At 71.5% G+C, this 55,805-nt stretch carries 55 protein-coding genes (1 of these 55 running past the window's edge); 36 read left to right on the top strand and 19 right to left on the bottom strand.

All coding sequences use genetic code 11. The features are described from left to right. Positions 1-412: the 3' portion of a GNAT family N-acetyltransferase gene (locus K228_RS0111220; RefSeq protein WP_025618524.1), read on the top strand. Its footprint begins 179 nt before the window's first position; 412 of the gene's 591 nt are visible here — the last part of the coding sequence; its start codon lies off the left edge, out of view; it ends in the stop codon at positions 410-412. 256 nt (positions 413-668) lie between these two features. Continuing rightward, positions 669-797, top strand: coding sequence for a hypothetical protein (locus K228_RS30030; RefSeq protein ID WP_281171581.1), 129 nt, complete (start codon positions 669-671; stop codon positions 795-797). Between the two features lie 124 nt (positions 798-921). Here K228_RS30030 and K228_RS0111210 read toward each other — a convergent pair whose 3' ends face one another. Beyond that, complete coding sequence (locus K228_RS0111210) at positions 922-1,389, bottom strand: general stress protein (RefSeq protein ID WP_025618523.1); 468 nt, start codon at positions 1,387-1,389, stop codon at positions 922-924. Positions 1,390-1,648: 259 nt separating this feature from the next. Between K228_RS0111210 and K228_RS0111205 the strand changes: the two genes are divergently transcribed. Continuing rightward, positions 1,649-2,590, top strand: a complete 942-nt coding sequence (locus K228_RS0111205; RefSeq protein WP_025618522.1) for an NAD(P)/FAD-dependent oxidoreductase — start codon at positions 1,649-1,651, stop codon at positions 2,588-2,590. A gap of 342 nt (positions 2,591-2,932) precedes the next feature. Then, positions 2,933-3,796: a mechanosensitive ion channel family protein gene (locus tag K228_RS0111200; RefSeq protein WP_025618521.1), complete on the top strand. Its 864-nt coding sequence runs from the start codon at positions 2,933-2,935 to the stop codon at positions 3,794-3,796. Positions 3,797-3,849: 53 nt separating this feature from the next. On the opposite strand, the gene K228_RS0111195 is transcribed toward K228_RS0111200, so the two are convergent. The 4 genes from K228_RS0111195 to K228_RS0111180 all read right to left on the bottom strand — a co-directional run bounded on the left by K228_RS0111195 (position 3,850) and on the right by K228_RS0111180 (position 5,738). After that, positions 3,850-4,227 (bottom strand): DUF6401 family natural product biosynthesis protein, encoded by a 378-nt coding sequence (locus K228_RS0111195; protein ID WP_025618520.1) that lies wholly within the window; start codon positions 4,225-4,227, stop codon positions 3,850-3,852. A gap of 233 nt (positions 4,228-4,460) precedes the next feature. Further along, on the bottom strand, positions 4,461-4,718 hold the full coding sequence (locus tag K228_RS0111190; protein ID WP_011905647.1) for a hypothetical protein: 258 nt from the start codon (positions 4,716-4,718) through the stop codon (positions 4,461-4,463). 89 nt (positions 4,719-4,807) lie between these two features. Next, a complete protein-coding gene (locus K228_RS0111185) occupies positions 4,808-5,269 on the bottom strand; it encodes an SRPBCC family protein (protein ID WP_025618519.1) in 462 nt (153 codons plus the stop codon). Positions 5,270-5,321: 52 nt separating this feature from the next. After that, positions 5,322-5,738 carry a DUF2795 domain-containing protein gene (locus K228_RS0111180; RefSeq protein ID WP_025618518.1) on the bottom strand — a complete coding sequence of 139 codons (417 nt, stop codon included), beginning with the start codon at positions 5,736-5,738 and terminating at the stop codon, positions 5,322-5,324. A gap of 113 nt (positions 5,739-5,851) precedes the next feature. Here K228_RS0111180 and K228_RS0111175 point away from each other — a divergent pair, with 113 nt between their 5' ends. Further along, positions 5,852-6,265 carry a ChaB family protein gene (locus K228_RS0111175; RefSeq protein WP_025618517.1) on the top strand — a complete coding sequence of 138 codons (414 nt, stop codon included), beginning with the start codon at positions 5,852-5,854 and terminating at the stop codon, positions 6,263-6,265. Positions 6,266-6,325: 60 nt separating this feature from the next. On the opposite strand, the gene K228_RS0111170 is transcribed toward K228_RS0111175, so the two are convergent. Further along, entirely contained in the window at positions 6,326-7,759 is a 1,434-nt protein-coding gene (locus tag K228_RS0111170) for an aldehyde dehydrogenase family protein (protein ID WP_025618516.1), read from the bottom strand. 87 nt (positions 7,760-7,846) lie between these two features. Between K228_RS0111170 and K228_RS0111165 the strand changes: the two genes are divergently transcribed. Then, on the top strand, positions 7,847-9,436 hold the full coding sequence (locus K228_RS0111165) for a phytoene desaturase family protein (protein ID WP_425414513.1): 1,590 nt from the start codon (positions 7,847-7,849) through the stop codon (positions 9,434-9,436). 90 nt (positions 9,437-9,526) lie between these two features. Here the strand turns inward: K228_RS0111165 and K228_RS0111160 are convergent, their stop codons facing one another. Beyond that, on the bottom strand, positions 9,527-10,294 hold the full coding sequence (locus tag K228_RS0111160) for a polyprenol monophosphomannose synthase (RefSeq protein WP_025618514.1): 768 nt from the start codon (positions 10,292-10,294) through the stop codon (positions 9,527-9,529). Between the two features lie 353 nt (positions 10,295-10,647). On the opposite strand from K228_RS0111160, the gene K228_RS0111155 reads away from it, so the two are divergent. From K228_RS0111155 to K228_RS0111120, 8 genes are read left to right on the top strand one after another with little or no spacing between them, the layout of a single operon-like run. Further along, positions 10,648-12,426 (top strand): HAD-IIIA family hydrolase, encoded by a 1,779-nt coding sequence (locus K228_RS0111155; RefSeq protein WP_025618513.1) that lies wholly within the window; start codon positions 10,648-10,650, stop codon positions 12,424-12,426. Continuing rightward, positions 12,423-13,400: a glycosyltransferase gene (locus tag K228_RS0111150; RefSeq protein ID WP_025618512.1), complete on the top strand. Its 978-nt coding sequence runs from the start codon at positions 12,423-12,425 to the stop codon at positions 13,398-13,400. Before K228_RS0111155 ends, K228_RS0111150 begins: the two co-directional genes overlap by 4 nt. Next, a complete protein-coding gene (locus tag K228_RS0111145; protein ID WP_025618511.1) occupies positions 13,385-14,605 on the top strand; it encodes a glycosyltransferase in 1,221 nt (406 codons plus the stop codon). Before K228_RS0111150 ends, K228_RS0111145 begins: the two co-directional genes overlap by 16 nt. After that, on the top strand, positions 14,602-15,420 hold the full coding sequence (locus tag K228_RS0111140; protein WP_025618510.1) for a D-sedoheptulose-7-phosphate isomerase: 819 nt from the start codon (positions 14,602-14,604) through the stop codon (positions 15,418-15,420). The genes K228_RS0111145 and K228_RS0111140 overlap by 4 nt, the downstream gene beginning before the upstream one ends. Before the next feature lie 2 nt (positions 15,421-15,422). Next, positions 15,423-16,934 (top strand): PfkB family carbohydrate kinase, encoded by a 1,512-nt coding sequence (locus tag K228_RS0111135; RefSeq protein ID WP_025618509.1) that lies wholly within the window; start codon positions 15,423-15,425, stop codon positions 16,932-16,934. Then, the gene (locus K228_RS0111130) at positions 16,931-17,617 is read left to right on the top strand and encodes an SDR family oxidoreductase (RefSeq protein WP_025618508.1); all 687 of its coding nucleotides are present in this window, start codon (positions 16,931-16,933) and stop codon (positions 17,615-17,617) included. The genes K228_RS0111135 and K228_RS0111130 overlap by 4 nt, the downstream gene beginning before the upstream one ends. Next, the gene (locus tag K228_RS0111125) at positions 17,614-18,570 is read left to right on the top strand and encodes a glycosyltransferase family 9 protein (RefSeq protein ID WP_025618507.1); all 957 of its coding nucleotides are present in this window, start codon (positions 17,614-17,616) and stop codon (positions 18,568-18,570) included. Before K228_RS0111130 ends, K228_RS0111125 begins: the two co-directional genes overlap by 4 nt. After that, positions 18,554-19,537, top strand: coding sequence for a DNA topoisomerase IB (locus K228_RS0111120; protein ID WP_025618506.1), 984 nt, complete (start codon positions 18,554-18,556; stop codon positions 19,535-19,537). Before K228_RS0111125 ends, K228_RS0111120 begins: the two co-directional genes overlap by 17 nt. A gap of 84 nt (positions 19,538-19,621) precedes the next feature. Here the strand turns inward: K228_RS0111120 and K228_RS30025 are convergent, their stop codons facing one another. Further along, positions 19,622-19,744, bottom strand: coding sequence for a hypothetical protein (locus K228_RS30025; protein WP_018743924.1), 123 nt, complete (start codon positions 19,742-19,744; stop codon positions 19,622-19,624). Positions 19,745-19,900: 156 nt separating this feature from the next. On the opposite strand from K228_RS30025, the gene K228_RS0111110 reads away from it, so the two are divergent. Continuing rightward, positions 19,901-21,397, top strand: a complete 1,497-nt coding sequence (locus K228_RS0111110) for a glycoside hydrolase family 3 protein (protein ID WP_025618505.1) — start codon at positions 19,901-19,903, stop codon at positions 21,395-21,397. A gap of 54 nt (positions 21,398-21,451) precedes the next feature. Here K228_RS0111110 and K228_RS0111105 read toward each other — a convergent pair whose 3' ends face one another. Further along, positions 21,452-22,663: a cysteine desulfurase-like protein gene (locus tag K228_RS0111105; RefSeq protein ID WP_025618504.1), complete on the bottom strand. Its 1,212-nt coding sequence runs from the start codon at positions 22,661-22,663 to the stop codon at positions 21,452-21,454. A 71-nt stretch (positions 22,664-22,734) separates the two neighbouring features. Here K228_RS0111105 and K228_RS0111100 point away from each other — a divergent pair, with 71 nt between their 5' ends. From K228_RS0111100 to K228_RS0111075, 6 genes are all read left to right on the top strand, one after another. Further along, a complete protein-coding gene (locus tag K228_RS0111100) occupies positions 22,735-23,103 on the top strand; it encodes a hypothetical protein (protein ID WP_025618503.1) in 369 nt (122 codons plus the stop codon). A 259-nt stretch (positions 23,104-23,362) separates the two neighbouring features. After that, on the top strand, positions 23,363-24,562 hold the full coding sequence (locus K228_RS0111095; RefSeq protein WP_025618502.1) for a mechanosensitive ion channel family protein: 1,200 nt from the start codon (positions 23,363-23,365) through the stop codon (positions 24,560-24,562). Positions 24,563-24,899: 337 nt separating this feature from the next. Then, entirely contained in the window at positions 24,900-25,355 is a 456-nt protein-coding gene (locus tag K228_RS0111090; RefSeq protein WP_025618501.1) for a phage holin family protein, read from the top strand. Beyond that, positions 25,352-25,666: a DUF3618 domain-containing protein gene (locus K228_RS0111085; protein WP_018722721.1), complete on the top strand. Its 315-nt coding sequence runs from the start codon at positions 25,352-25,354 to the stop codon at positions 25,664-25,666. The genes K228_RS0111090 and K228_RS0111085 overlap by 4 nt, the downstream gene beginning before the upstream one ends. Beyond that, on the top strand, positions 25,663-25,932 hold the full coding sequence (locus K228_RS0111080; RefSeq protein ID WP_025618500.1) for a DUF4235 domain-containing protein: 270 nt from the start codon (positions 25,663-25,665) through the stop codon (positions 25,930-25,932). Before K228_RS0111085 ends, K228_RS0111080 begins: the two co-directional genes overlap by 4 nt. Before the next feature lie 295 nt (positions 25,933-26,227). Beyond that, positions 26,228-26,431: a cold-shock protein gene (locus K228_RS0111075; protein ID WP_013732668.1), complete on the top strand. Its 204-nt coding sequence runs from the start codon at positions 26,228-26,230 to the stop codon at positions 26,429-26,431. A gap of 123 nt (positions 26,432-26,554) precedes the next feature. Here K228_RS0111075 and K228_RS0111070 read toward each other — a convergent pair whose 3' ends face one another. Both K228_RS0111070 and K228_RS0111065 read right to left on the bottom strand, forming a co-directional pair. Then, positions 26,555-26,794, bottom strand: a complete 240-nt coding sequence (locus tag K228_RS0111070) for a hypothetical protein (RefSeq protein WP_025618499.1) — start codon at positions 26,792-26,794, stop codon at positions 26,555-26,557. Continuing rightward, positions 26,788-27,771, bottom strand: coding sequence for an aldo/keto reductase (locus K228_RS0111065; RefSeq protein ID WP_025618498.1), 984 nt, complete (start codon positions 27,769-27,771; stop codon positions 26,788-26,790). Before K228_RS0111065 ends, K228_RS0111070 begins: the two co-directional genes overlap by 7 nt. A gap of 83 nt (positions 27,772-27,854) precedes the next feature. Here K228_RS0111065 and K228_RS0111060 point away from each other — a divergent pair, with 83 nt between their 5' ends. Then, positions 27,855-28,649, top strand: a complete 795-nt coding sequence (locus K228_RS0111060; protein ID WP_025618497.1) for a trans-aconitate 2-methyltransferase — start codon at positions 27,855-27,857, stop codon at positions 28,647-28,649. After that, entirely contained in the window at positions 28,646-29,668 is a 1,023-nt protein-coding gene (locus K228_RS0111055) for an adenosine deaminase (RefSeq protein ID WP_025618496.1), read from the top strand. The genes K228_RS0111060 and K228_RS0111055 overlap by 4 nt, the downstream gene beginning before the upstream one ends. Before the next feature lie 200 nt (positions 29,669-29,868). Here K228_RS0111055 and K228_RS0111050 read toward each other — a convergent pair whose 3' ends face one another. Together K228_RS0111050 and K228_RS0111045 are read right to left on the bottom strand one after the other, a co-directional pair. Next, a complete protein-coding gene (locus tag K228_RS0111050; protein ID WP_029723489.1) occupies positions 29,869-30,936 on the bottom strand; it encodes a HAMP domain-containing sensor histidine kinase in 1,068 nt (355 codons plus the stop codon). A 29-nt stretch (positions 30,937-30,965) separates the two neighbouring features. After that, positions 30,966-31,655: a response regulator transcription factor gene (locus tag K228_RS0111045; RefSeq protein ID WP_025618494.1), complete on the bottom strand. Its 690-nt coding sequence runs from the start codon at positions 31,653-31,655 to the stop codon at positions 30,966-30,968. A gap of 73 nt (positions 31,656-31,728) precedes the next feature. On the opposite strand from K228_RS0111045, the gene K228_RS0111040 reads away from it, so the two are divergent. From K228_RS0111040 to K228_RS0111030, 3 genes are all read left to right on the top strand, one after another. Then, positions 31,729-32,649, top strand: a complete 921-nt coding sequence (locus tag K228_RS0111040) for an ADP-ribosylglycohydrolase family protein (RefSeq protein ID WP_025618493.1) — start codon at positions 31,729-31,731, stop codon at positions 32,647-32,649. Positions 32,650-32,736: 87 nt separating this feature from the next. Continuing rightward, a complete protein-coding gene (gene thrS, locus K228_RS0111035) occupies positions 32,737-34,752 on the top strand; it encodes a threonine--tRNA ligase (protein ID WP_025618492.1) in 2,016 nt (671 codons plus the stop codon). Between the two features lie 147 nt (positions 34,753-34,899). After that, complete coding sequence (locus tag K228_RS0111030) at positions 34,900-35,412, top strand: HIT family protein (RefSeq protein WP_080671576.1); 513 nt, start codon at positions 34,900-34,902, stop codon at positions 35,410-35,412. Positions 35,413-35,514: 102 nt separating this feature from the next. On the opposite strand, the gene K228_RS0111025 is transcribed toward K228_RS0111030, so the two are convergent. After that, positions 35,515-37,668, bottom strand: a complete 2,154-nt coding sequence (locus K228_RS0111025; RefSeq protein WP_025618490.1) for an elongation factor G-like protein EF-G2 — start codon at positions 37,666-37,668, stop codon at positions 35,515-35,517. Between the two features lie 248 nt (positions 37,669-37,916). Here K228_RS0111025 and pgsA point away from each other — a divergent pair, with 248 nt between their 5' ends. The 7 genes from pgsA (at position 37,917) to K228_RS0110990 (ending at position 43,956) form a co-directional block, all read left to right on the top strand. Further along, on the top strand, positions 37,917-38,552 hold the full coding sequence (gene pgsA, locus K228_RS0111020) for a phosphatidylinositol phosphate synthase (RefSeq protein WP_025618489.1): 636 nt from the start codon (positions 37,917-37,919) through the stop codon (positions 38,550-38,552). A 22-nt stretch (positions 38,553-38,574) separates the two neighbouring features. Then, the gene (locus K228_RS0111015; RefSeq protein WP_025618488.1) at positions 38,575-39,507 is read left to right on the top strand and encodes a phosphatidylinositol mannoside acyltransferase; all 933 of its coding nucleotides are present in this window, start codon (positions 38,575-38,577) and stop codon (positions 39,505-39,507) included. Positions 39,508-39,523: 16 nt separating this feature from the next. Next, on the top strand, positions 39,524-40,684 hold the full coding sequence (locus K228_RS0111010) for a glycosyltransferase family 4 protein (RefSeq protein WP_025618487.1): 1,161 nt from the start codon (positions 39,524-39,526) through the stop codon (positions 40,682-40,684). A 63-nt stretch (positions 40,685-40,747) separates the two neighbouring features. After that, positions 40,748-41,242: a hypothetical protein gene (locus K228_RS0111005; protein ID WP_025618486.1), complete on the top strand. Its 495-nt coding sequence runs from the start codon at positions 40,748-40,750 to the stop codon at positions 41,240-41,242. 125 nt (positions 41,243-41,367) lie between these two features. After that, a complete protein-coding gene (gene pdxS, locus K228_RS0111000; RefSeq protein ID WP_025618485.1) occupies positions 41,368-42,288 on the top strand; it encodes a pyridoxal 5'-phosphate synthase lyase subunit PdxS in 921 nt (306 codons plus the stop codon). A gap of 73 nt (positions 42,289-42,361) precedes the next feature. Then, a complete protein-coding gene (gene pdxT, locus K228_RS0110995) occupies positions 42,362-42,967 on the top strand; it encodes a pyridoxal 5'-phosphate synthase glutaminase subunit PdxT (RefSeq protein ID WP_025618484.1) in 606 nt (201 codons plus the stop codon). Positions 42,968-43,206: 239 nt separating this feature from the next. Continuing rightward, positions 43,207-43,956, top strand: a complete 750-nt coding sequence (locus tag K228_RS0110990) for a YebC/PmpR family DNA-binding transcriptional regulator (RefSeq protein WP_025618483.1) — start codon at positions 43,207-43,209, stop codon at positions 43,954-43,956. Positions 43,957-44,035: 79 nt separating this feature from the next. Here the strand turns inward: K228_RS0110990 and K228_RS0110985 are convergent, their stop codons facing one another. From K228_RS0110985 to K228_RS0110970, 4 genes are all read right to left on the bottom strand, one after another. After that, the gene (locus K228_RS0110985) at positions 44,036-45,097 is read right to left on the bottom strand and encodes an ABC transporter permease (RefSeq protein ID WP_025618482.1); all 1,062 of its coding nucleotides are present in this window, start codon (positions 45,095-45,097) and stop codon (positions 44,036-44,038) included. Further along, positions 45,094-45,978 (bottom strand): ABC transporter ATP-binding protein, encoded by an 885-nt coding sequence (locus K228_RS0110980; RefSeq protein ID WP_025618481.1) that lies wholly within the window; start codon positions 45,976-45,978, stop codon positions 45,094-45,096. Before K228_RS0110980 ends, K228_RS0110985 begins: the two co-directional genes overlap by 4 nt. An 89-nt stretch (positions 45,979-46,067) precedes the next feature. Further along, positions 46,068-46,760 (bottom strand): response regulator, encoded by a 693-nt coding sequence (locus K228_RS0110975; protein WP_025618480.1) that lies wholly within the window; start codon positions 46,758-46,760, stop codon positions 46,068-46,070. Then, positions 46,757-48,049, bottom strand: a complete 1,293-nt coding sequence (locus tag K228_RS0110970; RefSeq protein WP_025618479.1) for a sensor histidine kinase — start codon at positions 48,047-48,049, stop codon at positions 46,757-46,759. Before K228_RS0110970 ends, K228_RS0110975 begins: the two co-directional genes overlap by 4 nt. Positions 48,050-48,515: 466 nt before the next feature. On the opposite strand from K228_RS0110970, the gene K228_RS0110965 reads away from it, so the two are divergent. From K228_RS0110965 to K228_RS0110955, 3 genes are all read left to right on the top strand, one after another. After that, the gene (locus K228_RS0110965; RefSeq protein WP_025618478.1) at positions 48,516-50,297 is read left to right on the top strand and encodes a proline--tRNA ligase; all 1,782 of its coding nucleotides are present in this window, start codon (positions 48,516-48,518) and stop codon (positions 50,295-50,297) included. 185 nt (positions 50,298-50,482) lie between these two features. Continuing rightward, complete coding sequence (dnaE, locus tag K228_RS0110960) at positions 50,483-54,016, top strand: DNA polymerase III subunit alpha (protein ID WP_025618477.1); 3,534 nt, start codon at positions 50,483-50,485, stop codon at positions 54,014-54,016. Positions 54,017-54,095: 79 nt separating this feature from the next. Next, positions 54,096-55,139, top strand: a complete 1,044-nt coding sequence (locus K228_RS0110955; RefSeq protein ID WP_025618476.1) for an aminotransferase class V-fold PLP-dependent enzyme — start codon at positions 54,096-54,098, stop codon at positions 55,137-55,139. Between the two features lie 154 nt (positions 55,140-55,293). Here the strand turns inward: K228_RS0110955 and K228_RS0110950 are convergent. Continuing rightward, positions 55,294-55,805 (bottom strand): Ig-like domain-containing protein (locus K228_RS0110950; protein WP_025618475.1); only part of this gene is annotated, 512 nt, incomplete at its 5' end.

Genomic DNA, 55,805 nt, shown 5'->3' with positions numbered 1-55,805 from the left:
CCTGGTCTTCGGTACCACCGATTTGACCGGGGTGGCCGTCTGGTTTCCCTCGATCGGCGCGGATCCGGCGCCGCCGCCACGGGATTACGACGCCCGGCTCGCCGCGGTGTGCGGGGAGTGGACGGATCGCTTCGCTCACCTCGATGAGCTCTTCGCCGCGAACCATCCGCAACCCGACCATCACCACCTTGCCTTCCTCGCCGTGCAGCCGGACCGGCAAGGCCAGGGAGTGGGCACCGCGCTGTTGCGGCACCACCACGCATGGCTGGACGCCAACCGGATGCCCGGCTACCTGGAGGCCTCCAGCGAGTTGGCCGCCGAACTGTACGCCCAGCACGGCTATCAGGTACGCGACCTGTTCCGGTTGCCCGACGGCACACCGTTCTGGCCGATGTGGCGGGAACCCCGCTGATCTGATCCTGCGGTGGCCGGACTCTGCACCGGCCACCGCTCGCTCGGCCCCACGCATCGGCCTCCCGCCTACGGGGGCCGAGTAAGCAGCTCCGCACGGTTACCTCCTGCCCAGGTGGGTAACTCACTCCTCGGTGCGTCCAGCGGGGGAGCGAACAGCCCTCGCGGCAACGGGCGCGTCCGCCTGAATCGGACCTAACATCCCGACCGGCCGGCAGCCGGACGGGACTAGCCCCGAGCATCGAGGAGGCCAGTCTATGCCCGGTGAGACGAGCAACCGCGGAACCGAAGACCGCCCATCGGCGGCCGAGGGGGAGCGGGGGGCGCTGGTGGCCGTCCTGGTGATGGTGCTCTTGGGCGTCGCGGGCATATTCGCGCTGTCCTGACGTGGAGATGGTGTACCCCGGCCGCCGCTGGCGGTCGGGGTACACTCGGTACCGGTCCGGCGTCGGCGCGGCCCGTCCACCCGGTCAGTGGCGGCCAGCAGCCGCGTGCCCGGGCGGGTGCGGGCTAGTCCCGTTGGCGCTGCGGTGCCTGCAGGTGGAGCCGGCCCAGCAGTTGCCGGGCCTGCTCGGCATGCTGCTGATCCACGATGACCGCGTACTGGTTGGCGCGGAGTGAACTGGCCGAGGTGAAGTCGCGGCGACCGCCGGTCATCGCATGTGCCACCGCCCCGAACACCGCGCCCCAGATCGCCCCGATCACCAGACCGGCGAGAACCACCGCGAGCCAGTTTCCCGCGGTGAAGATGCCGAACAGCAACCCGATGAAGAGACCGAACCACGCGCCGGTACCGGCGCCGAGCAGCGCCGCCCGCCCGGTGCTTAGCCGGCCAAGGACCGTCTCGACCAGGGTGAGGTCGGTACCGACGATGGCGGTGTGCTCCACCGGGAACCGGTTGTCCGCCAGATAGTCAACGACCCGCTGGGCGGTGCGGTAATCCGGGTATGAGCCGATAGTCACCGTCGGCGGCCCCACCCCCGGCCCGTCGCCGTCGCCGCTGGGAGGCGAGGGATGACCCGCCGGACCGGAGGGGATGGTGTCGCCGCCCGGTAGACCGGGACGCCAGGCTGAGGTCGGACGCGAAGGTGTTTTCATGAGTCTCCTCCTTCGTCAACCATCCACGTTCCCCGTTGGCCGAGGGGGTAACCCGGGCTCGTGCCCCGACGGGGCCGAACCGGGGTGGCGGCGCTCCAGCAACCAGTAGGCTCGACCGGTGTCCGGGGAAGCGGCAGGCGTGGTGGTGATCGGCGCGGGGCTGGCCGGAGTGGCCTGCGCCGGTGAACTGGCCCGGGCGGGCGTACCGGTGCAGCTTCGAGAACGTGGGCAGGTCGCCGGCGGACGGATGGCCAGCCGGCGTTTCGCGGGGCGGCCGGTGGACCTGGGCGCCGCGTACCTGACGGTCAGCGATCCAGGCTTCGCCGCGGTGCTGCGGCAGTGGCGGGCGGCAGGCCTGGCCCGCGAGTGGACCGACACCTTCCTCGCGTACCGGGGCGAAAGCCGGCGGGAGGTGGTGGGGCCTATGCGCTGGGCCGCGCCCCGCGGGCTGCGCTCGCTGGTGGAGCAGCTCGCCCAGGATCTGCCGGTGAGCTTCGGCCGTCCGGTGCGCAGCGTCGGACCCGGTCCGACCGTGGATGGGCAGCCCTGCGCGGCGGCGGTGCTGGCCATGCCCGGCCCGCAGGCGGCGCCGCTGCTGGACCCGGCCCTGACCGCCGCGATCCGGGCCACCCGAGCCCAGGGCTGGTCGCCGTCGCTCGCCGCGATGCTGCGGTTCCCGGAGCGCTGTTGGAGCGGACTACGTGGCGCCTTCGTCAACGACCATCCGGTGCTCGCGCTGGTCTGTGATGACGGTGACCGTCGGGGCGACGCAGCACCGGTTCTCGTCGCGCACACCACCCCGGAATTCGCCGCCGCGCACCTGGGCCAGCCCGCCGCTGCCGCCTCCGCCATCGAGGTGGCCGTTCGGGACCTGCTCGCGTTGCCGGTGTCGGCCGAGGAGGTGCATGTGCACCGGTGGACGTACGCGAGGCCGACCGTGGCAGCGGCGGGTACGTATCACCTGGACGCCGACGGGATCGGGCTGGCCGGGGACGCCTTCGGCCCGCCCCGCGCCCAGACCGCCTGGCGCTCCGGTCACGACCTGGCCCGGGCCCTTCTTGCCCGCGGCGCCGACCAGTAGCGCACACAGCGCCGCTGCCCGCTGTGGCGCCGGACCTCGTCAGTACCGGTAGTACTTCGGCTTGAAAAGCCCATCCGGGTACCCGCCGAAATATCCGGAATGGGCGGCGGAGTGGCGTGCGGTCAGCGCAACAAGATCGTTCCCCCGCGGTGGCGTGCTCCAGGTGCGCGTCCGTTCACCCCGCATTCCAAGGGCGGGTTCGGCGGGTAGCGACTACCGAAACGGTCTTCGTGGGCAGGTCAAGGCGACCCGACGACGGTCGGAAAACGTCGAGGAGCGCTGCGGAGTGCCGGTGCGGTGACTGGGTATGCGCGCGAGGTAGTCCATGCGAAGGAGGGCATCATGCCGGAAACCCTCGCGGTACGGCAGGTCGACATCGGGGCCGCCGCGACCGATATGTGGCGGGCGGTGCTGTTGTTCATACCGAGAGCTGTCGCGTTCATCGTGATCCTCGTGATCGGATGGCTCATCGCCCGAGCCGTCCTCAAAGCGGTGGACGCGGCGCTGGAGCGGGTGAACTTCGACCGCGCCGTGGAGCGCGGCGGCATCAAACGCGCCCTGGCGCGTACCAAGTACGACGCCAGTGACATCCTCGCGCGGCTCGCGTACTACGCCGTACTGCTGTTCACGCTGCAGTTCGCGTTCGGGGTGTGGGGACCCAACGCGATCAGTGACCTGATCAGTGGTGTGGTGGCCTGGATACCGCGGGCATTCGTGGCGATCGTCATCGTGGTGGTGGCCGCGGCCATTGCGAGCGCGGTCCGCGACCTCATCAGTGGTGCGCTCGGCGGTCTGACGTATGGCCGGGTCCTGGCCGACGCGGCGGCCGTCTTTATCCTGGCCCTCGGTGTGATCGCGGCGCTGAACCAGGTCGGCATCGCCACCACGGTGACCACGCCGGTGCTGATTGCCGTGCTCGCCACGGTGGCCGGAATCCTGATCGTGGGTGTCGGTGGCGGTCTGGTCAAGCCGATGCAGAGCCGCTGGGAGGGCTGGCTGAACCGGATGGCCGAGGAAGGGCGGGCCGTCCAGCAGCACCGGCAGGCCCAGGGCGCCGGCCGCAGCGACGTCGAACGGCAGATGGCCGACCGGACCGGGCACGAACGGGAACGGACGGAGGCGAAGACCCGCGAGGCGGCGACCGCGGGTGGCGGTGGTCGCAAGTCGGGCGGTACGGGCGACGAGACCCAACAGTTCGACCGTTGAGCGGCGACCGGAGGACGGGGGTGGTCGCCGCGGGTGGCCACCCCCGATTCGCCTCAGAGCGGCGGGAGCGGGGCCGGCCGGGGACCGTCCAGGGACCGGGCCAGAGCGGCGACCGCGAGTAGGCGGGTGAGGAGCCAGTCCGGCGCCGCCCAGTCGATCGGCCCGGCTGGCGGATGCCAATCGTGCTCCCGGGCAGCGGCGCGGACTCCCTCCGTGTAGCCGGCCAGGGCCGCGACAGTCAGCGCCCGGCGATCCCCATCGAGGCTCTCCCGGACCGCCGCGGCGTGCTGGTCGACCAGAGCGAGTAGCCCGGGTCGTGCCGCCGCCGCAGCCAGGCCGTCGGTGCCCACGGTGCTGGACAGCGACGCCAGCGTCGAGCGGGCGGCGTCAACGAGCATGCGGGGGTTGACCCGTTCCAACGGTGCGCGCATGGGGAACGAGACTAACCCGCGGAACAGGCGGTTGACCTCGCCTGGTCAGCGGCTTTGTTCCTCGACCGGTTGGCCGACCCGGGTCGGTATCCCGGCACTGCCGAAGCGAGGTGGGGCCTACCGAGGGGGGCGCAGCGCTCACGCCAGTGCCGGTGTGCCCCCGCCGACGGGGACACACCGGCACTGGCCAGTCGCGAGAGCCGACCCCGGTGGACGAGGGTCGGTGTTTGAGATCACATGGTGTCCGGTCCGGTCCGCCCGGTCGTGGACGGGCGATAGGCCCGATCCGGGTCAGTCGGTTCCCGGCCGGTCCCGGCCGCCTGGCCGCCGCGGTCCACCGCCTGGGGCCCGTGCCCGAACGCGGCCTCCTCTCCGGCGTCGTTTGCGGTTACGTCGTCGGCTTGGCCGTCCATCGCCGAACGAGCGATGGCCCGGTCCAGCTCCGCCAGGGGAGTCCGCTCCTCGTCACGCCACGCCTTGTCGTCGGTCATACCTTCGGCGGTACCCGACTCCACCCGCGCGAAACCCGCCGACGGCCCCCCGGTGGTGGCGGGGGCCGTCAGCGGGTTGCGCTGTGGGGTCAGGGCTGCGGTCGGTCGACCTTGCCCCGCCAGGCGCCGGTCGCCTGGTTGCGCTCTTCGATGAACTGCTTGAACCGTTCCAGGTCGCCCTTGGCCCGGTGGTCAACGATGCCGAGCGTGTCGCCAGCGTGCTCCACCGCGCCGTGCGGCTCGAACTCGAGCTGGAGCGTGACCCGGCTGGTGTGTTCGTCCAACCGGTGGAAGGTGACCACCCCCGCGTGCTGGGTGCCGCCGATCGAGCGCCACGCGACCCGCTCGTCCGGGAGTTGCTCGGTGATCTCGGCGTCGAACTCGCGCCGCACCCCGGAGATCTCCACGGTCCAGTGGGTCATCGTCGGGGAGAGGTGCCGCACCTCCTGTACTCCCTCCATGAAGTGTGGGAACTCCTCGAACTGGGTCCACTGGTCATAGGCGGTGCGGACCGGGACGGAGATGTCCACGTATTCCATGACACCACTCATCAGCTCCTCCTCCCCGCCGATTTTGGCGGCTCGGGCCGGGTGACGGCCCGGGTTACCAGCGGGTCGTCTCGTTGCGGTGGCCGAGCGCGGCCCAGATCTCCGAGACCGTCTGGTAGCGGGTTCCCGTGGGCAGGCGTTCCAACTCGGCGATCAGGTCGGCCGGAGCGTCGTTGCCCCGTGCGTTGGCGACCAGGGTCTCGCGGTCGCCCGGCAGGGCGGTCATCGTGATGAACCGTCCGAGCCGGCTGCGGGCCTCGACATCATCGGAGCTCATGCCCTGCGGGTTGCCGCTGCGCAGCGCGCCGGCCGGTGCCGTCGTGGGCTCCGGTTGGTCCTCGCCCGCCGGCTCCGGCTGACGGGACTCGTTGACCCGCGAGCCGGCCGCTCCTGGACCCTGTACGAGGCCGCTGACCTCGCTCTCCATCTCGTCGTCGAGCCTCGGTCCGTGCTTGCTGCTGCCGCGTTCCATGTCTTCTGCGCTACCCGACGGGCTCCGGGGGTAAACCCCGGCCAGATCCGGTTTGTCGTGTCGGCCGTGGGGAAAGATCACTGGAGACCCACCGACGTGTGAGGAGGATCGAGATGCCCGGGCGGGAGGACATGCCCAGCACGCTGCGACGCTCCCCGGACAAGGCGCAGCGTACCTGGGAGAAGACCCACGACTCGGCCCTGCAGACGTACGGCGAGGGGGAGCGGGCCAGCCGGACCGCGTTCGCGGCGGTCAAGAACGAGTTCGAAAAGGTCGGTGACCACTGGGAGCCGAAGGGCCGCAAGGGTCCGAGCGATCGGCAGGCCGCCGGTGGCGGTCCCCGGCGCCGTGCGGCGACAGCGGGGGGCGTTGACGCGAAGGCGAGCAAGGACCACCTGCTGCGGGTCGCCCGCAAACTTGACATCTCCGGCCGGTCAACCATGACCAAGCCGGAACTGGTGCAGGCGATCGAGAAGGCCAACAACCGGCTGACCGCCCAGGCCCGGCAGCGGGGCCGGAGCCGTTAGACCCAGGCCCGGCAGCGGGGCCGGAGCCGGAAGCCACCGTCCGGTGCGGGGCGGCCCACCTCACCAGTGTCCGCCGCCCGGCGCCTGAAGGTGGACCACCTTTGTGGCGGTGAATTCGTCGAGTAGCTCCGGCCCGTACCCGAAGCCCTGTCCGCTGCCCCGACGCGGATGGGCGGCCCCACCCGGAGCCCCACCGAAAACTGCGTTGATCTTCACGGTGCCGACCGGGAGGTCCCGGCAGGCGCGTTGCGCATGACTCATCGACGCCGTCAGCACCGTCGCAGCGAGCCCGTACGGCGAGTCGGCCGCGCACCGGAGCGCCTCCGAGAACGAGTCAACCACCACGACCGGGGCGACCGGGGCGAAGGTCTCCTCGCGGATCAGGGGCATGTCCTGCCGACAGTCCGTGACCACCGTCGCCGGGTAGAAGGCACCCGGCCCGTCCGGTAAGGTGCCGCCGATCCGAAGCTGGGCTCCCTGCGCCACCGCGGCCGTGACCTGCCCGTGCACGTGGTCTCGGTGCTGCCGGTCAACCAACGGTCCCAGCTCGGTCGCCGGATCGACGCCCGGTCCGGTGCGCAGGGCCCGCGCCCGTTCGATCAGGGCATCAACGAAGTCCTCGGCCACATCCCGGTGTACGTAGATCCGCTCGACGGCGACGCAGATCTGGCCGGCGTTGGCGAACGCACCGATGGCCGCCTGCTCGGCTGCCCACAGCGGGTCCACGTCCGCGTCAATGACGAGCGGGTCGCTGCCACCGTTCTCGAGGAGCACCTTGGCCCCGGTCCGGGCCGCCGCGGCGGCGATCGCCCGGCCGGTGGCGGTCGAACCGACGTGGGCGAGCACGTCCACCGGCTGGGCGGCCAGTGCCGCCCCGACCTCGGGCCCTCCGGTCAGTAGCGAGAGCACGCCGGGCGGCAACGCCGCGTCCACCGCCTTCGCCAGCAGCCATCCGGTCGCCGGAGTCCGTTCGCTGGGCTTGTAGAGCACCACGTTGCCGGTGACCAGCGCCGCGCCGAGCAGGCCACAGGAGACCGCGACCGGGTCGTTCCAGGGGGTGAAGGCGGCGACCACGCCGCGGGGCTGCGGCAGCATGAAGTCGATCGCCTCAGCGGAGCCGTGTAGGGTCCGCCCACCGCGCAGCGGTGCCAGCTCGGCGTACTGGCGCAGGGTGCCCACGCCCGCGTCCACCCCGCCCCGCGCATCCGCGAGCGGCTTGCCCATCTCCACGGTGGTGGCCTGCGCCAGCTCGACGGCGGCCGCCGCCACCGCGTCCGCGGCCCGATGCAGGGCGGCGGCCCGCTCCGCCAGCGGTGTCCTGGCCCACTCGGCGGCAGCGCCCCGCGCCGCCGCCACCGCCTTGCGGACCTCCTCCGCCGTCGCCACCGGCACCGAGCTGACCGCAGTACCGTCGGCCGGGTCGTGGACGACCAGGTCGCCCCCTTCGCCGCCCGCCCCCCACACTCCGCCGATGAGCTGAGCAACCGTGTACATGCGGCGGTAGATGCCCCGGGTAGCGCTGGGCAAACGCTCTTCGTCCGGTTGACCGCCGGCTAGCATGCTCGAGTGAGTCGAATCGATGTGGCGTCCCCGGACGCCATCGTCGTCGGAGCGGGCCACAACGGCCTGGTGGCCGCCAATCTGCTCGCCGACGCCGGCTGGGACGTGCTCGTGCTGGAGGCGACCGAGGCGCCCGGCGGCGCGGTTCGGTCGGCCCAGGTGACCGCTCCCGGCTACCTGAGTGACCTCTACAGCTCCTTCTACCCTCTTGGCTACGCGTCGCCGGTGCTGCGCGGGCTGGGCCTGGACCAGTACGGGCTGCGGTGGCGACATGCCCCAGACGTGTTGGCGCACCTGCTGCCGGACGGGCGGGCGGCGGTGCTCAACCGTGACCCGGAGACCACCGCCGCCTCCCTGGAGAGCTTCGCGGTTGGTGACGGGGAACGGTGGCTGACGGCCTACGGCGACTGGTGCCAGGTGGGCGGCCCGCTGTTGGACGCCATCACCACCCCCTTCCCGCCGGTGCGCAGCAGCCTCGCGCTGGTACGTCGGCTGCGGGTCGCCGGCGGGTTGCGTCTGGCCCGCCGGTTGGTGACACCGGTACGCCGGCTCGGCGACGAGCTTTTCACCGGGGCGGGCGGGGCGGCCCTGCTCGCCGGCTGCGCGCTGCACACCGACCTGGCCCCGGAGGAAGCCGGCTCCGGGGCGTACGGGTGGCTGCTGGCCATGCTTGGTCAGCAGGTCGGTTGGCCGGTACCGGACGGCGGCGCCCAACGGATCACCGATGCTCTGGTGGCCCGGCTCGCCGACCGGGGCGGCCAGATTCGCTGCGGCGCGCGGGTGGATCGGGTGCTGACCGCCCGGGGGCGGGCGATGGGCGTCCGGACCGAGGACGGCGGGCTCTGGCGGGCCCGCCGTGCGGTGCTCGCGGACGTGCCGGCACCCGCGCTCTATCTGGACCTTGTCGGGGCCGACGTCCTGCCGCCGCGGCTGGTGGCAGACCTGACCCACTTTCGCTGGGACGGCTCGACGCTGAAGGTCGACTGGGCGCTCTCCGCCCCGGTGCCCTGGCGGAACCGGATGGTCGCCACCGCCGGCACCGTTCACCTCGGGGCCGACCTCGACGGGCTGACCAGCTATGCGGCGGCGCTGGCCCGCGGGGAGCTTCCCCGGGACCCGTTCCTGCTGGTCGGGCAGATGACCGTGGCCGATCCCAGTCATTCGCCACCCGGTACCGAGTCCTTGTGGTCGTATACCCACCTGCCATTCCGACGGCGGTGGCGGGTCGAGGAGATCGCCGCGCAGGTGCAGCGGATGGAGCAGGTGCTGGAGGAGGCCGCCCCGGGCTTCCGTGCGCTGGTGGTGGGCCGGCACGTGGCGGGACCGGTGGACCTGGAGGCGGGCGACCCGAGCCTGGTCGGTGGGGCGGTCGGTGGTGGCACGGCCGCCGCCCACCAGCAGCTCTTCTTCCGCCCAGTCCCTGGACTGGGCCGTGCAGACACCCCCGTTGACCGGCTCTTTCTGGCCAGCTCGTCGGCGCATCCCGGTGGTGGGGTCCACGGCGCGCCCGGTGCGAACGCGGCGCGGGCGGCGTTGGCCCGCAACGCCGCGCTCACCGGTGGTGTGTACGCGGCGACGGTCGGCGCCGCGCAGCGTGCGGTCTACCGCTGACCGTGGTCGCGGTGCGGTGCGAACCCGCCGGCGTGGCGCCTGTCTCGACGCTCCACGGGAGGTGGGCCGCACCGCCGTCTCGCGGCCAGCTCAGCGTTCGACGTTGCGGTGTTTGCTGCGCAGGCGGAACGGCATCAGGGCACTTTCAATCTTGGTGGCGGTGGTCATCTTCGAGGCGCCGTCTCGCCGCTCCTCGAACCGGATCGGCACCTCAAGGATCGTGTGCCCCAGCTTCGTGGCCAGGTAGTGCATCTCCACCTGGAAGCTGTACCCATTGGACTGCACCCGCTCCAGGCCGATGTCGCGCAGCGCGTCGGCTCGCCAGATCTTGAAACCGGCGGTGAGGTCCCGGATCCGTACCCGCAGCAGAGTGTGTACGTACAGATTCGCCCAGCCGCTCAGCGCCCGCCGGTAGAGCGGCCAGTTCTCGTCCAGCTCGCCGCCGGGCACGTAGCGGGACCCGATCACCACACCAGCCTGGGTGGACAGCAGCGCGCCCAGCATGCCCGGGAGCGCGTCCGGTGGGTGGGAAAGGTCGGCGTCCATCTGCGCCACGAACTCGGCACCGTCGTCGAGGGCCCGTCCGATGCCGTCAACGTACGCCCGACCCAGGCCTTCCTTGCCGGCCCGGTGGACGACCTCGATCCGGTCCGGGTGCTCGAGGGCCAGCTTGTCCGCGACCTCGCCGGTACCGTCCGGCGAGTTGTCGTCGGCCACGAGGACCTTCAACCCGGGCAAGGGCAGCGCGAGCAGCTGTTCGACCAGTGCCGGAAGGTTGCCCACCTCGTTGAAGGTCGGCACCACCACGGTCAGGCGCACGTCCCGCCAGGGCGACGGCAACTGCACGGGTTCACTCATGTCGGAAATCCTTGTTTCGCGGACTTGGCTCCCTGCGAGGGTAGCCATTGCTCCGGTACGTCATGTGACTGCTCCCTGGCCGTGGCCCGGCCCACGTCGTCTGTCAACGCCCAGCGCTGCCCCGAGGACACGGTCGGTCACCGAAAGGCCCTTCCGTGGGGCGTTCGGGCACATTCTGCCCGAACGCCGGGGGCACACCGATCCGGCGCGCGGGGGCGGCCGGCAGCCGGGTTAGCTTCTCGGGGGCGGCGGGTAAGTCCACGGCGGGGCGGAGACCGAGTCAGGTCATGGCGCCCGCGCCGGCGGCGTCGGCGCCGAGGTTTACTCCCCGGGGCGCCGGGAACCCGCCGGCCGTGCCACAGGTGGAGCCGGATCAGCGCAGGTCGGCCCGGGTAGTAGCCCGCTCCGGCCGAGTTGGTGGAGCACCCCGCCTCTTTGATGCGGTGCTGCTGGACCGGGATGGCACCCTCATCGAGGACGTGCCGTACAACGGGGACCCGGAGCGGGTACGGCCGATGCCGGGGGCGCGGGCGGCGCTGGATGCGCTCCGCACGGCGGGCTTGCGGCTGGCGGTGGTGACGAACCAGTCCGGGTTGGCCAAGGGGCTGTTCACCAGGGCGCAGCTGCGGGCCGTGCACGCCCGCGTCGAGCAGCTGCTCGGCCCGTTCGATGCCTGGCTGGTCTGCCCGCACGACGACGAGGACCGGTGCGACTGCCGTAAACCCGCGCCCAAACTGATCCACTCCGCCGCCCGCCGGCTCGGCACCACACCGCAACAGTGCGTTCTGATCGGTGACATTGGCCGCGATGTCACCGCTGGCCTGGCTGCCGGAGCCCAGGCGGTGTTGGTGCCCACACCACTGACCCGACCCGCCGAGACCAGCGCCGCCCCGTGGGTCGCCGCGGATCTGCCGACCGCGGTGGCCGAGATTCTGCGTCGGCAGACCGCGATCGCCCCGGCCACCCACCGGCCCACCGCTGCGTCGGCGGCCCCGCCGTCCCTGGCCGCTGTTGGGTCCGCGCCGCCTCTGGTCACTGCTGGGCCGGCTCGGCCGTCGCGCTCCAGCGGAGGCACCGGAACCGTTCTTGTCGTTCGCTCCGACTCGGCTGGTGACGTCGTCGTTACCGGCCCGGGTATTCGGGCTGTCGCCGCCCACGCGCGCCGGGTCGTCTTGTTGTGTGGACCGCGGGGCCGCGCCGCCGCCGACCTCCTACCCGGCGTGGACACCGTCGTCGTGCACCAACTGCCCTGGATCGATCCCGCGCCCGCACCGGTCACCGGGCCGGACATCGCCGCGCTCACCGCCACCCTCGCCGCCGTCAACGCCGACGAGGCGGTCATCTTCACCAGCTACCACCAGTCTCCCCTCCCCTTGGCGCTGCTGCTGCGCACCGTCGGCGTCGAGCGGATCAGCGCGATCAGCGACGACTACCCCGGAAGCCTGCTCGACATCCGTCACCGCGTTCCGGTCGGTGTCCCCGAGCCCGAACGCGCACTCTCGCTCGCCGCCGCCGCTGGCTACCCCCTACCGCCCGACGACGAACCGGTCCTGCGGCTGCGGCCTGTGCCGCCGCCGCCCGCGCGGGCGGGTGCACCGGGCTACGTTGTGCTGCACCCCGGCTCGGCGGCACAGTCCCGGGGGTTGCCACCGGACCTGGCAGTGGAGATCGCTCGGACGCTGGTCAATGCGGGCCACCGGGTCGTGGTCACCGGCGGTCCGGACGAGGTGGCGCTGACCGCCCGGGTGGCCGGCGGATTCGCCGCTGATCTCGGTGGGGGGACCGAGCTGGCCGACCTGGCCGCGACCGTCGCCGGTGCCGCCGCGGTGATCGTCGGCAACACCGGTCCGGCCCACCTCGCCGCCGCGTACGGCGTCCCGGTGGTCAGCCTCTTCGCCCCGACCGTCCCGTTCGGTCAGTGGGGTCCGTGGCGGGTGCCGACCGTTCGGCTCGGCGATCCGGACGCCCCCTGCCGTGGCACCCGCGCCGCCACCTGCCCGGTGCCCGGCCACCCGTGCCTGAGCCGGATCCGGCCCGAGGAGGTGCTGACCGCGCTGACCCTGCTCGGCGTGGCGCCGTCCCGACCGTCGAAGTCGGCGGGGGTCACCGCCCTGGCTCGGAGCGGCCGATGAACATCCTGCTCTGGCATGTGCACGGCTCCTGGACGACGTCGTTCGTCCATGGCAAGCACCGCTACCTGGTGCCGGTCACCCCTGACCGCGGCCCGGACGGTCGGGGCCGGGCCCGTACCTATCCGTGGCCGGAGAACGCGGTCGAGATCACCCCGTCGGAGCTGGCCACCGCCGAGGTGGACCTGGTCCTCCTGCAACGCCCCGAGGAAGAGGCCCTGGCCGCCGAGTGGCTGGGCCGCCGGCCGGGCCGCGACCTCCCGGCGATCTACGTCGAGCACAACACCCCGAAGGACGGTGCGGTACCGAACAGCCGACACCCGATGGCCGACCGCGACGACCTGTTGATCGCTCACGTGACCGCCTTCAACCAGCTCTACTGGGACACCGGTGGCACCCGAACCACCGTGGTTGACCACGGGATCGTGCCGCCGACGGCCGACTACAGCGGCGAGCTGGAGCGGCTCGCAGTAGTGATCAACGAGCCGGTTCGCCGGTGGCGGGTCACCGGTACCGACCTGCTGCCCCGGTTCGCCGAGATCGCCCCGCTGGACGTGTTCGGTCTGAAGGTGACCGGGCTCGCCGACCGGCTTGGACTGCCCGCCGACCGGGTGACCAGTCACGACGACCTGCCCCAGGCACGGATGCACGCAGAGTTGGCCCGGCGGCGGGCATACCTGCACCTGTGCCGTTGGACATCGCTCGGGCTGAGTCTGATCGAGGCGATGACGATCGGTATGCCGGTCGTCGCGCTCGCTGCTACCGAGGCCGTGATGGCGGTGCCGCCCGGGGCCGGCGCCCTCGCCACCAGGGTTGACGACCTGCTCACCGCCACCAGTCAGTTGCTGGCGGACCCGGCGAGCGCCCACCGGGCGGGGGCTGTCGCCCGCCGCGCCGCCCGCGACCGGTACGGCCTTGACCGTTTCCTCACCGACTGGGACCGGCTGCTGGAGGAGGAAGTATGCGGATCGCGATGATCTCGGAACACGCCAGCCCGCTCGCGGTCCTCGGCGGGGAGGACGCCGGCGGCCAGAACACGCACGTCGCCGAGCTCTCCGCGGCGCTCGCCGCGGCCGGCCACGAGGTCCGGGTCTACACCCGCTGGGATGCCGTCGACTTGCCGGGAACGGTTCGCTGCCCGGACGGGTACGAGGTGGTCCATGTGCCGGCGGGCCCGGCCGAGCCGGTGGCCAAGGACGCCCTGCTGCCACACATGCGGGAGTTCAGCCACTGGTTGACCGAACGGTGGCGTGGCGATCAGTGGACCCCGGAGGTGGTCCACGCGCACTTCTGGATGAGCGGCCTCGCCGCGCTCGCCGCCGGCCGCAGGACCGGTGTGCCGGTGGTGCAGACGTACCACGCACTCGGCGTGGTGAAGCGGCGGTACCAGGGCGTACAGGACACCAGCCCGGCCCGGCGTATCGGGTACGAACGGCAACTCGGCCGCTCGGTGGACCGGGTGATCGCCCAGTGCCAGGACGAGGTCGGCGAGTTGGTGCGGATGGGGGTGCCCCGGTCGCGGATGACGGTGGTCCCCTCCGGAGTCAACCTCCGTACCTTCGCCCCGCTGGGTCCGGCCGCCGAACGCGACGACGGACGCCCCCGCATTCTCACCGTGGGGCGGCTGGTCGAGCGAAAGGGCTTCCAGACCGTGGTCCGGGCGATGGGACACGTGCCGGAGGCGGAGTGCGTGGTGGTCGGCGGCCCGCCGGCCGGACTCCTCGAAACCGACCCGTACGCGGGCCGGCTCCGCGCCTTGGCGAACACCTGCGGGGTGGCGGATCGGGTGAGGCTCGCCGGCGCGGTGCCCAGGGAGGAGATGGGCCACTGGTACCGGTCCGCGGACCTGCTGGTCGCCGCGCCGTGGTACGAGCCGTTCGGGCTGACCCCGCTCGAGGCGATGGCGTGCGGGGTGCCGGTGGTGGGGACCGCGGTTGGGGGGATCCGGGACACGGTGGTGGATGGGGTGACCGGCGACCTCGTACCCGCCCGGGACCCCCGGGCGCTCGGTACCGCGATCCAGCGACTCCTTGACGACCGGATTCGTCGGTTCGGGTACGCGGCGGCGGCGCTGGACCGGGCTCGGGAGAGCTACGCGTGGGCGGCCACGGCGGAGCGGCTGGTGGAGGTCTACGGCGACGTGGCGGCCGTCGGCCGGGCGACCCGGGTGGTGGCCGGATGACGCCGGCCCGGTCGCTGCTGGAGGAGCACCTGGCGGGGCTCACCGCCGCGCTGCCATCGTATCGGCAGGCCGCCCGGCGACTCCCCGCCTGGGGAGCCGAACTCGCCCGTACCCTCGCTGGTGGTGGTCGGCTGCTGGTGGCCGGCAACGGCGGTAGCGCCGCCGAGGCGCAACACCTCACCGCCGAACTCGTCGGCAAACTTCGCGCTGACCGCCAGCCCTTCTCCGCCATCGCCCTGCACGCCGAGACCAGCGCCCTTACCGCCATCGGCAACGACTACGGCTACGACCAGGTCTTCGCCCGTCAGGTGTACGCCCACGGCCGCCCCGGGGACATCCTCCTGCTGCTGTCCACCAGTGGCCGGAGCCGGAACCTGCTTCAGGCCGCGCAGGCCGCCCACCAGGTCGGCCTGCGCTGCTGGGCGTTGACCGGCCCCGCCCCCAATCCGCTGGCCGGCCTCTGTCACGAGACCCTCGCCGTCCCCGCGCCGGACGGGCAGATCGTCCAGGAGCTGCACCTGGTCACCAGCCACCTGCTCTGCGAGTACGCCGAGCAGGCGCTGCCGGTGGTCCTGGCCGCCGCCGCGGGCACGCCGGCGGGGCCGCCGGTGCCCGAGTGCGCCGGAACCCTGCCGCAGCTTGCGGGGATGCCGTTGACCGGCCTGGAAGCCGAGGTGCCGGCTGAGGTGCCCGCCGACCTGCCGGCTGAGGTGCCCGCCGACGTCCCGGCCGACGTGCCGGCCACCGGGCCGGTACGAACCGGGGTTGAGGTGGTCCCGGAGGACGGGCAGCAGGTCGAGGAGATGAGGAGGTAGGTGTGAGGGGACCCCTGGTGGTGGTCGGCGACACCCTGCTCGACCGGGACGTGGAGGGGGCGGTGAACCGGCTCTGTCCGGACTCGCCGGTGCCGGTGCTCGACGAGACCTCGTCCACCGACCGGCCGGGCGGTGCCGGCCTGGCCGCGATGTTCGCGGCGCCGGCGCCGGACACCGAGGTCGTCTTGGTGACCGCCCTGGCCGATGACGCCGGTGCCGCCCGGCTCAGCTTGCTTCTCGCCGCGGCCGGAGTCCAGGTGTATGCCCTCGGGCTGGCCGGCGGGACGCCGGAGAAGGTCCGGTTGCGGTCGCAGGGCCGGGTCCTGCTGCGCCATGACCGCGGCGGTGCCGTCGGTGAGCCCAGCCCGCCGGCGGAAGCGGTGCTGCGGGTCATCGCCGGGGCCGCCACAGTGCTGGTCAGTGACTACGGCCGCGGAGTGGCCGGGCAGCCCGCACTGCGGGCGGCGTTGGCCGGCACCCGGGCACCGGTGGTCTGGGATCCACATCCCCGGGGGCCAGCCGCGGTGCCCGGGGTGCACCTGGCCACGCCCAACGAGTCCGAGGTGCGCGAGTTGGCGAAGGTGCCGCCGGGCGAGACCCGGCTGGTGACCGCGTCGCGGGGCGCGTTGGAGCTGCGTCAGCGGTGGCGGGCGCGGGCCGTCGCGGTGACGATGGGCGGGGAGGGAGCGCTCCTCTGCCACGCCGGGCCGACGCCGCTGATCGTGCCTGCGGTCTCCACAGCGGACGGGGATACCTGTGGTGCGGGGGATCGGTTCGCGGCCACCGCCGCCATCGCCCTGGCCCGGGGTGCGTTGGTCTCCGAGGCGGTGCAGGAGGCGGTCGCCGAGGCGTGTGCGTACGTGGCGGGTGGGGGAGTGGCGAGCATGCTGCCGCCACCGGTTGGGCCGTTGCCGTCAGTGGTGCCCGGTGTCCCGGCCGAGCGGGTCGGCGTGGCGGCTGCCGCCACCGTCGTCTCCGAGGTCCGCGCCGCCGGCGGCACCGTCGTCGCGACCGGCGGCTGCTTTGACCTGCTGCACGCGGGGCATGTGGCGACCCTGCAGGCCGCCCGTCAACTCGGCGACTGCCTGGTGGTCTGCCTCAACTCCGATGCCAGCGTCGCGGCGTTGAAGGGTTCGAACCGGCCGGTGATGCCGCAGGGTGACCGGAGTCATCTCCTCGCCGCCTTGAGCTGCGTCGATGCGGTCATGGTCTTTGACGATCCGACTCCGCAGGCGGCCCTGACCTGGCTCCGGCCGGATATCTGGGTCAAGGGGGGCGACTATGCCACCGGTGGTGGTGAACCAGTGTTGCCAGAGGCGGAGCTGGTGCGGCGGTGGGGCGGGCACACCGTGGTGGTGCCGTACCTGGACGGGCGCTCGACCACCGACATGATCGCGGCTGCGCACCAGCGGGGTGGCGCCAGCGCCACCACCTCGGCGGCAACCGCGGTGCTGCGGGGAGACCCACCATCCGAGGTGGCGACCCGGCCCCATCGGTCGGCGGGGATCCGATGAACCCCGGGTACACGGTCCTGGTGACCGGTGGGTCCAGTGGGCTGGGCGCGGCGGTGGTCTCGGCGGTGGCCGAGGCGGGTGGGCGGCCTCTGGTGTTGGACCGGCAGCCCCCGGCGGAGGGGGTGCCGTGGACGGCGTGCGATCTGGCCGACACCCGGGCGGCCGAGGCCGCCACCCGAGGACTCGCCGAGGACAACGGCGGCCTGGACGCCGTGGTGACGGCGGCCGGAATGGACGTACCGGGTCGGCTGGCCGATCTGCCGGGGGAGGTCTGGGACCGGATCGTCACGGTGGACCTGCTCGCCACCGCCGCCGTCATCCGGGCGGCACTGCCGTTCCTCGAGACGACTCGGGGCCGGATCGTCACCGTCGCCTCGACGTTGGGGGTCAAGGCGGTCAGCGACGCGACGGCGTACTGCGCGGCGAAGTTCGGGGTGGTCGGGTTCACCCGCTCCCTCGCCGCCGAGCTCGCCGGCCGGGTCGGCGTGACCCTGCTCATCCCTGGTGGCATGCGTACAGCCTTCTTCGACGACCGCGACCCGCAGTACCGACCCGGGCCCGACGCGATCCTCAACGACCCCGCGGACACCGCCGCCACGGTCCTGGTGGCCCTGACCCAACCCGCCGGCTGCGCCGTCCGGGAGCTGGTGGTCTGCGCCGAACAGGAGTCCTCCTACCCGTGATCTTGATCCTTCGTGCGCTGGGCCTCGGCGACCTCGCCACCGCCGTGCCGGCCCTGCGTGCCCTGCGTGTTCGCTACCCCGACGAGCGCCTGGTCCTGCTCGCCCCGAGCTGGTTGGCCCCGCTGGTCGAGCTGATCGGCGGCATCGACGAGTTGGTCGACACCGCCGATCTGTCTCAACTGCGGTGGCGTGGCCCCACCCCCGAGCTGGCGGTCAATCTGCACGGCCGCGGGCCAGAGTCGCACCGCCTGCTGGCCGGCACCCGCCCCCGTCGGCTGTTCGCCTACGCCAACCGGGCCGCCGGGCACCACGACGGTCCCTCCTGGCGGGCCGACGAGCACGAGGTCCATCGGTGGTGCCGCCTCCTGGCCTGGCACGGTGTTCCGACCGACGCGACCGACTTGGGTCTGCGCCGGCCAGCGCCGGGCCGGACCCCGACCGGGGTGACCGTGCTGCACCCCGGCTCGAAGATCCCGGGCAAACGCTGGCCGGTGGAGCGGTTCGCGGCCCTCGGCCGCCAGCTCGCCGGTGCCGGCCATGAGATCGTCATCACCGGCGACGCCACCGAGCTACCCCTCGCCCGCCGGGTCGCGCAGCTCGCCGGACTGCCCGGGCACACCGTTCGAGCCGGCCGTACCGATCTGCACCACCTCGCCGGCCTGGTCGCCCACGCCCGGCTGCTGGTCAGCGGCGACACCGGCATCGCCCACCTCGCCACCGCCTACGGCACTCCCTCGGTGGTCCTTTTCGGTCCCCACTCGCCGACCCAATGGGGGCCACCACCCGAACGGAGGTGGCATCGGAGCCTCGGGGCGGGCGGTGGCGGGGACTGCCCGGACCGGGGCGGGTCGGGGCCGCATCCGAGGCTGGCGGCGATCAACGTTGACCAGGTGCTGGTCGCCGTGGCCGAGGTGGAGCGGATGGTGCGGACGACCGGTGCGACTGCGGCGTAGTGACCCGGGCCGGCCCGGCTACCGGCGCCACCGGCGCGGCCGGGGCTGGGGGTTTTGTGATCCGGCTGGCGAACTGGTCCGTGATCCGGATCGGCTGGCCCGCCTGCGTGACCTCGTCATCCCACCGGCCTGGCAGGACGTGTGGATCTCGCCGCATCCGAACGGGCATATCCAGGCCACCGGTGTGGACGCTGCTGGTCGCCGACAGTACCTGTACCACCCGGAGTGGCGGCGCAAGCGGGACGAGGCGAAGTTTGACCACGTCCTCGAGGTGGCCCGGCGGCTGCCCCGGTTGCGCGAGCGCATCGCGGAGGACCTCGACGGTCGGGGACTGAACCGGGACCGGGTGCTGGCCACTGTGGCTCGGCTGTTGGACCTGGGTGCCTTCCGGGTGGGCAGCGAGCGGTACGCGGCCGGCGACGATCCGACCTTCGGGGTGTCCACCCTGCGTCCGGAGCACGCCCACTCCCGCCGTGGCTGCATGGTCCTCGAGTTTCCGGCGAAGGGCGGCGTCGAACAGGTTCGGTGGATTGAGGATCCGGTGCTGTGTCGGGTGCTGGCCAATCTGCGGCGTCGCCGCCGCGCCGCGGCTCGGCTCTTCGGCTACTGGGACGGCCGGCACTGGCGGGACGTACGCCGAGACGATGTCAACGGATATCTGCGGGTAGCCAGCGGTGGTGAGATGACCGCGAAGGATTTCCGGACCTGGCACGCCACCGTCTTGGCGGCCACCGGGCTGGCCGCTGCCGGCGGACAGCGGTCCGCCACCGCTCGCCGCCGCGCGGTGGCAGCGGTCATGCGCGAGGTGGCGGGGTTGCTCGGGAACACGCCGACGGTGGCCCGCACGTCCTACGTCGATCCCCGGGTCGTGGACCTCTACCACGACGGGGTGCTGGCGCCGGTCGGTCGGTGGATGCCCCGCGAGGCTGCCGAGCGGGGGGTCCTCGAGCTGCTGGCCAAGGCCTGAGCGGTGTCGGTCGTCCCCGCGTCGGGGACAGCCGCCCGGCCCGCGTCAGCGTTCTCGGCGGACCAGTGGCGAGTCGGGGCGGGCTCAGCGGCGGAACATCGCTCGGATCGCGGCGACCAGCAGTAGGCCGCCCACCACCACGCCGAGGAGGCGTACGCCGGGGATGTCGGCCGGGCCCGTCGCCTCGGCCAGGAGTTCGGAGTCCATCCCTGAACTCTCCCTGGGCCGGTCGTCGCCCAGCAACTGTTAGGTTTATTGACTATTTATTTGGGTGATGTGACCATGGCAGAGCGTCGCCGCCGGGGCGTAGAGATTGGGGAGGGACATGACCGATCGGATTTCCGAGTGGCCCGAGGTGGCCGCGTGAGCACACGTGAGGCACACCTTGCATCCCTGGCCGCCACCGTCCTCCAACCGGGATTCGTTGGTACCACCGCCCCGTCCTGGGTGCGCCGTTGGTTGGGGGAGGGGCTCGGCGCGGTGGTGCTCTTCGCCCGCAACGTGGTCGACTCGGAGCAGGTCGCCGCGCTGACCGCGACACTGCGCGCGGAGCGGCCGGACGTCATCGTCGCCATCGACGAGGAGGCCGGTGACGTGACCCGGATCGAGTCGGGTCTCGGCAGTTCCCGCCCCGGCAACCTGGCCCTCGGGGTGATTGACGACCCGCTCCTGACCGAGGAGGTGGCCAGCGACCTCGGTGCGGAGCTGGCGGCGCTCGGGATCACCTTGAACTACGCGCCGGACGCCGATGTCAACTCCAATCCAGACAACCCGGTGATCGGAGTCCGTTCCTTCGGTGCGGACCCGAACCTGACCGCCCGGCACACCGCCGCCTGGGTGCGGGGCCTACAAGCCGGCGGCGTCGCGGCCTGCGCCAAACACTTTCCCGGGCACGGTGACACCCAGGTCGACTCCCATCACGGCCTGCCCCGGATCGCCGGTGACCGGAGCCGGCTGGACGCGGTGGAGCTGACCCCGTTTCGCGCCGCGCTCTCCGCCGGGGTGCAGGCGGTCATGACCGGTCACCTGTTCGTGCCCGCGCTGGACCCAGACCTACCGGCCACCCTGAGCCACCGGATCCTCACCGGCCTGCTCCGGGACGAGTTGGGCTTCGCCGGGGTCGTGGTGACCGACGCGGTGGAGATGCGCGCGGTCGCCGACCGGTACGGCTTCACCGGCGCCGCGGTCCGGGCCCTGGCGGCGGGGGCCGATGCCATCTGCGTCGGTGGCGAGCACGCCGACGAGGACGCGGCCCGGCGGCTGCGGGACGCGATCGTGGCCGCCGTCGCGGCGGGAGAACTGCCCGAGGAACGCCTCGTCGAGGCGGCCAAGCGGGTCGACCAACTCGCCGCCGCCACCGCCGCCCGCCAGGCCGGCTGGCCGGACCGCCCAGCGGCCGGCAGCGGCTCGGCGGTGGGGTTCGCCGCCGCCCGTCGGGCGGTCCGGGTAACGACGGCTGGTGCCGGGCTGGGCACGCTGCCGCTGGCCGGCCCCGCCCACGTGGTCGAGTTCGCATCGCCCCGCAACCTTGCGATCGGCACGGAGACACCGTGGGGCGTCGCCGCGCCCCTGGCAGCTCTGCTGCCGGGCACCACCACCGTTCGGTATGCCGAGGCCGAGGTGCCCCCGGACCTCATCACCGAAGCCGGTGGTCGCCACCTCGTCCTCGTCGTCCGTGACCTACACCGGCACCCGTGGATGCGGGCGGCCGTGACGCGCGCTCTGGCCGGCCGCCCGGATGCCGTCGTCGTCGAGTTGGGCCTGCCCGAACTGGTCACCGGGGCGGTGCACGTCGCCACCCACGGCGCGACCCGTGCCGGCAGCCGGGCCGCGGCGGAGCTCCTGACCGGGATCGGCTGATCCCGGGCCGAAGGGCCTGCTGACCAGGACCGGCTGATCGGGGGCCGTGGCGGGTCAGCGGTCGGGGGAGAGCCTCGCCACCTCGTCGAGTAGCCGGTCCACTTCGGTGCGAGTGTTGTAGTGGTACAGGCTGACGCGTACCGCCCCGCCGCTGTCCCGCAGCCCCAACGTCTGGAAGTACTCGTAGGCGTAGTAGTCACCGGCGGAGAGGCAGAACCCCGCCGCGCCGAGCGCCGCCTGGGTCTCGGCCGGAGACCGGCCAGCCAGCCGGAACGAGACCGTGGGGCAGCGCCGGGCCGGCGAGCCAAGCACGGTGACCCCGGGCAGGCTGGCGAGACCGTCGAGCAGTCGCTCCAACAGCCCCTCCTCGTACGCGCGGGCCGCGCTCAGACTGCTCCGCAGCCGCTCCCGCCGGCTCCCGGTGGCCGTCGGATCCAGCCCGGCGAGGTGGTCCACGGCGACGGCGGCCCCGGCCAGCAGCGGAAAGCTGGGCGTGCCGTACTCGAATCGATCGGGTACGGAGTCGGCGGCGGGGCGCAGCTTCGCCGGGTGCAGGCGCTCCCAGCAGGCCGGATCCGCCGCCACCGCGGCTACGTGCGGGCCAGACCACTTGTAGGCGCTGGTGACCAGGAAGTCCGCGCCCAACGCGGTGCGGTCGGTCGGACCGTGCGGCACCGAGTGCACACCGTCCACACAGACCAGCGCTCCGACGGCGTGAGCTGCCTTGGCGATCGCCGCCACCTCGGGCATCGAGCCGATCGCATTGCTGGCGGCGGTGACCGCCACCAACCGGGTCCGTTCGTTGACCAGATCGGAGTACTGGCCGGCCGGCAGCTCACCGGTGCGCGGATCGAACTCCGCCCACCGTACGGTTGCGCCCACCGCCTCGGCTTCCTGGATCCACGGCCGGACGTTGGCGTCGTGGTCGAGTCGGGACACCACCACCTCATCCCCTGGCCGCCAGGTCGAGCCGAGGGCGCGGGCCAGGGTGTAGGTGAGCGCGGTCGCGCTCGGTCCCAGCACCACCCCCTCCGGATCCGCCCCGAGCAGGTCGGCCAGGGCCGTACGGGCGGCGGCCACCAGCTCCAGCGAGCGTCGGCCGGGAAGGTTGCCGCCGCTGCGGTTGCTCAGCGCCGTACCCATCGTCTCAGCCACCGCGGCGATCACCGGCGCGGCGGTCTGGGTTCCTCCGGCACCGTCGAAGTGGATGTGCCCCTGCGCCAGGGCGGGATACGCGGCCCGAGTGCGGGCGATGTCGAACGGCATGAGCGGACCTTAACCCGCGCTGCGGAAGTCGGCGGAGAGTCGGTACGGCGGCCGTCTCGTACCCTTGGGCCGTGACGAACCGACGCGTTCCCCTCCCCCCGAAAACCCCCCGTCGGGCCGCCGGCCTCCTCGTCGGCCTAGCGCTCGGTGCCGCCGTGCTGGCCGGCTGTGGCTCCTCCGATGGGGTCTCCACCGACTGTGGGCTGGATGGCTGCATGGTCACCTTCGACCGCGAGGCCAACGCCGAGGCCAGCATTCTCGGCGTCCAGGCCAAGCTGATCGGCGCCCAGGACGACCAGGTGACCGTTGAGGTCGCCGGCGAGCAGCTCACCCTCACCACCGGGCAGCCGGCCGCCGAGGTCGGTGGGCTCTCGGTCACGCTGGACAACGTCAGCGCCGACCAGGTCGCTATCCGCCTGGCGCAGGGCTCGGGGGGCTGAGCGCCCGGAGTCCCCGTTCGCCCTGGGGTGGATTCCCTAATCGCCCCAGGGCGGCGTTGCTGCGGCTACTGCCGGCGGCGTGGCGTACGGTAGCTCCGGGCAGGTGCTATCAGCGTCGTTGCTCCGGCATCCCCGCCGACGCCTTCTGCCTCCTCCGCGGTCGTGACCAGAAGGTCTGAACTGGTCGGCCTGGCCGATCGCCGGCACCATTGGGCCTTCGCCGGGCGTCCCGACGCCCGGTTGGTGAGGAGGAGAGACCGTGCAGAGCTACCTCGGGACGATCATCGCCGCGCTTGCCGCCGCGGCGGGCGCCCTGTTAGTGGTCGGCGTCACGCACCGGATAGCCCGGCGGCTCGGCCAGCGTTCACTGCTGCTGACCGGGCTGGCCCAGCACGCGCACCGCGCGTTCCAGGTGGCGACGACCATCCTTGCCGTGCAGTTCGCCGTGCGGTTCACCACCGGCTACGCGACCGGCACCAGCTGGCGTCAGGCCCTGCTGCACATCCTGGTGCTCGGGGTGATCGCTGCCACCGCCTGGCTGGTTGCCGCGTTGCTGGTGGTGGTCGAGGACACCGCGCTCGCCCGGTTCCAGGCCGAGGTGGCGGACAACCGGCACCGCCGGATTCGTACCCAGGTGGTGCTCCTGCGTCGGTTGACCATCGCGGTGGTTGTCTTCCTGGCGCTCGGCGTGATGCTGATGACCTTCCCGGCCGTCCGCGGGATCGGTGCTGGGGTGCTGACCAGCGCCGGTGTGGTCGGTGTGGTGGCGGCGTTGGCCGCGCAGAGTCTGCTGGGCAACGTCTTCGCCGGCCTCCAGCTCGCCTTCAGCGACGCCGTACGCCTCGGCGACGTGGTGGTCGTGGACGGGGAGTGGGGTCGGATCGAGGAGCTGACCCTCAGCTATGTGGTGTTGCGAATCTGGGACGACCGGCGGCTGATCCTGCCCACGTCGTACTTCACCAGCAAGCCGTTTCAGAACTGGACCCGGAGCGAGGCCGCCGTGCTCGGCACCGCCGAGTTCGATGTTGACTGGTCGATCTCGGTGCAGGCGATGCGGGAGGAGCTGCGTCGCCTGGCGGAGAGCAGCGAACTGTGGGACGGCAGAGTCTGTGTGTTGCAGGTGATCGACGCGACCGGCGGCATGATCAAAGTGCGCGCGTTGGTCAGCGCGGCGAACGCCGGCAACCTCTGGGACCTGCGCTGCCTGGTTCGTGAGCACCTGGTTGCCTGGGTGTGGAAGCAGCGGCCGACCGCGATGCCCCGAATGCGGGCCGAGGTCGGTGATGCCGGGGGCGGCCAGCCGTGGCAGTGGGCCTCGCCCCGCCGCCCGCCCCAGGCGGGCCTGCTCGCCGACGGTGCCGGGTCCGACGATGCGCGGATCTTCGGCGGCAGCGAGGATGGCGCCGCCCGCAGCGAGGCCTTCGTCGGCCCGGACGAGCCGGCCGAGTCTCGTCGCTGACCGGGCTCCGCCCCGCCGCTGACCGGCTCTGTCCTGCCGCTGACCGGCTTCGCCCGCTGTTTGACCGCCTCCGTGCTGCCGGCTGGTCGGTCGGACCGACGGGGCCGCGACGGGCATCCGCCGCGATCGTCGGCTGCGCCGGCTTGGCCGGGGGAGTTAGCGTGACATGGTCGGGCGGGGGACGTTGGGCCGAGTGCGGCAACGTTTGGAACGGCGTTTTGGGGGGACCTGCTGCGCGACCCCATGACCTGCGCCGCGCGTTGGCGGAAATCGGGCGACGGATCGACGGACGGCTCCTTAGGGGCATGAAGCGCGGTGACGAGGAGAGAAGGACAGCATGGCTGACGTGGCGAACGCCCGCCCAACCCAGGCCGGGAGCGAGCCGTCCACCGCCGAACTGGTGCAGCGGGCCACCGAGCAGGTCTCCCGGCTGGTCCGCGACGAGCTGGCGCTGGCCCGCGCGGAGCTGGCCCAGAAGGGGAAGCACGCCGGGATCGGTGTCGGCCTCTTCGGCGGCGCTGGGGTGCTGGCGCTGTACGGGCTCGGTGCGCTCGCGGCAGCCGTGATCCTGCTGCTCGCCCTGGTCCTGCCCGCCTGGGTGGCCGCCCTGATCGTCGCGGTGGTGCTCTTCGCCGCCGCCGGGGTCCTCGCCCTGGTCGGTAAGAAGCAGGTCACCCAAGCGGTCCCGCCGATGCCGGCGAGCACGGTGCGCAGCGTCCGGGCGGATGTCGACACCGTCGCCGCAGCGATGAAGGATGGGAAAGCCGCGGCGCAGGACGGGAGGCAGGCATGACGGGTAACGGGCGGGCCAGTGGGGACACCGAGGCCCTCCGCGAGGAGATCCGGCGGACCCGGGTCGAACTCAGCGAGACCATGGAGGCGCTGGCCGCCAAGGCCGACGTGAAGAAGCGGCTGCGTTCCTCGACTGAGCAGGCGAAGGAGCGGATGCGGGAGCAGGCGACCGTGGCGGTGGCCCGGGTGCGCGGGCGGGCCCGCCCGCGCGGTGAACGGGTCCACGGCAGCCCGGTGCCGTTCACCGCGTTGGCCGCGGGCGCGGTGGCCGCCGTCGTCGTACTGATGATCGTCCGAGGGAGGCGTCGGTGAGCAGAGGGTTGGGTAAGACCGCGTACAAGCCGGTCGGCATTCTGTTGGGTTTCGCCGCCGGGGCCGCGGCGGGCGCCATCTTCGAGCAGGTGTGGAAGGTGGCGGGTGCTGGCGCGGCACCGAACGCCACCGACGAGGACCGCGGTTGGGGTGAGATCCTGGCCGCGGCGGCGTTGCAGGGGGCGATCTTCGCGGTTGTCCGGGCGGCGGTGGACCGGGGTGGGGCGGTGGGGATGCGCCGGATCACCGGCAACTGGCCAAAGTGATCTTGGCTCGGTTGAGCTGGCCTCCTCGCCGAAATTGGACGAGGTGGGGCCTTTCCGTCGGTTTGCGGGGGCCGGCAGGGCCGATCTTTGGCAGCCGACAGGTCACATGTCAGAGAATTTCGTCCGGTAGGCTGTGCAGAGTTTTTGCGTACGTGGTTTGCTGTTCCACGCTGTTGAAGAGATGGCGTGGGTTGAGAGAAGTCTCCTTCATGGGGGCCGCCTCAGGCGCCGCTGCTCGAAAACGGCCAACCGGCCGCACGGCGTGCACGGCCGCCAGTTTTAGAAGGAGATACACATGGCGCAGGGAACCGTGAAGTGGTTCAACGCTGACAAGGGCTTCGGCTTCATCACCGTCGACGGCGGGGGTGCTGACGTGTTCGTCCACTTCTCGGCCATCCAGTCCAGCGGCTACCGCACGCTGGAGGAGAACCAGCGGGTGGAGTTCGAGATCGCCCAGGGTCAGAAGGGTCCGCAGGCCGAGCAGGTCCGCCCCCTCTGAGCTAAGCCGACCGGCGCACCGCCGGTCAGTGGCTGATCCGGCTCGCCCGGATCGACACGAGGCCCCGCACCCCGTTCCGGGGTGCGGGGCCTCGTTGTTTTTCAGGTTCGGTTGGGTGGGGGTTCAGCGGCGGCGGGTGCGTAGACCGAGCCAGAGCGAGGCCAACCCGGCGAGCGCGAGCGCCGGACCGGCGACGGCCCAGAGCCGCACGTCGGTCATCACGCTGCCCTCGATGTATCCCAGCCCCTGCACCGTCCAGAGGGCGCCGAGCACCACGGCCAGCAGCCCGAGGGCCAGCGCCAGCCAGCCCCGCAGGACGAATTCGCGTTCGCGCCCGCCGGGGGCGCTTGTCTCGTTCACCATCGGTCGTGCACCTGCGGCCGGACCAGGTCGTCGTACACGTCGGTGACGACCGAGCGTTCCTGGTCGGAGAGGGCGGGCTGGCCGGCGCTCTCGGCGTTTCGCCGGGCCTGGGTCACGTCGCGGGCACCGGGGATCACCACCGTCACCCCAGGCTGGTCGATCACCCAGCGCAGCGCGAACTGCGCCATCGTCCGCTCCGTGCCGACCAGCGGCGCGAGCCGGCGGACAGCGGCCAGGCCGAGGGTGAGGTCGACGCCGGCGAAGGTCTCCCCGACGTCGAACGCCTGGCCCTGCCGGTTGTAGGTGCGGTGGTCGTCCGGGGCGAAGGTGGTGTGTTCGTCGTAGCGGCCGGAGAGTAGCCCGCTGGCCAGCGGTACCCGGGCGATGATGCCGACGCCGGCCTCGGCAGCAGCCGGTAGGACCCGCTCCAGGGGTTTGTGGCGTAGCGCGTTGAGAATGATCTGGACGCTGGCCACTCCGGGCCGAGCGATTGCGGTGAGCGCCTCCGCGCAGGTCTCTACACTCACGCCGTATCCGGCGATCCGTTCCTCGGCCACCAACGTGTCGAGGGCGTCGAAGACCGCGTCGTCGGCGAAGACCGGGGTCGGTGGGCAGTGCAGTTGCACCAGGTCGAGGGTGTCGACCCCGAGGTTCCTCCGGGACCGGTCGGTCCACTCGCGGAAGTGGGCGAGGGTGTACGCCTCGGGCCGCTGCTCCACCCGCCGGCCCATCTTCGTCGCGACGGTGAGGCCGGCGTCGGGTCGGGCGCGCAGGAACTGGCCGATCAGCGTCTCGCTGCGCCCGTCGCCGTAGACATCGGTGGTGTCGAGGAAGGAGACCCCGGAGTCGACGGCGGCGGCGAGGACGCGCAGGGCGGCCTGCTCGCTGACGGTGCCCCAGTCGGCTCCGAGCTGCCAGGTGCCGAGGCCGACCACGCCGACGGCGCGGTTTAGCCGGGGAAAGGTGCGCTGCTCCATGAGGTGAGCCTAGTGATTCGGGCTGGTCCGAACTCACGGTGGGCCGTAGTCTAAACAAGACGTACGTACGGTTTGGGGGAGTCATGTGGGATCCGACAACATACCTGCGCTACGGCGACGAACGGGCCCGGCCGTTTCGTGACCTGCTTGCCCGGGTGCCGACCGCCCGACCCCGGTCGGTGGTCGACCTCGGCTGCGGACCGGGCACGCTGACCACCATCCTCGCCGAACGCTGGCCCGACAGTCGGGTCACCGGCATCGACGCCGCACCGGAGATGATCGACCGGGCCGCCATGCTGGACAGCCCGGTGGAGTTCGCCGTCGCCGACGTCCGACACTGGCGCCCGGGCCGGGACCAGGACGTGGTCATCTGCAACGCCGTGCTCCAGTGGATACCCGAGCATCGGGACCTGCTCACCCGCTGGGCTCGGGAGCTGCCGGCCGGCGCCGTCCTCGCGGTGCAGGTGCCGGGTAACTTCGACGCGCCGTCGCACCAGGCACTGCGGACGGTGGCCAACCGCCCGGCCTGGCGTACGGTGCTCGGCCCACTGCTCCGCACCGCGCCCGTGGACGACGCGGTCGGCTATGCCCGGCTGCTGGGCGCCGAGGGTTGCGTGGTGGACGCCTGGGAGACTAGCTACGTGCACCTGCTTCCGGCTCCGGTCGACGCCGACCATCCGGTGCTGAGCTGGATGGAGGGGACCGCGCTGCGTCCGGTGCGCGCCGCGCTCGACCCCACCGGCTGGGCCGACTTTCGGAGGGAACTGAGCGCACGGCTGGCGGAGGCGTACCCGGTGCGGCAGGGCCAGGTGTGCTTTTCGTTCCGTCGCGTCTTCTTCGTTGCCCGTACCGCCGCCCGCGTAGAGGAGAACCTGTGACCGACCTGTCCACTTTCATCGCCGGCCTGCCCAAGGTTGAGTTGCACGTGCACCACGTTGGCTCCGCCTCGCCCCGGATCGTTGCCGAGTTGGCCGCTCGGCACGAGGGGCGCAGTCCGGTCCCGGCCGACCCGGCGGCCCTCGCCGACTACTTCGCCTTCCGCGACTTCGCGCACTTCGTCGAGGTCTACCTGAGCGTGGTGGACCTGATCCGGGATCAGGAGGATGTCTGGCTGCTCACCCACGAGGTGGCCCGAGAACTGGCCCGTCAGCAGGTCCGCTATGCGGAGCTGACGGTCACCCCGTACTCGCACGTGCACCGTGGCATTCCCGCGCCGGCGTTCTGCGAGGCGATCGAGGACGCCCGCAAACGGGCAGCGGCCGACTTCGGTATCGAGCTGCGCTGGTGCTTCGACATCCCAGGGGAAGCCGGCCTGCCGGCGGCCGAGGAGACCCTGCGAATCAGCCTGGACGAGCGCCCCGATGGTCTGATCAGTTTCGGGTTGGGTGGCCCGGAGGTCGGTGTGCCCCGACCCCAGTTCAAGCCGTACTTCGATCAGGCCCGTGCGGCCGGCCTTCGGTCGGTGCCGCACGCGGGGGAGACCACCGGGGCGCAGACCGTCTGGGACGCGCTGCGTGACCTGGGCGCCGAGCGGCTCGGGCACGGCATCTCGGCGGTCGAGGACCCGGAACTGCTCGAGTTCCTGGCCGAGCGGCAGCTTGCCCTGGAGGTGTGTCCGACCTCCAACGTCCGCACCCGCGCGGTGGCCCGCATCGAGGAGCACCCGTTGCCCCGGTTGGTCGAGGCCGGGTTGTTGGTCACGATCAACTCCGATGACCCGCCGATGTTCGGCACCACCCTCAACGACGAGTACGCGGTGGCCGCCCGGCTGCTTGATCTCGGTCCGCAGGGCCTGGCCGCGCTGGCCCGCAACGCGGTGACCGCCTCCTTCCTCGACCCCGCGAGCAAGCAGCGGATCGCTGGGGAGATCGACGCCTACCTGGCGAACGCGTCCTGAAGGGGTGCGCGCGGCGGGGAGGAGGGGGGAACGGGTTCCCGCCGCGCGCACGGCTTCACCGGTCGAGGCTGCCTGGGCGGCGGGCCGGTGAAGTGGTGGGTTCGCCCTCTGATCATGGCAGGCCCGCGTTGGCGCAGCGCCGGTGTTAAGCGGGATCTAAGGAGAACTTACGCCCGGGCACAGCTCGGATAGCTCAACGATCAGCCGGGGCGGTACCGGTTCCAGCGTCGGCCGCTGTCGGCTTGGTCGCGGGCCTCCCGGGTCCGCCGCCCCACCAGGCCGAACCGGCTGACCTGCCGCGGTGTCGCCTCCGGGTCGGCCAGCAGCATCACCACGCTCGCCCCGCCCATTCGGGCGCGGTCGATGCTGACCGAGCCGTTGGCTTGCACCGCGACCCGCTTCACGATGTCCAGGCCGAGCCCGGTCGAGCCACGGTCGCTGGCACCCCGGCGTAGCGCCCGGTCCGGGTCTGCTACGCCCGGCCCGGCGTCGTCGATTCGGATGGCGACGTATCCGTCCCGCCGCGAGACCGCCACCTCGAACGCCGTGCCCTGGGCTGTGTAACGAAAGACGTTGCCGATCACCGCGTCCAGCGCGGCGGCCAACTCCGCGCGCGGCACCGGAGCCGGGATGCGCAGCTGCGCCCCGGTGACCCGGAACGGCCGATTCTGGTCGCCGGCCAGCGCGGACCAGAACCGCATCCGTTCCCGGACCACCTCGCTGACATCGCAGCTGCCCGGCGCGGTCTCCTGCGTGGCCGCCTTTCGGGTCGTCTTGATCAACTGGTCGACCTCGTCCTCCAGCGTGGCGATCGCCTGTCGGATCCGCCGGATTCCACGCCGACGATCCAGCTCTGCCTCGCTGAAGATTCCGATGCTGGTGTCGTCCGGGTCCAGCGCCTCGGCGTCCAGCCGAAGCGCGGTCAGTGGCGTGCGTAGCCGGTGGGACAGGTCGGCCACCAGTTCCCGCTCGTCTGCGCGAGTGGCGACGAGGTGCTCGGCCATCCGGTTGAATGCGTATCCGGCCGCAACCAACTCGCGTGGACCGCTCGGCTCCACCCGGACGTTGAGGTCGCCCGCGCCGAGGGCCAGCGCTCCGTGCGCCAGATCCCGGGCCGCGCGTGCCGTGCGGGCCGCCACGCGATCAACCACCAACACCGCGGTGGCGACCAGCGTCGCCCCCACGCCGACCGGAAGCCACCACGGGCTCCCGTCGCCGAGGCTGGTGGCCGACAGCACCAGGAACGTGAGGGCCGTGAGCGTGCACATACCCGCCACGACCAGGGCCAGTGACCACCTCAGCCGGGCGCTACCAGTCGGAGGCCCACCCCCCGCACGGTGCGCAGGTAGCGCGGCTTCGCCGCGGTCTCGCCCATCTTGCGACGCAGCCAGTAGAGGTGAACGTCGATGGTCTGGTCCTCGCCGACCGACGGTTGTCGCCATACCTCCTCCAAGAGTTCCCGGCGAGACACTACCCGGCCCGGTCGTGCGGCCAGGTACGCCAGCAGGTCGAACTCCTTGCGGGTCAGCGCCAACGGCTCCCCGTCCAACTCGGCGCTGCGTTCGCCGACGTCGATGCGGAGCCCACCAACCTCGTGCACCGCGGGCTGGACCGACCGGCTGGCCCGACCGGCCCGCCGCAACACGGTCGTGATCCGAGCGTCCAGATGTGCACCGGTGAACGGTTTGACCATGTAGTCGTCGGCACCGGCGCGCAGCAGCCGGACGACCGACTGTTCGTCGTCGCGCGCAGTGGCGATGATGATCGGGACATCGGTGATACCCCGCAGCATCCGCAGGGCGTCGGAACCATCGAGGTCGGGCAGGCCCAGATCGAGTACGACGAGGTCGGGTGTCTCCGCCGCCACCCGACGCAGGGCCTCGAGTGCGGTGCCAACGGCGTGTACGGCGTGCCCCCGGCCGGTGAGGGAGCGCAGCATTGCGCCGCGGACGACGTGATCGTCTTCGACCAAGAGCACAGTGGCCACCCCAAGACGGTACTCGGCGCGGCAAGGAGGTCGCGTTGCGGCACCGCGGTGGAACCGGCAAGCTGGTACAACGATGTCCTTCACCCTCTTCGCCGACACGAGACTCGCGCTCGCCCGGGACGCGTTGGCCGGGCTGTCGGTCGGTGACGCGCTCGGCTCCCAGTTCTTCGTCCCCGGTCGCCGGTCGGCCGACCTGGCCGCCGGCCGGCTCCCGCCGTCCCCGTGGGCCTGGACCGACGACACCGAGATGGCCTGCTCGGTCGTCGCCGCGCTCGCCGAGACCGGGCGGATCGACCGCGACGCGCTCGCCCTGGCCTTCGCCGAGCGGTGCGAACCGTACCGGGGCTACGGTCCGGGAGCGGTCGGCATCCTGCGGCTTATCCGCACCGGCACCCCGTGGCCGGTGGCCGCGGCCTCCGCCTTCGCCGGGCAGGGCTCCTGCGGCAACGGCGCCGCGATGCGGGTCGGCCCGCTCGGGGCGTACTTCGCTGACTCGAGCAGCCGCGCGGCGGCCCAGGCCCGCGCCTCGGCCGAGGTGACCCACGCTCACCCGGAGGGCATCGCCGGTGCCGTCGCGGTGGCCGTGGCGGCGTCGCTCGCCGCCCGGGGGCGACTGGACGGCCACCGCCCGGAGCCAGCGCGACTGCTCGCTGGAGTGGCCGCCGCGCTGGACTCAGCGAGCGAGGTGCACCGGGGGGTCCGGCGGGCCGCCGGTCTGCTCGGCCGCCACCCGGAGGCGGCCGTCGCCGAACTCGGCAACGGGTCGCGGGTCACCGCGCCGGACACCGTCGCCTTCACCTGCTGGGTCGCCGCCAGTCACCTCGACGACTACCCGGCAGCCGTGCGGGTCTGCGTCGAGGCGGGCGGGGACGTGGACACCACCAGTGCGATCGTCGGCGCGATCGTCGCCGCGTACACCGGGGTCGGCACCCCAGCCGGAGTGCCGACCGAGTGGCTGTCCGCCCGCGAACCGCTGCCGGACTGGTTGCCCTGAGTGCCGGCGGTCCGGCCGCGGCGGGTGCGCGGCGGGTCGACCGATAACATCGGCAGCGAGTCGTACCGTCTGCCCTGAGGAGTCACCGTGTCCGCACCCCGTAACCCCGTTGTGGCCGACCCCGTCGTCGTGGCCGCCGGGACGACGGCGGCCGACGCGGTCGCGGCGGCCGGACTGCCGATGACCGGTCGCAGCGCGGTCGTGGTGGTGCGGGACCCGCGGGGCCAGCTTCGCGACCTGGACTGGACTCCGGAGCAGGAGACCGCGGTCGAGCCGGTGGGCATCGACACCCCGGACGGGCTGGCCGTGCTGCGGCACTCCACGGCCCACGTGCTCGCCCAGGCCGTGCAGGATCTCTTTCCCGAGGCGAAGCTGGGCATCGGTCCGCCGATCGAGAACGGCTTCTACTACGACTTCGCGGTTGACCAGCCGTTCCAGCCGGCGGATCTGACGAAGCTGGAAAAGCGGATGCAGGAGATCATCAAGTCCGGTCAGCGGTTCCGTCGCCGCCGCTTCCGGGACCGGGACGAGGCCCGCGGTGAGCTCGCGGCCGAGCCGTTCAAGCTGGAGCTGATCGAGCTCAAGGGCGACGGGCTGGACTCCTCCCAGGTGATGGAGGTTGGTGGCGGGGAGCTGACCAGCTACGACAATCTCGCCGCCGACACGGACAAGGTCTGCTGGTCGGACCTGTGCCGTGGGCCACATCTGCCGAACACCCGACTGATCGGGGCGTTCAAGCTGATGCGCTCGGCCGCCGCGTACTGGCGTGGTTCGGAGAAGAACCCACAGCTACAGCGGGTGTACGGCACCGCGTGGCCGACCCGGGACGAGCTGAAGGCGTACCTGCGGTTGCTGGAGGAGGCCGCCCGGCGGGACCACCGCAAGCTCGGCGCCGACCTCGACCTGTTCAGCTTCCCCGACGAGGTCGGCTCCGGCCTGCCGGTGTTCCACCCCAAGGGCGGCGTGCTCAAGCGGACGATGGAGGACTACGTCCGGGCCCGGCACGTCGAGGAGGGTTTCGACTACGTCGGCACCCCGCACATTTCGAGGGAGGGCCTTTTCCACACCTCGGGCCACCTGCCGTACTACGCCGACGGGATGTTCCCGCCCATGCAGTTCGAAGGGGCGGACTATTACCTCAAGGCGATGAACTGCCCGATGCACAACCTGATCTATCGGTCGCGCGGGCGCTCCTACCGGGAACTGCCGATGCGGCTGTTCGAGTTCGGCTCGGTCTACCGCTACGAGAAGTCCGGCGTCATCCACGGGTTGACCCGGGTGCGGGGCTTCACCCAGGATGACTCGCACTCCTACTGCACCAAGGAGCAGGCGCCAGCGGAGATCAAGCACCTGCTGGCCTTCGTGCTCGGCCTCCTGCAGGACTTCGGCATCACCGATTTCTTTCTCGAACTGTCCACCCGGGACGAGACCAAGCCGGACAAGTTCGTCGGCTCCGCCGAGGACTGGGCGACGGCGACGGCGGTGCTGGAGCAGTGCGCCCGGGACACCGGGCTCGAGCTGGTGCCGGATCCGGGGGGCGCGGCCTTCTACGGCCCGAAGATCTCCGTCCAGGCCAAGGACGCCATCGGTCGTACCTGGCAGATGTCGACGATCCAGTACGACTTCAACCAGCCGGCGGGCTTCGGGCTGGAGTACCAGGCAGCCGACGGTAGCCGCCAGCAGCCGATCATGATTCACTGCGCGAAGTTCGGCTCGATCGAGCGCTTCATCGGCGTACTCACCGAGCACTATGCCGGAGCGTTCCCGGCCTGGCTGGCGCCGGTGCAGGTGGTCGGCATCCCGATTCGCACAGAGCACACCGAGTACCTCGACGGTTTCGTCGCCGCGCTGCGTGCGGCCGGTGTGCGGGCCCAGGTCGACGCCGGTGACGACCGGATGCAGAAGAAGATCCGGACCGCCCAGCAGCAGAAGATTCCGTTCATGGTGATCGCTGGCGACGACGACGTGGCGGCGGGCACCGTGTCGTTCCGTTACCGGGACGGCTCCCAACGCAACGGTGTGCCGGCGGCCGAGGCGGTCAACCACGTCCTCGATGTGGTCAACTCCCGCGCCAACCAGGGGCCTTCTGCGGCTGAGGGGTGACGGGCGTCCGGGGCGCCGGAAAGACCCGACGCCGGTACCCGGCCCGCCCGTCGGGCCGGTCGGGTACGGCGAGCTTCGGCACACCCGGCGCGGGGCCGTAGGATCGCTGCTGTGACTGGGGCGGAGGAACACACCGACAGCGACGCTATGGCCGACGGCCTGGACCGGCTCTGGACGCCCCATCGGATGACCTACATCTCCGGCGGGGACCGGCCCGAGGGTGGATACGAGCGGCCGGGCGGCTGCCCCTTCTGTCTCGCCCCGCAGCGGTCGGAGCCGGAGAACCTGGTCGTGGCGCGGGGCGAGCACGTGTTCGTGGTGCTCAACCTGTACCCGTACAACCCGGGGCACCTGCTGGTCTGCCCCTACCGGCACGTTGCCGACTACACCGACCTCGACGACCGGGAGACGGCGGAGCTGGCCGCCGTCACCCAGACCGCGATGCGCGTCATCCGTAAGGTCAGCAGTGCCCATGGCTTCAACCTCGGGATGAACCAGGGCGGGGTCGCCGGTGCCGGCATCGCCGCGCACCTGCACCAGCACGTGGTGCCCCGGTGGGGCGGTGACGCCAACTTCATGCCGGTGATCGGCCGTACCAAGGTCCTGCCGCAGTTACTCGGCGACACCCGGGCGCTGCTGGCCAGCGCCTGGCCCTCCTGACTCCGCGGTCCCGTGGTGCCGGCCACCCACGTCTGGTCGGCAGGCGCGAGGGTCATCGGCCCGATGGCGGACCGAAGGCGGTGACCACCTCGCGGTACGCGTTCAGCCGCGCGCCGCGCGGACCCGGTCGGCTCGGTGGCTGGGCATGGGTTCGTAGCGGGCGAACTCGCGGCGGAAGGTGCCCGTACCGGCGGTCATCGAGCGCAGCTCCACGGCGTAGCGGAGGAGTTCGGTCGCGGCCACCTCGGCGCGGACCAGCGTTCGTCCCTCGGCGGTGGTGTCGGGTTCGGTGCCGAGCACCCGGCCGTGTCGGCCGGAGAGGTCGCCCAACACCGCGCCGACCGACGCGTCGGGCACCCGGATGACCACCTCGTCAACCGGTTCCAGCAACGTCGGCTGGCCCTTGTCGGCCGCGTCCTTGAGCGCCAGCGCACCGGCGGTCTGGAATGCCGCGTCGGAGGAGTCGACGCTGTGCGCCTTCCCGTCCACGAGCGTCACCCGCAGGTCCACCAGGGGGGCGCCGGCCGTCAGCCCACGCTCCAGCTGGGCCCGGACCCCCTTCTCCACCGACGGGATGTAGTTGTGCGGTACGGCTCCGCCCACCACCCGGCTGACGAACTCGAAGCCGGCGCCGCGGGGTAGCGGCTCCACCTCGATGTCGCAGACCGCGTACTGGCCGTGCCCACCGGACTGCTTGACGTGCCGGCCGTGCCCCTTGGCCGACACGGTGAACGTCTCCCGCAGGGCGACCCGGACCGGTGTCGTGTCCAGCTCCACGCCACCGCTGCGCAACCGTTCCAGCACCACGTCGGCGTGCGCCTCACCCATGCACCAGAGCACCAGCTGGCGGGTCTCGCTGTCGCGGTGCAGCCGCAGGGTGGGGTCACCGGCTACCAGCCGGGCGAGGTTGCGGGCGAGCGCGTCCTCATCGGCCCGGGTGTGCGCCACGATCGCCACCGGCAGCAGCGGCTCCGGCATCTCCCAGGGGGCGACCAGCAGCGGGTCGTCCTTGGCCGAGATGGTGTCGCCGGTCTCCGCGCTGCCGGACTTGGTGAGGGCACAGAGGTCACCGGCGCCCCCGGCGCGTACCTCGCGCAGCGCCGCGCCGAGCGGTGAGTAGAGGTGGCCGACCCGCTCGTCGGCGTCGTGGTCCGGGTGGCCGCGGTCGGCCAGACCATGCCCGGAGACGTGCACGACCTGTTCGGGGCGGAGCGTGCCGGAGAAGACCCGGACCAGGGAGACCCGCCCGACATGCCGGTCGATGGTGGTCTTGACCACCTCGGCGACCAGCGGCCCGGCCGGGTCGCAGGTCAGCGGGGGGCGGGGCGTGCCGTCCACCCCGGTTACCGCCGGGAGGTCGTGCTCCAGTGGTGCGGGGAAGGCCGCGGTGAGCACTTCCAAGAGGGCGTCGAGCCCGACCCCGGTCTGCGCGCAGACCGGCACCACGGGATAGAAGTGACCGCGCGCGACCGCCTTCTCCAGATCCTCGACGAGGATGTCGGTGCCGATCTCGGCACCTTCGAGGTACCGGTCCATGAGGGTCTCGTCCTCGCTCTCAGCGATGATCCCCTCGATCAGTTCGTTGCGGGACTCGACGATCGCCGGCAGGTGTTCCGGGTCCGGCTGCCGCACCTCGGCGGGCAGCCCGGCGGTGTAGTCGAGGACCCGGCGGGTGATCAGCCCGAGCAGGCCGGCGGTGGAGACGCCGTCGTCGCCGAGCATCGGCAGGTAGAGCGGGAGCACGTTGTCGCCGAACACCCGCTGGCAGAGGGCGACCGCCTCGTCGAAGTCCGCGCGCGGGTGGTCCAGCCGGGAGACGGCCACCGCCCGGGGCATGTTGACGGCCGCGCACTCCTCCCACAGCGCGGCGGTCGTGGCGTCCATCCCGTCCACGGCGGAGACGACGAAGAGCGCGGCGTCTGCGGCCCGCAGCCCGGCGCGTAGCTCGCCGACGAAGTCGGCGTAGCCGGGGGTGTCCAGCAGGTTGACCTTGATCCCGTCGTGCACGAGCGGCGCGCAGGCCAGGGTCACCGACCGCTGTTGGCGGATGGCAGCCGGATCGTGGTCGCAGGTGGTGGTGCCGTCGGTGACGTTCCCGGCGCGGCCGATCGTGCCGGTCGCCGCGAGCAACTCCTCGACCAGGGTCGTCTTGCCGGCACCGGAGTGCCCGACGAGCACCACGTTACGGATGTCTCGGGGGTGGGTCACCGCCGGTACCGCGCCGGTGACCCCCTTGTCCTGACTCTTCTGCGCCATTGGCGCACCTCCCTCAGCCGGTGTGTGGTGGCGACCGCCGCGCGCGAGAGAAGCGGCCTGGGGCGGGTGCGCGGCGATATCCTCCGGGGTACTGCTGCCAAGCGGGAACGGGATGGGTGTAGCGGTGAGCTGCCTCACCTTTCTGGGTCGATCAGACACCCCGATGCCCGGATGGCACAAGTTCCCTCGGGCGGGTCGCCCGACCGTCCGTACCGCCGGGGGCACCGGACCGTTATCGTGGGACCGCCATGGCGAAGATCTTCCAAGTGACGGCCCGTGCGGGCATGACCCGCGTCGTCGAACCGGTCGCGCGCCGCCTGCTTCGTGCGGGCGTGACCCCCAACACGGTTACCGTGACGGGCACCCTCGGGGTGCTCGTCGGAGCACTCGGCTTCGGAGCCCGCGGGCATCTCGTCGCCGGCGCGTTGATCGTCACCGTTTTCGCCCTCACCGATCTGCTGGACGGGACGATGGCCCGGATGAGCGGTGGCTCCACCCGGTTCGGGGCGTTCCTCGACTCGAGTATGGACCGGGTCGCCGACAGCGCGGTCTTCGGTGCGGTGGCCTACTACCTCTCCACCGAGGGCGACCACTCGGGGGTCGCCGCCGCGCTGCTCTGTCTGGCCGCCGGTGGACTCGTCTCGTATGTGAAGGCGCGGGCCGAAGGGCTTGGCCTGACCTGCAACGTGGGCATCGCCGAACGCACGGAGCGGCTGCTGATCGTCGGTGTCGGGGGCCTGCTGGCCGGGCTGGGCCTGAAGGTCGCCCTGCCGGTCGCGCTCTGGCTGCTCGCCGCCGTCTCGATCGTCACGGTGGGGCAGCGGATGGCCCACGTGTACCGGCAGGCCCAGCAGCTCCCCACCGCCTCGGGCGGGCAGGGGTGAGGGCGACCGAGGGGCGGCGCCGGTGAACCTCACCGAGCTGGCCTACCTCACGGGGTGGCGTGCGGTACGGGCACTGCCCCGGCCGGTGGCAGCCACCGTCTTCCGGGCGGGAGCCGACCGCGCCCACCGGCGCGGTGGTGGGGGCGCGGCTCGACTCCGCGCCAACCTGCGCCGGGTGGTGGGTCCGGAGGTTCCCGAGGCTGAGCTGGACGACCTGGTCCGAGCCGGGCTGCGCTCCTACGCCCGGTACTGGATGGAGATGTTCCGACTGCCGACGCTGAGCCGGGCCGAGGTGCTCGCCGGATTCCGGCTCGACCGCGAGGAGTTGCTCGCCGCGGATGTGGCCGCCGGTCGGGGCGCGATCGTGGCGCTGCCGCACTCCGGCAACTGGGACATGGCGGGTGCCTGGGTCGCGGCGATGGGCTGGCCGATCGCCACCGTCGCCGAGCGGCTCAAGCCCGAGGGGATCTACCGGCGTTTCCTCGCATTCCGGCAGGCGCTGGGGATGGAGATCCTGCCCACCCGCGGTGGCGAACGGCCCGCCTTCGACGTGCTGGTCGACCGGGTGAACGCCGGCTACGTGGTGCCACTGCTCGCCGACCGGGACCTCTCGGCCCGCGGTGTGAATGTCGACTTCTTCGGTTCCCCTACCCGGATGCCGCCCGGCCCGGCCCTGCTGGCGCTCCGCACCGGTGCGCCGCTCTACGTCGCCTCCTTGTGGTACGAGCCGGAGGTGGCGTGTGCCACGATCGAGGGGCCACTGGAACTGCCCGGACCCGAGCAGGGCCCGCTTGACGTACGGGTGCGGATACTGGCCCAGCGGGTCGCCGACGGTCTGGCGGCGGGCGTAGCCCGACATCCGCAAGACTGGCACATGTTGCAACGGATGTGGCTGGACCAGCGCGCCACACCGAACGGCGCGGCGCGGCCCTCGCCGCCTACTGGACAGGTCTGAGGGGAGGGGCGCCAACGTGCGGATCGGCATCGTGTGCCCGTACTCCCTGGATGTGCCCGGCGGTGTGCAGAATCACGTGATGGACCTCGCCGAGGCGCTGATCGGGCTCGGGCACGAGGTGAGCGTCCTGGCCCCCGCGGACGAGGAGTCGGAGCTACCGCCGTACGTGGTGCCGGCCGGTCGGGCGGTTCCGTTGCCGTACAACGGCTCGGTGGCGCGGGTCGCCTTCGGCCCGGTCTCCACCGCGCGGGTCCGCCGCTGGATCAACCGGGGCGACTTCGACGTGTTGCACGTGCACGAGCCGCTGACGCTGAGCCTGTCGATGCTGGCCGTGCTCTGCGCGCGGGGGCCGGTGGTAGCGACCTTCCACACGGCGATGACGCGTTCCCGGGTGCTCGCTGCCGCCCAGGGGGTACTCCAGATCGTGCTGGAGCGCATCACCGCCCGGATCGCGGTGAGTGCCCTGGCCCGCAAGGTGCAGGTTGAGCACATGGACGGCGGGGCGGTGGAGATCCCGAACGGGGTGGCTGTCGCGAAGTTCGCCGATGCCCAGCCGTTGCCGGGCTGGCCGGGGTCGTGCACTCCCGGCCACGCCGGCACGGTCGGTTTCCTCGGCCGCTTCACCGAAGCCCGCAAGGGCTTCCCGGTGCTGCGGGACGCGTTCGTGTCGTTGGCCGCGGAGCGTCCGGGGCTGCGCCTGCTGGTCGCCGGCCCCGGTGATCCAGCCGATCTGTACGGCCAGTTCCCGGTCGAGCTGCGGGATCGAATCACCTTTCTCGGGCTGGTCTCCGAGGCGGACAAGGCGCGGATGCTGCGCAGTGTCCACCTATACGTGGCACCGAACACGGGCGGGGAGTCGTTCGGCATGATCCTCACCGAGGCGCTCGCGGCGGGGACCGCTGTCGTGGCGAGCGATCTCGACGCGTTTCGCCGGGTGCTGGACCGGGGGCGCGCCGGCCGCCTGTTCCGTACCGGCGATTCGGCGGCGCTGCGGGCGGCGCTGGCCGACCTCCTGGACGACGCGGACGCGCGGACCGAGCTGACCGCCTACGCGGATCAGGTGGTGGCGAATTTCGACTGGCCCACGGTTGCCCGCCGGATTCTCGAGGTGTACACAGCCGCGATCGAGGCCGCTGACGGCCGGGTGATCGACCAGGAGTGGGCGGGGCTGGGCTGACCGGTGGCACGGCGGTAGCGGGAGGCCGGCGGAGGGGAACGGAGCAGCACTACGATGCCGGGCATGTGGTGGTTGGTGGGTGCGACGCTGGTCGGCGCGCTGCTGGCGACGTACCTCGTCTGGACCGCCGGCCGGGTAGAGCGGTTGCAGGACCGGGCGGAGCTCGCGGCCCGGGCGCTCGACGCCCACCTGCTGCGCCGGGCGGCGACCGCCGCGGTGCTCGCCGAGCGTCGCTACGGCGTCGAGTTGTACGCGGCGGCCCGCGTCGCCCTGGACGTCCGTCCGGACGAGCGGGAGGCCGCCGAGAACGATCTCACCCGACAGCTGCGGGCGTTACAGCTCGACCCCGGCGATCCGGACACCGCGGCCGTCATCGCCGCCAGTCGGCGGCTGGCCCTGGCCCGCCAGGTGCACACGGATCTGGTCCGGGACGCCCGCGCGGCCCGGGGCCGGCCGTTGGTGCGGCTGTTGCGGATGGGGCGGCGGCGCCCGTGGCCGCGGTACTTCGACATCGACGAACCAACGCTGGCCGCCCCGGAGGACATAGTCGAGGACTGACCGGGTAGGTGATGGCGGACACAGGGCAGGCCACCATGGGTCTGATTGGCTGTCGGGCTGCTGGGGTGGCTCCTCGTAGCATTCGCACCAGCCACTCTCGTGCACGTCCCTAGGAGCGATGAACCGTGCCCGATACCCAGACTTCGAATTCTTCCACCAACGCCCCGGTCACCGGCACCGCGCACGTGAAGCGGGGGATGGCCGAGATGCTCAAGGGCGGTGTGATCATGGACGTGGTCACCGCGGAGCAAGCCAAGATCGCCGAGGACTCCGGTGCGGTCGCGGTGATGGCCCTGGAGCGGGTCCCCTCGGACATCCGGGCCCAGGGCGGGGTCTCCCGGATGAGCGATCCGGAGATGATCGACAGCATCATGGACGCGGTCTCGATCCCGGTCATGGCCAAGGCCCGGATCGGTCACTTCGTGGAGGCGCAGATCCTGCAGTCCCTCGGCGTCGACTACGTTGACGAGTCGGAGGTACTGACTCCGGCGGACTACGCCAACCACATCGACAAGTGGGCCTTCACGGTGCCGTTCGTCTGTGGCGCGACCAATCTGGGCGAGGCGCTGCGGCGGATCACCGAGGGCGCGGCCATGATCCGGTCGAAGGGCGAGGCCGGCACCGGCGACGTCTCCAACGCCACCACCCACATGCGGGGGATTCGCACCGAGATCCGCCGGCTCCAGTCCCTGCCCACCGACGAGCTCTACGTGGCTGCCAAGGAGCTCCAGGCCCCGTACGAACTGGTCAAGGAGATCGCCGAGACGGGCCAGCTGCCGGTGGTGCTCTTCACCGCCGGTGGTATCGCCACCCCGGCCGACGCCGCGATGATGATGCAGCTCGGCGCCGAGGGGGTCTTCGTCGGCTCCGGCATCTTCAAGTCCGACAACCCGGCCCAACGGGCCGCCGCGATCGTCAAGGCCACCACCTTCCACGACGACCCGGAGACGCTGGCCAAGGTCTCCCGTGGGCTCGGCGAGGCCATGGTCGGCATCAACGCCGGCACGCTCTCGCAGTCGGACCGCCTGGCCGAGCGCGGCTGGTGAGGGGAGCGCAGCCCCGGTCCACGCCAGCGGTCTGGCCGCCGGGGCTGCTCGCCACCCTCCGGAAGGAGCGAACATGACGGCACCCGTCATCGGGGTGCTCGCGCTGCAGGGTGATGTCCGGGAGCACACGGCCGCCCTGACGGCCGCGGGTGCGCACGCCCGCCCGGTCCGTCGCCCCAACGAGCTGGAGACGGTTGACGGGCTGGTCATTCCGGGGGGCGAGTCCACCACGATCAGCAAGCTGGTCGACGTCTTTGAGCTGCGGGAGCCGATCGACAAGCGGATCGCCGACGGCATGCCCGTCTACGGCTCCTGCGCCGGCATGATCATGTTGGCGAGTGAGGTACTCGACGGCCGATCCGACCAGCGCGGCTTCGCCGGCATTGAGATGACCGTCCGGCGCAACGCCTTCGGGCGGCAGGTCGCCTCGTTCGAGGCGCCGGTGAGCATGGCCGGCATCGACGGTGGCCCGCTCCACGTGCTGTTCATCCGGGCACCCTGGGTCGAGCGCGTCGGCCGGGGCGTCGAGGTGCTCGGCACGGTGACCGAGGGCCCGGCGGCGGGTCGGATCGTCGCGGTCCGCCAGGGAAGCCTGCTGGCGACCGCGTTCCATCCCGAGCTGACCGGCGACCGGCGCGTGCACGCGTACTTCGCGGACCTGGTCCGCGCCGCGATCTGATCGGCCGCCTGGTCCGGTCAGGTGAGCCCTGCCGGGTCGTGCCCTCCACGGCGCGACCCGGCGTGCCGTGCGGCGCTGACGCACGGCTGCGGGCCACCGGTAGGATTGCCGGGATTCGGCAGGGCCAGCTCTCCGCCGCGGCTTCCACCAGAGCCGACCGGCACTCTCCGCGTACGCCGGCGGGAGCGGGTGAGTGCGGTGCGGTCGATCCAGACGGCGGGTAGCAACGGAGGTAGCGGATGTCCGGCCACTCAAAGTGGGCGACGACCAAGCACAAGAAGGCGGTCATCGACGCCAAGCGCGGCAAGATGTTCGCCAAGCTGATCAAGAATGTCGAGGTCGCGGCGCGTACCGGCGGTGGTGATCCGGCCGGTAACCCGACGCTCTACGACGCGATCCAGAAGGCCAAGAAGAACTCGGTCCCCAACGACAACATCGACCGCGCGGTCAAGCGGGGCTCCGGCCTCGAGTCCGGTGGCGCCGACTACCAGACGGTCATGTACGAGGGCTATGGGCCCAGTGGCGTTGCGCTGCTGATCGAGTGTCTGACCGACAACCGGAACCGCGCCGCCACCGAGGTGCGGACCGCCCTGACCCGCAACGGTGGCTCGTTCGCCGACGCCGGCTCGGTGTCGTACCTGTTCAACCGCAAGGGCGTGGTGATCGTGGCCAAGGCCGGCACCACCGAGGACGACGTGATGCTGGCCGTCTTGGACGCGGGTGCCGAGGAGGTCAACGACCTGGGTGAGGCGTTCGAGGTGCTCTCCGAGCCGGGTGACCTGGTCGCGGTGCGTACCGCGTTGCAGGACGCCGGCATCGAGTACGAGTCGGCGGAGTCTTCGCTCGTCCCGAGCATGAGCGTCCCGGTGGACGAGGAGGGTGCTCGGAAGGTCCTCAAGCTGATTGATGTGCTGGAGGACTGCGACGACGTGCAGAACGTATTCGCGAACTTCGACGCCTCCGACGAGCTGCTCGCGAAGCTCGGCTGACCCGTCGTTGGTCGCGAGCCCCCGTGGATCCGGCCCGAGCCGGATCCACGGGGGTGGGCTGCTGCCGGGGCGAGACTCCTCAGTCCACCGTCTCCCGTTCCCGCCAGGCCGTCCGGAGCGAGGTGTTGCCGTTGGTCCGCAGCAGCGACCCCTCGTACACCCGGGCACCGGCGGCCAGGACGGCGAGCGCGGTGACCAGGAGCAGGGCCAGGGACAGCGGAGGTTCCCAGCCGGCGGCGTCCCCGGTGAACAGCCGGAGCGGCATCGCGGTGGGCGCCGAGAACGGCACGTAGGACAGCACCTGCATGGCGAACGCGTTGTCGCTGAGGAAGATCACCCCGAAGAACGGGATCATTACCACCAACTGGACCGGCATGGCCACCGTGCCGATGTCTTCCAGTCGGCTGACCAGGGCTCCCGCCGCCGCCCACAGCGCGGCGATCAGGACGAAGCCGAGCAGGAAGTAGGGCAGGAACCAGCCGATCGCCGGCCCGAGTAGGTTCAGCAGCTCGCTGTCGCCGAAGAGTCGCAAGCCCACCACCGCGACGAGCGCCACCAGCGCGATCTGACCCAGGGCCAGCACGGTGCCGGCGATCATCTTGCCGAGGAGCAGGGCTCGTACCGACACGGCGGCCACCAGGATCTCGACGATCCGGGTCTGTTTCTCCTCGATGATGCTCTGCGCGATCTGTACGCCGAAGGTCTGGGACGTGAGGAGAAAGACGAACGCGAAGACGAACGGCACCAAGACGGCCCCCGGTGGTTCCGCCGGAGTGGGGTTCAGCAACCGTACCGGCGGTTCGACGCTGAGCGCCGCCACGACGTCGGCGGGGGCCTCCTCTCGCGCGAGGACCGTCGGCCCGGCGACCACCGCCGCGTCGGTGTCGCCGTCTCGAACCGCCCGTTCGGCGGCGGCGTCGTCGGGCACCTCGCGGACCTCGAGCCCGGCGGCGCGCAGTTCGGCCGAGACCTCCGGTGTGGCGGCCACCGTGGCTGGGCCGTCGGAGAGCAGCGACGGCAGCGTCGTCGCGGCGGCGGCGATGAGCAGGAAGATCAGCGTACTGAGGAGGAAGGTGCGGTCGCGCAGTTTGGCCCGGATTTCACGGGCCGCGACCAACTGGGTGGCGGCGAGGGTGTTCACAGGGCGACCTCCCGGAAGATCTCGGCCAGCGACGGGACGACGGGTTGGAATCCGCGGACAGGACCACGGGCGAGCGCGGCGTGGAGCACCGGTTGCTCATCCGCCCCGCGGGGCAGTTCGAACACGGCGCGGGCACCCTCGAGCTCGACCAGGGTCACGCCCGGGTGGTCGCGTAGCCAGCCGGCGTCGTTCTCCACCACCAGTTCGTAGCGGGGCGAAGTGTGCGTGGCCCGCAGCTGCGTTCGGCTGCCGGCGGCGCGGATCGTCCCGGCACTGATGATCACCAGGTCGTCGCAGAGCCGCTCCACCACGTCCAGCTGGTGGCTGGAGAAGAGCACCGGTACCCCCGCGGCGGCCCGTTCCTTCAGCACGTCGACGACCGTGTCCACGGCCAGTGGGTCGAGGCCGGAGAAGGGCTCGTCGAGCACCAGCACCTCAGGGTCGGGGACCAGCGCCGCGACGATCTGGGCACGTTGCTGGTTGCCCAGCGACAGCTTCTCCAGCAGGTCGTTGCCGCGGTCGGCGAGACCGACCCGCTCCAACAACGTATCGGTGTTGCGCGCCGCCGCCGACGCGGTCATTCCGTGCAACCGGGCCAGGTAGATGAGCTGCTCCCGGATCGCCATCTTCGGATACAGGCCGCGTTCCTCCGGCATGTATCCGAAGCGCCGACGGACCGCCCGGGTCAGCGGCGCCCCCCGCCAGGTCACCTGGCCAGCGTCGGCGGCGAGCACGCCGAGGATGATGCGCATCGCGGTGGTCTTGCCGGCACCGTTGCCGCCAACGAAGCCGGTCATCCGACCGGCTTCCGCGTCGAAGGACACATTCTGGAGCACGCGGCGGCCACCGAAGCTGCGGTCGACGCCGTCGAGTCGGAGCATGTTCATCACGCTGGCCACGCTAGATCACCTCGCGTCCCGCTTCGTCCCCCCGCAGGTGGACGATCGGCTCCACCCAGCGACGGAGGAGGTCACCTCCCCGGCCGCACCACCCCGTGTTCGTACGCGAAGACCACCGCCTGCACCCGGTCCCGCAGGCCGAGTTTGGTCAGCACCCGACTGACATGTGTCTTCACGGTCGCCTCGCCGAGGCGTAGGGTGGCCGCGATTTCGGCGTTGCTCGCCCCGGAGGCGACCAGAATCAGCACCTCGTGCTCCCGTGGCGTGAGATCCGGCAGCGCCACGGCCGCCGTCGTTGGTTCGCCGCTCGGCCTGGCGAAGGCGGCGATCACTCGCCGGGTGAGTTCGGGGGCGATGAGGCCATCGCCGCGGGCGACCACCCGGATCGCCGCCACGAGCGCCTCCGGCGTGCCGTTCTTCAGCAGGAATCCGCTGGCTCCGGCGCGCAGCGCGGCGAACAGATAGTCATCCCGGTCGAAGGTGGTGAGGATCAACACCGCCGGAGCGTTCGGTCGGTCCACCTCCGCGACGATCCGTCGGGTGGCCTCCAGCCCGTCGACCCGGGGCATCTCCACGTCCATCAGGACCACGTCTGGTCGGAGCGCCCCCGCCATGCTCACCGCCCGCTCGCCGTCCGCGGCCTCCCCGACGACGTGCATGTCGTCTTCCACCTCAAGGATGACCCGGAAACCGGTGCGCACGAGGTGGTGGTCGTCGGCGAGCAGGATCCGGATGGCCCGGCTGGTCGCCGGCTCCGCGGTCACGTCGCCTGCCGCTCGGTCAGCGGCAGCGGCAGGCGGGCCCGGACCCGCCAGCCGCCGACGGCGCGGGGGCCGACCTCCAGCGTGCCGCCATGAGCGGCGACCCGCTCTCGCATGCCGACCAGGCCCACCCCGTCCGCATTCGTCGTGCCGCTGCTGCGGCCGTCGTCGGTCACGTCCACCTCCACCTCGTGTGCCAGGTAGCGGATCCGCACGTCCAGTGTGGTCGCCGCAACGGCGTGTTTGAGCGTGTTCGTCACTGCTTCCTGCACGATCCGGTACGTCGCCTGGGAGATCGATTCCGGGATCGGCACCGGGTTGCCGTACACCCCGAGCGTGGCTCGTAGCCCGGTCTCGCGCGCCCGCTCGACCACTGTGGCGACCCTGCTGATCCCGGCGGGCGGTTCGACGGTGTCCGGCTCGTGGTCGCGGGCCCGCAGGACGCCGAGCATCCGGCGTAGCTCGTCGACCGCCGTGCGGGCTGACTCTTCGACCGCGGCGAGGGCGGTGCGGGCCTTGGCCGGATCCCGGTCGAGGACCCGGCGGCAGGCGGCGGCCTGTACCCCCATCACCGAGACGTGGTGGGCGACGACGTCGTGCAGTTCCCGGGCGATCCGCACCCGCTCACCGACCACGGCGTGCGCTCTGACCTCGGCCTGCGACCGGCGTAGCTCATCGGTCTGCGCCTGGAGTTCGTGCTCGCGTCGGGCGGCCAGCCAGGCGATCTCACCGAAGAAGTAGGCGAACCCGAAGAACAGGGTGTTGAAGAGTGCGTCGCTGAGCACCGCGGCGATCAGCGGGGGGATCGGTCCCACGGCGTTGGCGAACGCCTCGGGTGCCGGGTCCGCCAGCAGGCTGCCCAGATTGACCGAATACCAGAACCCCAGCCAACCGAACATGCCCGCGATCACGCCGATCCGAACCCGACGGGCCAGGCGGCGGTCCTGTCCCCAGGCGCCGAGGGTGTAGATGGCCGTGAACAGTACCCCCGTGGTGACCCGCGTCTCCGGTGCGGAGCGGGCTTGTGCGGCGACGAACGCGACCGAGATGACCAGCGTCGTCGCTACCGGGAATCGTCGCCGCCAGATCAGCGGTAGGCCCACCGCGACGGCCCAGAGCAGCTGTTCCGTGAACGATGGTGGTGGGCCGAGCAGGAACAGACCCGTGCCGCGGATGAGGGTGAGGCTGGCTAGGGCCAGCACGGTCACGGCCAGCCCCAGGATGAGGTCCCGTCGCTGCTGCTCCGGGGTCGGCCCGGGCCGTCGCCAGTGCGTCCCCACCGTGGTGTCCATCGGTCGAAGATGCTATCTCGCCGGACCGGGTTGGTCCCCGCACGGGACCGGTCTCCGCGCCGACGGACTGAACACCACCCTGGCCCGGCTGCGTGGCTCGCCGGAGGCGTGCCGGCAGCCGGGGGAGTTTTCCGTTACAGTCGCAGTGGTTGATATGGAGGGTGGGCGTTGATGAGCGGCATCGAGCAGGGCGGGCCGAGCCCGGTGCTCGTTGTGCCCGCCGGCCCGCCAGCGCCTCGACCTACCCCGCCGGCGCCCCGCTGAGCGACGCTCTGTCGCCGGCTGGTGTTCGCGCCGGCAACCCCTCCGGCGGCTAGGCCCTTCCGGCGGCTAGGCCCGCTTTGCGCCCGGCGCCTTTCCGCGGCTTCCCACGCTCGTGCCCTGGGGTCATCCACCGCTTAGACCCCCGGGCTATGTCGTAACCCTGAGCAGCGCCATCCTGATTTGTGAGGGCCTACCCATGAAAATGTCGACCATGTTCGGTGCCACCCTGCACACCGCGCCGGGACGTTCCGAGTCCGAGGGACACCAACTGCTCCAGCGGGCCGCCATGCTGCGGCAGGTCGGGCAGGGCATCTTCGCCTATCTTCCGCTCGGTTGGCGCACCATTCGCAAGATCGAGTCCGTGCTGCGCGCGGAGCTCGAGCGCGTCGGAGGACAGGAAGTCTCGATGCCGGTGGTGAATCCGGCGGAGCTGTGGAAGCAGTCTGGCCGATACTTCACGATCGGCCCGGAGCTGGCCCGCTTCCGGGATCGTCGCGGCCGAGACCTGGTCCTGGCGATGACCCACGAGGAGTTGGTGACGTTTCTCGGCCGATCGGAGATCGAGTCCTACCGTCAGCTGCCGCGGATGGTGTTTCAGCTCCAGACGAAGTTCCGGGACGACCCGCGGCCGCGGGCCGGCCTGATCCGGGTACGGGAGTTCGTTATGAAGGACGCCTACAGCTTCGATGTGGACGCGGCGGGGCTGGCGGCGCGGTACCGGACGCAGTACCAGGCGTACTTCAACATCTTCCGGCGGTGCGGGCTGCCGGTCTCGGCGGTCCTCTCGGACGTGGGCATGATGGGCGGCAGCCTGGCCCACGAGTTCGTGTACCTCACCCCGATCGGCGAGGACACCCTGCTGATCTGTGACTCCTGTGGCTTCGCCGCCAACCGGGAGGCCGCCACCTTCGGCAAGCCGGCGCCGTCCACCGCGCCGTGGGCGGAGTTGGCGGAGATCCCCACCCCGGGGGCCACTACCATCGCGGCGCTGACGGCGGCGCTGGGCGTGCCGGCGGCCGAGACCGCCAAGGCGATCTTCCTCGCCGCGTCGCGGGAGGAGCGCGACCAGACGGTGCGCACCGAGTTCATCCTGGCGGTCGTCCGGGGCGACATGGAGGTGAACGAAACCAAGATCGGTAACCTCGTGCAGGCGGCAGAGCTGCGTCCGATGACCGAGGAGGAGATTGCCAAGATCGGCGCTGTGGCCGGTTACGGCTCGCCGGTCGGGGTGACAGGCGTAACCGTCGTCGTTGACGAGCTGGTCGCCGCGTCCACGAACCTGGTCGCGGGCGCCAACCGGGAGGGCGTGCACCTGCGCAACGTCAACGTGGGGCGGGACTTCGTCGCCGATCACGTCGGCGACATCACCGCCGCCGGTGCCGGTGACGCCTGCGCGGAGTGCGGTAGCGCACTGCGTACCGCCCGCGGGGTCGAGGTAGGGCAGATCTTCCAGCTCGGTACCCGCTACTCGACCGCCCTCGGCGCGGAGTATCTCGACGCTGACGGCCAGCGTAAGCCGGTGACCATGGGCTGCTACGGCATCGGCGTGGGGCGGTTGCTCGCCTGTCTCGCGGAGGAGCACCGCGACGAGCGGGGGCTGCGGCTCCCGGTCACCATCGCGCCGTACCAGGTGCACCTCACCCTCCTCGACGACCTGGCATCCGTCGCCGGTGAGCTGGCCCGGCGGGTCTACGACGAGCTCTGGGCGGCCGGAGTGGAGGTGCTCTTCGACGACCGGGCCGAGCGGGCCGGCGTCAAGTTCGCCGACGCCGACGTGATCGGTCTGCCGCTGCGGGTCACCATCGGCCGGCGCAGCGTCGCCGACGGCGCGGCCGAGGTCCGGGACCGGGTGACCGGGGTCACGACGCAGGTGTCCTTCGCCGAGGTGGTGGCCGAAGTGGTCCGGCGGATCGCCGCCCTGCGGGCCGACATTGACGCGACGGGGGTCCCGGTGGAGCTGCCGGCCGAGGTGTTCGCGGACTGATCCGCCGGCGGCAGATCCGGCGGTGTCGGCCCTGGCCTCGGCCGGCACCGCCGGGGTGCTTCTCCGGCACCCCGCCGCCGGGCCGGGCGCCCCGCGCGGCTCGCTGGAGCCGTGTCGGCGGCCAGGGATAGGGTGGGCCGACCGTTCTTCTCACCACCCATGAAGCGACCCGGGGGGGGCCACGCATGGGCGATTCGTTCGCGCATCTGCACGTGCACACTGAGTATTCGATGCTCGACGGTGCGGCCCGGCTGAAGGACTTGTTTGCCGAGGTCAACCGGCAGGGGATGCCCGCCGTGGCGATGACCGACCACGGCAACATGCACGGCGCGAACGACTTCTACAAGCAGGCGATGGCGGCCGGCGTCAAACCGATCCTGGGGATCGAGGCGTACGTCGCGCCGGAGTCGCGGTTCCACAAGAAGCGGGTGCGCTGGGGGCGGCCGGAGCAGAAGAGCGACGACGTCTCCGGCAGCGGTGGCTACACCCACATGACCATCTGGGCGAAGAACAAGGTCGGTCTGCACAACCTGTTCAAGCTGACCAGCCGCTCGTACACCGAGGGGTTCTTCGTCAAGTGGCCGCGGATGGACGCGGAGCTCCTTGCTGAGCACGCCGAGGGGCTGATCGCCACCACCGGCTGTCCCTCCGGCGAGGTGCAGACCCGGCTCCGGCTGGACCAGTACGACGAGGCGCTGAAGGCCGCCGCGAGATACCAGGACATCTTCGGCAAGGAGAACTTCTTCCTGGAGGTGATGGACCACGGCATCGACATCGAACGGCGGGTCCGCCAGGAGCTGACGGAGATCTCCCACAAGCTGGATATCCCGCCGGTGGTGACCAACGACTCGCACTACACCTACCAGGCGCAGTCCGAGGCGCACGACGTGCTGCTCTGCGTGCAGACCGCGGCGAACGTCGCCGATCCGAACCGGTTCCGGTTCAGCGGCAGTGGCTACTACATCAAGTCCGCCGACGAGATGCGTGCCGTCGACTCCTCCGACCTGTGGCTCGCAGGCTGTCGGAACACCCTGCTGGTCGCGGAGATGGTCGACCCGGCCGGGATGTTCGACTTCCGGAACCTGATGCCGGTCTTCCCGGTGCCAGAGGGGGAGACCGACGAGTCCTGGTTCCGCAAGGAGACGTTCAGGGGGCTCGCCCGCCGCTTTCCGAACGGCGTCCCGGAGACCCACGTCAAGCAGGCCGAATATGAGCTGGGTGTCATCATCCAGATGGGGTTCCCGTCCTACTTCCTCGTGGTGGCCGACTTCATCCAATGGGCCAAGAACGAAGGGATCGCCGTGGGGCCGGGCCGCGGCTCGGCCGCCGGTTCGCTCGTCGCGTACGCCCTCGGCATCACCGACCTGGACCCGTTGCCGCACGGTCTGATCTTCGAGCGGTTCCTCAACCCCGAGCGGGTCTCGATGCCGGATGTCGACATCGACTTCGACGAGCGTCGGCGCGGTGAGGTGATCAAGTACGTCACCGAGAAGTGGGGCGAGGACAAGGTCGCCCAGATCGCGACCTTCGGCACGATCAAGGCGAAGGCTGCGATCAAGGACTCGGCGCGGGTGCTCGGCTACCCGTACGCGGTCGGCGACCGGATCACCAAGGCGATGCCACCAGCGGTGATGGGCAAGGACATCCCGCTGACCGGCATCTTCGACCCGAAGCACTCCCGGTACGCGGAGGCCGGCGAGATCCGTGGTCTCTACGAGTCCGACCCGGATGTGAAGAAGGTCATCGACACGGCGCGCGGGATCGAGGGGCTGATCCGGCAGACGGGGGTGCACGCCGCCGGGGTCATCATGTCCGCCGAGCCGATCGTCGACCACATCCCGTTGATGCGTCGGGACGCCGACGGGGCGATCATCACGCAGTTCGACTACCCGACCTGCGAGTCGCTCGGGCTGCTGAAGATGGACTTCCTCGGCCTGCGCAACCTGACCATCATCGACGACGCGCTGAAGAACATCGAGAGCAACCACGGGCGCACGGTCGACCTGCTCCAGCTGCCGCTGGACGACATACCGACCTACGAGCTGCTGTCCCGGGGCGACACCCTGGGCGTGTTCCAGCTCGACGGTGGGCCGATGCGGTCGCTGCTGCGAACGATGAAGCCGGACAACTTCGAGGACATCTCCGCCGTTCTGGCGCTGTACCGGCCGGGCCCGATGGGCGCCAACTCACACACCAACTACGCGCTGCGCAAGAACGGCCTCCAGGAGATCACCCCGATCCACCCGGAGCTGGCCGAGCCGCTCGAGGAGATCCTCGGCCCCACCTACGGCCTGATCGTCTACCAGGAGCAGGTGCAGCGTGCCGCCCAGGTCCTCGCCGGCTACAGCCTCGGCAAGGCCGACCTGCTGCGCCGGGCGATGGGTAAGAAGAAGAAGGAGGTCCTCGACAAGGAGTTCGTGCCGTTCCGCGACGGCATGCGCGGCAACGGCTACTCCGACGAGGCCATCCAGACCCTGTGGGACATCCTCGTCCCCTTCGCCGACTACGCGTTCAACAAGGCCCACACCGCGGGGTACGGCCTGGTGTCGTACTGGACCGGCTACCTCAAGGCGAACTATCCGGCCGAGTACATGGCGGCGTTGCTCACCTCGGTGGGCGACGACAAGGACAAGATGGCGCTCTACCTGTCGGAGTGCCGCCGGATGGGCATCCAGGTGCTCCCGCCGGATGTGAACACCTCGGCCGGGCCCTTCACCCCGGTCGGCCGGGACATCCGGTTCGGCCTGGCCGCGATCCGCAACGTCGGGGCGAACGTGGTCAGCGCGATCATGCGCTGCCGGGGGGAGAAGGGCGCCTACGCCGACTTCTACGACTTCCTGTCCAAGGTGGAAGCGGTCGTCTGCAACAAGAAGACCATTGAATCCCTGATCAAGGCGGGGGCGTTCGACTCACTCAACCACTCCCGCCGGGGCCTGCTCACGGTGCACGCCGACGCCATCGACGCGTACGCCGACGTCAAGCGCAAGGAGGCGGTCGGCCAGTACGACCTCTTCGGCGCCGGGTTCGCCGACACCGACACCGGACAGAGCACCACGGTGATGCCGGTCATCGGCGAGGGGGAGTGGGACAAGCGGGAGAAGCTCGCCTTCGAGCGCGAGATGCTCGGCCTCTACGTCTCCGACCATCCGCTGTTCGGGCTGGAGCATGTGCTCGGTGCGGCGGCCGACACCACCATCGCGGCCCTCTCCGAGGAGGGGACCGTCCCCGACGGAACGGTGGTAACCCTCGCGGGCATCCTCTCCGGGGTGCAGCGCCGGGTCACCAAGCAGGGCCGGGCGTGGGCGTCGGCGACGCTGGAGGACCTGGCCGGCGGGGTGGAGACGCTGTTCTTCCCCAACACCTACGAGGTGATCGGGGAATACATCGCCGAAGACGCGATCGTGGTGGTCAAGGGGCGGGTCGACCGCCGGGACGACACCCCGCGGATCATGGCCATGGACATGTCGATCCCGGATGTCAGCAGCAACTCGGCGAACAAGCCGGTCACCCTCACCATCCCGGTGACCCGCTGCACGCCGCCGTTGGTGGAGCGGCTCAAGGAGACCCTGGTGCTGCATCCCGGCGACGCGGAGGTGCACGTCAAGCTCCTCAACGGCAGCAAGGTGACCCGGCTGCGCCTCGGCCCGTTCCGGGTGGCGCCGACGACCGCCCTGATGGCCGACCTGAAGAGCGTCCTGGGCCCGGCCAACGTGGGCTGACCTCGACCGGCCGATACCGGGGCCGCCCGCGCCGAATTGGTCCTCTGCGGCGGCGGGCCTGGTCGCTAGCGTCGGTGCCATGGAGATCAAGCAGGCACAGCAGCTGTGGCAGCCCCATGAGGGCTGGCTGAACACCGCCAGCTACGGGCTGCCGCCCGACCCGGCGTGGACGGCGTTGCAGGAGGCGCTCGCCGGCTGGCGCACGGGGAAAATGGGCGCGACGTGGGCGGGCTGGGACGGGGCGACGAGGCGTACCCGGGCCGCGTTCGCGCGCCTGGTCGGTGTCCCCGAACAGGATGTCGCGATCGGCAGCGCGGCGTCGCAGCTGTTCGCGCCGGTGGCCGCGGCGCTGCCGGCGGGCTCGACCGTGGTGGTCCCCGAGGTCGAGTTCACCTCCAACCTCTTTCCCTGGCTGGCCCAGGAGCAGCGGGGCGTTCGGGTGCGGACCGTTCCGCTGGCGGGTCTTGTGGACGCGATCGACGCCGACACCGACCTGGTCGCGTTCAGTCTGGTGCAGTCCTCCGACGGCGCGGTGGCCCGATACGCGGACATTGTCGCCGCGGCCCGGGCCCACGATGCCCTGGTGGCGGTTGACGCCACCCAGGCCTGCGGTTGGCTACCGTTCGACGCCGCGCTCGCGGACGTGGTCGTCGTCGCCGCGTACAAGTGGTTGCTGGCCCCGCGGGGGACTGCCCTGGCCTACTACGCGCCCGAGCTGCGGGACCGGATGCGCCCCGACGCCGCCTGCTGGTATGCCGGAGCCGACCCGCACGACTCCTACTACGGTCCGCCGCTGCGCCTCGCCGACAGCGCCCGCCGTTTCGACATCTCCCCGGCCTGGTTCAGCTACATCGGTGCGGCTCCCGCCCTGGAACTGCTGCTGCAGGTGGGGGTGCCGGCGATCCAGGCACACAATGTGGCGCTGGCCAACCGATTCCGCGCCGGCCTGGGGCTGCCGCCGGGCGACAGTGCGATCACCACGGCCGAGGTGCCGGAGGCGCAGTCGCGGCTGGAGCGCGCCGGCCTACGGGCGGCGGTGCGCGCCGGCCGAGTCCGGGTCTCGTTCCACATCTACTCCAGCGAGGACGACGTCGATCGCGCCCTCACCGCGTTGACCGGCTGACCGCCCCCGAGACGTCCCGTAGGTGCCCGCTGCCCGCTGCCGGCTGCGAAAGCCAACAGCACAGGCCCGACACCCTGTGATTCGGGCCTACGCTGTGATGATCAGTGCTGCTCGGTGAGCTGGACGACACACTTCTGGGACGTTCACACCGAGGTCATCCTCGATGTTGGTTCTCGTGTGTTGGTCGGCGTCGGTGGGTGAGGTGGATGAGAGTGGCGCCGGCGAGGGTGAGCAGGGTGGCGACGCCGATGGTGGTGGGCAGGCTGGGGCCGGTGATGGGCAGGTCGGGGTCGTCGGGTGGTGGGGCGATGGTGATGGTGGTGGGCGGGGATTGGCTGTTGGGGCAGGTGTTGGTGCTGGTGTAGTGGGCGGTGAGGGTGTGGTCGCCGGCGGGCAGGGTGGCGGTGTGGCTGGCGGTGGTGGTGGTCAGGGGTGTGGTGGCGAGGGTGGTGGCGTTGGTGCGGAAGGTGATGGTTCCGGTGGGGGTGTCGACGTTGCAGGTGACGGTGGCGGTCAGGGTGACATCCTGACCCGCTGTCGGGTTTGGTGGTGTGACCTGCAATGTGGTGCTGGACGTCGGTGGCGCGACGAGGGCCAGGCTGTGGTCACCACTATTGCCGGCGGCGATGGTGGTGATCGTGGTGTCTGTGGGTAGGTCAACGGGGA

The organism is Salinispora cortesiana (assembly GCF_000484695.1).
Lineage (GTDB): Bacteria > Actinomycetota > Actinomycetes > Mycobacteriales > Micromonosporaceae > Micromonospora > Micromonospora cortesiana.
The sequence above is the reverse complement of the archived record's forward strand: the minus strand, read 5'-3'. Positions and strand labels throughout refer to the sequence as shown.

Coding starts and splice junctions, on each gene's coding strand:
- dnaE (WP_025618477.1), top strand. CDS start 50,483: ATGGGCGATTCGTTCGCGCATCTGCACGTGCACACTGAGTATTCGATG.
- K228_RS0110980 (WP_025618481.1), bottom strand. CDS start 45,978: ATGCTCCGACTCGACGGCGTCGACCGCAGCTTCGGTGGCCGCCGCGTG.
- K228_RS0111140 (WP_025618510.1), top strand. CDS start 14,602: ATGACGCCGGCCCGGTCGCTGCTGGAGGAGCACCTGGCGGGGCTCACC.
- K228_RS0111160 (WP_025618514.1), bottom strand. CDS start 10,294: ATGAGTGAACCCGTGCAGTTGCCGTCGCCCTGGCGGGACGTGCGCCTG.
- K228_RS0110990 (WP_025618483.1), top strand. CDS start 43,207: ATGTCCGGCCACTCAAAGTGGGCGACGACCAAGCACAAGAAGGCGGTC.
- K228_RS0111085 (WP_018722721.1), top strand. CDS start 25,352: ATGACGGGTAACGGGCGGGCCAGTGGGGACACCGAGGCCCTCCGCGAG.
- K228_RS0110970 (WP_025618479.1), bottom strand. CDS start 48,049: ATGGACACCACGGTGGGGACGCACTGGCGACGGCCCGGGCCGACCCCG.
- K228_RS0111040 (WP_025618493.1), top strand. CDS start 31,729: ATGTCCTTCACCCTCTTCGCCGACACGAGACTCGCGCTCGCCCGGGAC.
- K228_RS0111195 (WP_025618520.1), bottom strand. CDS start 4,227: ATGCGCGCACCGTTGGAACGGGTCAACCCCCGCATGCTCGTTGACGCC.
- K228_RS30025 (WP_018743924.1), bottom strand. CDS start 19,744: ATGGACTCCGAACTCCTGGCCGAGGCGACGGGCCCGGCCGACATCCCC.
- K228_RS0111005 (WP_025618486.1), top strand. CDS start 40,748: ATGTGGTGGTTGGTGGGTGCGACGCTGGTCGGCGCGCTGCTGGCGACG.
- K228_RS0111150 (WP_025618512.1), top strand. CDS start 12,423: ATGAACATCCTGCTCTGGCATGTGCACGGCTCCTGGACGACGTCGTTC.
- K228_RS0111185 (WP_025618519.1), bottom strand. CDS start 5,269: ATGAGTGGTGTCATGGAATACGTGGACATCTCCGTCCCGGTCCGCACC.
- K228_RS0111200 (WP_025618521.1), top strand. CDS start 2,933: ATGCCGGAAACCCTCGCGGTACGGCAGGTCGACATCGGGGCCGCCGCG.
- K228_RS0110955 (WP_025618476.1), top strand. CDS start 54,096: ATGGAGATCAAGCAGGCACAGCAGCTGTGGCAGCCCCATGAGGGCTGG.
- K228_RS0111030 (WP_080671576.1), top strand. CDS start 34,900: ATGGCCGACGGCCTGGACCGGCTCTGGACGCCCCATCGGATGACCTAC.
- K228_RS0111090 (WP_025618501.1), top strand. CDS start 24,900: ATGGCTGACGTGGCGAACGCCCGCCCAACCCAGGCCGGGAGCGAGCCG.
- K228_RS0111190 (WP_011905647.1), bottom strand. CDS start 4,718: ATGACCGACGACAAGGCGTGGCGTGACGAGGAGCGGACTCCCCTGGCG.
- K228_RS0111180 (WP_025618518.1), bottom strand. CDS start 5,738: ATGGAACGCGGCAGCAGCAAGCACGGACCGAGGCTCGACGACGAGATG.
- K228_RS0111075 (WP_013732668.1), top strand. CDS start 26,228: ATGGCGCAGGGAACCGTGAAGTGGTTCAACGCTGACAAGGGCTTCGGC.
- K228_RS0111050 (WP_029723489.1), bottom strand. CDS start 30,936: ATGTGCACGCTCACGGCCCTCACGTTCCTGGTGCTGTCGGCCACCAGC.
- K228_RS0111025 (WP_025618490.1), bottom strand. CDS start 37,668: ATGGCGCAGAAGAGTCAGGACAAGGGGGTCACCGGCGCGGTACCGGCG.
- pgsA (WP_025618489.1), top strand. CDS start 37,917: ATGGCGAAGATCTTCCAAGTGACGGCCCGTGCGGGCATGACCCGCGTC.
- K228_RS0111070 (WP_025618499.1), bottom strand. CDS start 26,794: ATGGTGAACGAGACAAGCGCCCCCGGCGGGCGCGAACGCGAATTCGTC.
- K228_RS0111130 (WP_025618508.1), top strand. CDS start 16,931: ATGAACCCCGGGTACACGGTCCTGGTGACCGGTGGGTCCAGTGGGCTG.
- pdxT (WP_025618484.1), top strand. CDS start 42,362: ATGACGGCACCCGTCATCGGGGTGCTCGCGCTGCAGGGTGATGTCCGG.
- K228_RS0111175 (WP_025618517.1), top strand. CDS start 5,852: ATGCCCGGGCGGGAGGACATGCCCAGCACGCTGCGACGCTCCCCGGAC.
- K228_RS0111105 (WP_025618504.1), bottom strand. CDS start 22,663: ATGCCGTTCGACATCGCCCGCACTCGGGCCGCGTATCCCGCCCTGGCG.
- K228_RS0110965 (WP_025618478.1), top strand. CDS start 48,516: ATGTCGACCATGTTCGGTGCCACCCTGCACACCGCGCCGGGACGTTCC.
- K228_RS0111065 (WP_025618498.1), bottom strand. CDS start 27,771: ATGGAGCAGCGCACCTTTCCCCGGCTAAACCGCGCCGTCGGCGTGGTC.
- K228_RS30030 (WP_281171581.1), top strand. CDS start 669: ATGCCCGGTGAGACGAGCAACCGCGGAACCGAAGACCGCCCATCGGCG.
- K228_RS0111170 (WP_025618516.1), bottom strand. CDS start 7,759: ATGTACACGGTTGCTCAGCTCATCGGCGGAGTGTGGGGGGCGGGCGGC.
- K228_RS0111060 (WP_025618497.1), top strand. CDS start 27,855: ATGTGGGATCCGACAACATACCTGCGCTACGGCGACGAACGGGCCCGG.
- K228_RS0111145 (WP_025618511.1), top strand. CDS start 13,385: ATGCGGATCGCGATGATCTCGGAACACGCCAGCCCGCTCGCGGTCCTC.